The following is a 55,831-nucleotide window of genomic DNA, read 5'->3' as shown; positions in this document are numbered from 1 at the left end:
CAACCCGGCGAATTCCACCGTGCCGGCCAGGCGCAGTCCCATCGCCATGGGGTTCACCATCAGGTTGTGCTCGACCGCCATGACGGTGTGGCGGAGCCGCAGGTTGCTGCTCTCGACCGTCACGTGGTAGCCGCGCTGGGTCTCGAGCGGGATGCGGGCGCCGAGCTGCGCGGCGAGCCTGCCGGACCAGGCGCCGCCGGCCAGCACCACGCCCTCGACCTCGAGGCGCTCGCCACCCTCCAGCCGCAGCGCGCGCAGCGCACCGCCCCGTGCCTCCAGCGCCGTGACGCGCCGGCGGACGACGACGGCGCCGTCGCGCTCGCACTGCGCGAAGAGGGCGCGGGTCAGCGCCGCCGGGTCGGGCGTGGAGCCGTTCTCCGGCGCCAGCAGGCCGAAGCGGAAGCGGCCCTTCAGGTCCGGCTCCAGCGCCTCCAGCTCCTCCTGCTCGACATCGCGCAGCTCGACGCCGAGGCGGCGGCGGAGGTTCATCCCCCAGGCCCAGGCGGCGGCCGCCTCCCGCCCCGAATACACGTAGAGGCAGCCGCTGCGGCGCATGTGCGACATGCCGCCGGCGCGCTGCAGCAGCGGCTCGTAGCACTCGAAGATCGGCGCCAGCAGCCCGCGCAGCGCGGCGGCGATCCGCGTCACCTCGGCCGGGTTGGAGACGCGGAGGAAGCGCGCCAGCCAGGGCGCCGCGATGGGCGCATAGGACCAGCGCACGGCCAGCGGCCCGAGCGGATCGAGCAGCCAGCGCGGCACCTTCTTCCACATCCCGGGCATGCCGACCGGCAGGCAGGCGGAGGGGGAGAGCGAGCCGGCATTGCCGAAGGAGGTCGCCTCGGCCGGGCCGAGCGGGTCGATGAAGGTGACCTGGTGGCCGTCGCGCTGCAGCCAGGCGGCGCAGCAGGTGCCGACGATGCCGTTGCCGATGACGGCGATCCGCACCGCGCTACTTCGCCACCAGGGCGCAGCCGCCCTGGTCCAGCGGGCGGAAGGCCTGCTCCGGCGGGATGGTGGCGATGCGCTCGTAGTAGTCCCAGGCGTAGCGGCTCTCGCCCGGCGCCTTCACCCGGAAGACATGCATGTCGTGGATGGCGCGGCCGTCCGGGCGGATGGTGACCGGGCCGAAGAGCGGGTCCTGGATGGGCCCGCGCCGCATCTCGGCGACGACCATCTCGCCCTCCAGGCTGTCGCTGCGCTTCGCCGCGCGCAGCCAGGCGAGGGTCGCGGAATAGACGCCGGCATGGTCCATGGTCGGCATCCGCCCGCCCATCCGCGCGCCCCAACGGCGCGACCACTCCCGGGTGCCGTCGTTCAGGTCCCAGTAGAAGGGGGAGGCGAGCAGCAGCCCCTGCGCGGTGTCCAGCCCGAGGGCATGGACATCGGAGATCAGCAGGAAGAGCGCCGCGATCCGGGTGCGGCCGCCGCGCAGCAGGCCGAATTCATGCGCCTGCTTGATGGCATTGATGGCGTCCGTCCCGGTATTGGCCAGCGCGATCACCCGCGCGCCGCTCGACTGCGCCCGCAGCAGCAGGGAGGACATGTCGCCGGTGTTCAGCGGGTGCCGCGCGGCGCCGAGGTTGCGCCCGCCCGCCGCAGTCACCGCCGCCTGGGCATCGCCCTCCAGCGCATGGCCGAGCGCGTAGTCGACCGTCAGGTAGTACCAGCTCTCGCCGCCCTGCTGCACCAGGCTGCGCGCCACCGCATTGCCCTGCGCCCAGGTGTCGTTCACCCATTGCACCGTGGTCGGGGCGCAGAAGCGGCCGGTGACGGCCGAGGAGGCGGTGGAGGAGGCGAGCGCGGTGCGGTGCCGCTCCTTCATCACCTCGATCACGGCGAGGCCGACGCCGGAATTCGGCAGGTCGACGATGGCGTGCACGCCCTCGGTGTCCACCCAGCGGCGGGCGATGGCGCTGCCGACATCCGGCTTGTTCTGGTGGTCGGCATGCACCACCTCGACGCGGATGGCGGGATTCTCCCGCATGAAGTCCTCGGCCGCCATCTGCGCCGCGGTGACGCTGCCCTGGCCCACCTGGTCGGCGAAGGGGCCGGACATGTCGGTCAGCACGCCGATCTTCACGGCGGTGACCTGCGCCGCCGCCGGCAGGGCCAGCAGCAGGGCGGCAAGCAGGGCGGCGGGCAGGCGCATCCAGGTCTCCACGGTCAGAAGAGGTCGAAGTATTCGCGCTGCTCCCACTCCGAGACCTCGGCGTTGAAGCGGGCGATCTCGGCGCGCTTGAGGCGCAGGAAGTAGTCGACGAAGTCGCCGCCGAGCCCCTCGCGGAAGACCGCGCTGGTCTCGAGCGCGGCGAGCGCCGCCTCGAGCGTCGTTGGCAGGGGCGGCGCCGCGGTCTCGTAGGGCGCATCGGCCGAGGGCCCGGGGTCGCGCCGGGCGGCGAGCCCGGCCATGCCGGCGACGACCTGGGAGGCGAGGTAGAGGTAGGGGTTGGCCGCCGGCTCGCCGACCCGGTTCTCGATATGCGTCACGGCGGAGCCGGGCTGCCCCAGCACGCGCAGCATGACGCCGCGGTTGTCGATGCCCCAGACCGCGCGGTCCGGCGCCAGGCTCATCGGCCGGTAGCGGCGGTAGCCATTCAGCGTCGGCGTGGTGAAGGCGGCCGCGGCCTGCGCCTCCGCCAGCAGGCCGCCGAGCCAGTGCAGGCCGAGCGGCGAGAGCGGCGCGCCGTCGGTGGAGGCGAAGGCGTTGCGCCCGGCGGCGTCGCGCAGCGACTGGTGCAGGTGCCAGCCGCTGCTCATCACGTTCGGCAGGCGCGGGCGGCACATGAAGCTGGCGTGGTGGCCGTGCCGCCGCGCCACCTGCTTCACCGCCGAGCGGAACAGCACCATGGCATCGGCAGGCGCGAGGCCGACCCCCGGCGCGAAGGTGAACTCCACCTGGCTCGGCCCGTATTCCACCTCGACCGAGCGGAGATTGAGGCCGAGCGCCGTCACCTCCCGCTGCAGCACCTCGAGGATGGACTGCATCTGGTCCAGCCGCGCCTCGGTCAGGTACTGGTAGCCCTGGGTCAGCAGCGCGACCTCGGGCGGGGAGCCGGGCTGGCCGGCATCCTCCGGCGCCAGCTTCGGATCGAGCAGCCGCGTCAGGTGGAACTCGACCTCGAGGCCGGTGACCAGCTCGTAGCCCGCGGTGGCGAGGTCGCCGAGGACGCGGCGGCAGAGGCCGCGCGTGGCGAAGTCGACCTCCCGCCCGTCCGGCCAGTAGGCGTCGCAGAGCATCCAGGCGGTGCCGGGCGCCCAGGGCAGCGGCCGGTAGGTCGCGGGGTCCGGCACCAGCACGAAATCCGCCGCGCCCTGCACGTCCCGCATGCCGATGCCGCCGCCCGCGGAGAAGACCGGCACGGTCGTGCGGTGGGCGGTGTCCTTCAGCAGCAGGGTCGAGGTGAGGGAGACACCGTCCTCCATCGCCCCGGGCAGTGCCGGCAGCGTCACCGCCTTGCCGCGCAGCACCCCATGCTGGTCGGGGAAGGCGAGGCGGACCAGCGAGACGCCCTCGCGCGCCGCGCGGGCCAGCACCTCCGCCGCGGCGGCGGCGGCCTCGGCGTCGCGCAGCCCGTGTCGGGCGACGAAGCCCATCACTCCGCCGCCAGCCGGGCCCAGGGGGCGCCCTGGCGGCGGCGGCGATCGACCTCCGGCCAGTACTGCTCCCAGCCCTCGGTCGGGCCGATGCCGTCCATGGTGGCGGGGCCGGTGACGCCCGGCGCCGCGGCGGCGTCCAGCGCCATCAATGGCGTCTCGCCCCGCTCCACCGCATCCATGGCGCGGAAGAGCAGGCGGCGGTTGGCGGCGATCGCCTTGTCGGAGGAGGCCAGGTGCTCCCGCGTGCGGTCCTGGATGCGGCCCTGGCTCTCCACCGCCCATTGGTCATGGACGTTGATGTCCTCGCCCATGCCCGTATAGGTGCGGCGGCGCTGCTCCTCCGCATCGAAGCCGTAGGCGTTGTGGCGCCCGACCTTCGGGCGGTAGTCCGGCAGCTCGTAGAGGGCGAGGCGCTGCTCGCGCATGCGCGCCTTGTCCACCGGCGCGGCGAAGCTGGTGAAGATGGCGAACCAGTAGCAGCTCCCGTCATCCACCGGGACGTGCCACTGGGTGATGGTCATCTCGGCCGAGAGCGGGATGGCGAAGGCCTGGGGGAAGACCAGGTTGGTCACCCGCACATGCGTATGCGCGTCGCTGAGCCGCCGCAGCGCGGTGATGCGCAGGCCGTGCGGCGCCGGCTCCACCTCGATCCGCGGCCGCGGGAATTCCCGCAGCACGCGCGTCATCGGCATGTCGCTGTCGGCCGAGGCGGCGCGGAACTGCTTGCCGTAGCTCTGCGACGCGTCCTCGTCCTCGAAGAAGCGGTGCAGGAAGCTGGCATGCGCCGGGTCGATCCCGACCTCCAGCGCCTGCAGCCAGTTGCACTCGATCAGCCCCTTGAAGGCGAAGACATGCGTCGCGGGCGCGGCGAAGCAGTCGAGCGCGGGGAAGGCGGGCGGCGCGCCCTCGCCGAGGAAGGCCCAGAGGATCCCGCCCCGCTCCTCCACCGGATGGGCCTTCTGCCGGATGCGGTCGCAGAGCCGGCTGCCCTCGGGCTCGGCCGGGGTGTCGAGGCATGTCCCCGCCACGTCGAAGAGCCAGCCATGGAAGGGGCAGCGCAGCCCGCCATCCTCCAGCCGCCCGAAGGCGAGGTCGGCATTGCGGTGCGGGCAGTCGCGGTCGAGCAGGCCGACCCGCCCCTGCTCATCGCGGAACAGGACGAGGTCCTGGCCGAGCAGCCGCACCGGCCGCACCGGGCGCGGGCCCTCCAGCTCCTCCGCCAGCGCGACGGGCTGCCAGTAGTGCCGCAGCAGGGCGCCGCCGGGCATGCCGGGGCCGACCTGGGTCAGGCGACGATTCTGCTCGGCGCTCATCATGGCGGGCTGCTCCTGTTCGAAGACCGAACACCTGTTCAATTCTAAGGCTAGGTTGGTTAGGCTGGCAATGGTTCTGGCCAGAGGGAGGGCGAGGTGCCGAGGCTTGCGGCAGCGGACAGCGCACGGCGCGCCGGGGAGCCCCGGGACCTGTCGGAGGCGCTGGCGCGCGGCCTCTCCGTCCTCCTGGCCTTCGATGCCGGGCACGCCGCCATGACGCTCGCGGATGTCGCCCGCCGCACCGGCCTGCCGCGGGCCACGGCGCGGCGGGCGCTGCTGACCCTGGTGCATCTCGGCTTCGCCGAGGCGGAGGGGCGGCTCTTCCGGCTGACGCCGCAGGTGCTCCGCCTGGCCGGCGCCTATCTCGGCGCCTCGGCCGCCTCCACCGTGCTGCAGCCGGCCTGCGACCGGCTCTGCGCCGAGCTGGGCGAGACCTGCTCCGTCGCCATCCTGGACGGGGAGGATGCCGTCATGATCGCCTATGCCTCCCCCCGGCGGCTGCATGCCGCCGGCGCCGGACCTGGCCTCCGCCTGCCGGCCTTCTGCAGCGCGGTCGGCCGGGTGCTGCTGGCGCACCTGCCCGAGGCGGAGCAGGAGGCCGTCCTGGCGCGGCTGCGACCGGAACCCGTCACCCCCTTCACCGTCACCGCCAAACCGGCGCTCCGGCGCATCCTGGCGGAGGTGCGGGCGGCGGGATTCTGCCTGGCGGACCAGGAGGCGGAGCTCGGCTTCCGCTCCATCGCCGTGCCGCTGCGGCGGCCGGACGGGCGGGTGGTGGCGGCGCTCAACACGGGCTGCGCCGCGGCGCAGGCGAGCCTCGAGGCCATGCACCGGCACTTCCTGCCGCGGCTGCTGGCCGAGGCGGCGGCGCTGCGCGGGCAGCTGCTCTGAGCCGCGGCAGCCAGCCGAGGCTGCCGGAGGTCCTGGCCGACGGCCTCGTCGGGCGGTTCGCCCCGCCGGCACGCCTGCCCCCGCCCTGCGGCGGCTGGACGCCGCGCTGCCGGAGGCGCTCGCCCCGCCCGCCATCCCCGCCCGGCTTGCAGGTCCTCTCGCTCATCCGCGCTCGCGCCTCCCGCCGCGACCAGGCCGCATCGGGGCCCCGGAGGTCGTGACCGGGCCGGGACCCGGCGCAGGCTGGCCAGGCCCCGGGCGGCATGCTGGGATGGCGGCGCCCTGCCGGGTGCGAGACCTGGGGACTCCATGACCGACGCGCCGCCCCTGCCGCCGCCGCCCGAGGCCGGAAGCCCGCTCGGCCGACCCCTGCGCCGCCGCGAGGACCGCCGCCTGCTGACGGGAGAGGGCAGGTTCACAGAGGACATCGCCTCCCCGCCCGGCTGCCTGCATGCCGTCTTCCTGCGCAGCCCGCACGCGCATGCCGGGATCGGCGCCATCGATGCGGCGGCCGCACGGGCCCTGCCCGGCGTCGCGGCGGTGCTCACGGGCCGCGACCTGGCCGCGCTGGTGGCGCCGCTCCGCATGGCCCCGCCGATCGAGGGGCTGCAGCCGATGGAGATGCCGGTGCTGCCGGTGGAGGCCGCGCGCTTCGTCGGCGACCCCGTCGCGCTGGTGCTGGCCGAAACCCGCGTCGCGGCCGAGGACGCGGCGGAGCTGGTCGGGATCGCCTGGGACCCGCTGCCCGCCATCGCCTCCGTCGCCGATGCCGCCGCGCCGGAGGCGGCGCTGGTGGACCCGGCGCTGCCCTCCAACCGCGTCTCGCTCCAGACCTTCGCCACGCCGGGGCTGGAGGCCGCCTTCGCCCGCGCCGACCGCGTGGTCCAGGCGCGCTTCGGCCAGCAGCGCCAGACCCATGCGCCGATGGAGCCGCGCTCCGCCCTCGCCCTCTGGGACAATGGCCGGCAGCACCTGACCATGCAGGTCGGCACCCAGGCGCCGCATCCCTACCGCAGCGCCCTCGCCGTGCGGCTCGGCCTGAAGGAGTGGCAGGTCACGGTCGAGAGCCCGGAGATGGGCGGCGGCTTCGGCCAGAAGATCATCCCGCTGCGCGAGGATCTCTGCATCGCGGCCGCGGCCCGCCTGCTGCGCCGCCCCGTGCGCTGGCGGGAGACGCGGGGCGAGAACCTGACCGCGGTGCTGCACGCGCGGGAGGAGGTGGTGACGACGCGCGCCGCCGTCGCGGCCGATGGCCGCATCCTCGGCCTCACCTGCGCCATCGACGCGGATTTCGGCGCCTGGTCCTTCTTCCCCGCCAACTACATGGCGCGCGTCGTCGCCATGATCCTCCCCGGGCCCTACCGCATCCGCGACTACGGCTACGAGGTCTCGGTCTGGCTGACCAACAAATGTCCCTCCGGGCCCATGCGGGCGCCGATGGCCATCACCTCCTGGGTGATGGAGGGCACGATGGACGCCATCGCGCGCGCGCTCGGCCTCGATCCACTGGAGGTGCGGCGGTGCAACTCCCTGACGGAGGCCGACCTGCCCTGGATCACCGCCACGGGCGAGCGCTACGACGCGGTGACGCCGCTCGCCACGCTCGAGGCCGTGGCGGAGCAACTGGGCTACGCCGCGCTGCGCGCGGAGCAGGCGGCGCGCGGGCCGGCGGCCGAGACGCTGCTCGGCATCGGCCTCTGCACGGTAGTGGAGAGCAACACCTACAGCTCCGCCTTCTACAGGGCGGCCGGCATCCCGGGATCGGGGCACGAGGTGGCGAGCCTCCGCATCGAGCCCTCCGGCGCCGTCATCGCCTCCTGCGGCCTGATGGGCTCCGGCCAGGGCTACGACACGACCCTGGCGCAGGCAGCGGCCGCGGGCCTCGGCGCCGCCGTCGAGGAGGTGCAGGTGCAGATCGGCAACAGCGACACCGCGCCCTATGGCATGGGCAGCCGCGGCGCGCGGGGTGCGACGGCCGGCGGCGGCGCGCTCTACCTCGCCGGCCTGAAGCTCAAGGCGAAGCTCCTCGCCATCGCCGCCGCCATGCTGGACCTGAACAGCGCGGACGCGCTGGAACTGCGCGACGGCGTCGTGCTGCGCCGGCTCGCGGAGGGCTGGGCGGAGACCGGGCTGACCCTGGCGCAACTGGCCCGCACCGCGCATCTCGACCCGCTGCGGTTGCCGCCGGGCCTCGAGCCCGGGCTGCACCAGATCCTCGCCTACGACCCGCCGGGCACCACCTATACCAACAGCACCCATGCCTGCGCGGTGGAGGTGGAGCGCGCGACCGGCACCGTCCGCATCCTGCGCTACATGGCGGCCGAGGATTGCGGCACGCGGATCAACCCGATGGTGGTGGCGGGGCAGACCCATGGCGCGACGGCCATGGGCCTCTCCGGCGCGCTGCTGGAGCACGCGGCCTATGGCACGGACGGCCAGGCGCTGGCGGGCAGCTTCATGGACTACGCCATCGCCCGCGCCGACGACCTGCCGGCCTTCGAGCTCTCCCATCACGACACGCCCAATCCACGCACGCCGGCCGGCATCAAGGGCATGTCGGAGGGCGGCACCATGGGCGGCATCGGCGCGCTGATGAACGCGGTGAACGACGCGCTGGCGCAGGTTGGCGCGCGGCTCGAGGCGCAGCCGGCGACGCCGGCGCGGGTCTGGGCGGCGCTGCGGGGGGCCGCGGATCCGACCCGGGCCTGATCCGCGCCGTTACGCCCCGGTCGCCGGACGTGGGAGAGCGATGCGGGTCTGGATCCTGGCCGGGCCGGCCGCGATCGCGCCGATGGGCACGGCCCGGGCGCAGGGCGGCGGGAACAGCGTGCTGCGCGTGGTCCCGAGCGCGGATGTCGCGGCTTCGTCGAAGCCGTCGATCGCCACCACCAGGAAGCCGAGCGCGATGACGAGCCCCTGGAAGCGCGAGACGGGATGGCTGCCGATGACCTCCCGGATGTCGATGCCGTGTGGCATCGGCATCGGAAATCTCCCTCGGTCCCTTGCCGGCAGGCATGCGCGGGGCCGCCCCCCTGCCGGACGAGGGGGCGGCCCGAACCGGCTGGTCGCGGGTGGCTGCGCTCAGTCGATCGCGGAAGGATGCCGGGCGAGCGGCGTCACCGTGACCTGCATGAAGGGGAAGAGCGGCAAGGTGGACAGGATGGCGTGCAGCGCATCGTGGTCGGGTAGGTCGAAGATGCTGACATTGGCGTATTCGCCGGCGATGCGCCAAAGGTGGCGCCAGGTTCCCTCCCGCTGCAGCGCCTGGGCGCGAGCCTTCTCCGCGGCCTTCAGTGCCTCGAACTGAGCGGCGTCGATGTCGTCCGGCACGCGCACATCCATCCGCACGTGGTAGAGCATGTGATCCTCCTCAATCCCGCGCGTAGCGGCGCAGCTTGTCCTGATCGAGCGTGACGCCGATGCCCGGACCCTGGGGCAGGTGCACCTGGAAATCGGCGAAGCGCAGCGGCTCCTCCACCAGGTCGTCCACCAGGATCTGCGGGCCGAAATGCTCGCAGCCCCAGGCCAATTCGCGGACGGTTGCGAAGGCCTGCAGATGCGCAGCGGCGCCCGCCGAGCTTTCCAGCAGGCAGCCGCCATAGAGGGCGATGCCGGCGGCTTCGGCGACCGCCGCGACCTTCTTCAGGCCGAGCAGGCCGGCATGCTTGACCAGCTTGAGCGAGACCGCATCGGCGGCGGCGGCCTGCGCCACCGCCAGCATGTCGTGCGCATCGAAGACGCATTCATCGGCCAGCAGCGGCGGCGTGCCGGGCCGCGCCCGCAGCCGCGCCATGGCGCCGATGTTCCAGGCCGGCACCGGCTGCTCCACCAGCGCAATGCCCAGCTCGGCCAACTGCGGCAGGCAGCGCACCGCCGTGGTCTCGTCCCAGGCCTGGTTGGCATCCACGATCAGCCGCGCGCGGCCTTCGAGCGCACCGGCGAGCCGGCGCAGCCGGGCCAGGTCGGCCTCCGGCGCCTGGGCGCCGATCTTCACCTTGAAGGTGTCGTGCAGCCGGGCCGCGAGCTTGCCTTCCGCTTCCTCGATCTCCTGGGCCGGATCACCGGAGGCGAGCGTCCAGAGCACCGGCACGCTGTCCCGCACCTTGCCGCCGAGCAGAAGGGCCGTCGGCACGCCGAGCGTCCTGCCGACGGCGTCGAAGAGCGCGGTCTCGGTCGCCGCCTTGGCGGCGTTGTTGCGCTTGGCCGCCGCATCCAGGCGGGCGGCCGCTGCCTCGAACCGGTCGGCCGGCAGGCCGATCAAGGCGGGGGCGAGATAGGTGTCGATATTGGCCTTGATCGCCTCGACGCTTTCCTCGCTCCAGCGCGGGCCGCCGAGCGTCGCCGCTTCGCCGATGCCGGTGGCACCGTTGGCGAGGCGCAGCTCGACGATGACGTAGCTCTGCGCGGCCACGGAGGTCTGGGAAAGCTTGTGCTGACGGACCGTCGGCACATCCACGATCGTGCTGCGGACGGACTGCACGGCGAGGTCGCGCCGGAGATCCGCGGGGATGGTGATGGTGCTGTCGGGCATCGCTGGGCTTCCAATCGGGACGCGAAGGGGGTGGACGGCGCGCGCCGGGCCTCGGGCGCGCCGCCTGATCTCCCGCCGGGGCGGGGCAGTTCGTCGGTTGTTGCGCCGACCTCAGGCCGGCGCGTGCTCGCGGTTCACCAGCGTGGTCGGCGCGGCCATGGTCTCGGCATGCAGGACGAAGTCGAAGTCGATCTCGGCATAGGGCGCATTCAGGCCCCTGGCGTGGATCGCCGCCGCATCCGTGACCCGCTTGACCTCGGGGATCAGCCCGTCGCGCGTGGCGAAGGCGAAGTCGTCGTGCAGGTACTCGTCGCCGTCGATGTTGATCTGCGTCGTCAGCTTGCGGAAGCCCTGCGCGACGACGAAGAAGTGGATATGCGCGGGCCGGTGGCCATGGCGGCCGAGCGCGTCCAGCAACTGCTGCGTCGGGCCGTCCGGCGGGCAGGCATAGCCGTTCGGCAGGATGGAGCGGAAGCGATAGCGGCCCTCGGCATCCGTCTCGATCCGGCGGCGCAGGTTGTACCTGGACTGCGAGGGGTCGAAGCCCGAATAGCCGCCCTTCGCATTGGCGTGCCAGACATCGATGACGGCGCCGGCGACCGGCTTGCCGTCCACGTCGCGCACCTGGCCCTGCATGAAGAGCACCTCGCCCGGCTCGGTGCCGTCGTCCAGCCGCGCCTCGCCCTGCGAGAGCGGCGCGCCGGCCAGCCAGAGCGGGCCCTCGATGGTGCGCGGCGTGCCGCCTTCGAGGCCCGCCTTCCGCTCCGCCTGGTCGAGGCGCATGTCGAGGAAGGTCTCGAGCCCGAGGCCCGGGACCAGCAGCCCGACCTCGTTCGACTGGCCGACGCGCGTGAGGTAGCTCATCGCCGTCCAGAACTCGTCGGGCTGGACGTCGAACTCCTCGATGGTGCGGAAGAGGTCCGACACCACGCGGTGCACGATCCGCTTCAGGCGCAGGTCGCCGCCGCCGTCGCCGAGACCGCTGACCTTCATCAGCAGGTCCTTGACGTCCTTGGTCTCCATCAGGCTGTCGGTCATCACGCGTTCCTCCTTGGGGGTGGTGGTGGATGGTGGATCAACCGAGGTCGCCGCCCGCCACGGGCAGGGTGACGCCGGTGATGTAGGAGGCCTCGTCGGAGGCCAGGAACAGGATCGCCGCCGCCTGCTCCTCGACGGTGCCGTAGCGCCTGAGCAGGCTGGAGGCGGTGGTCTGGTCCACGATCCGCTGGTACCAGGCCTTCTCCTGCTCGGTCGGCGGCGCCGCGTTGCGCGGGATGCGGCGCGGCGGCGCCTCCGTCCCGCCCGGCGCGGTGCCGCAGACGCGGATGCCATGTTCCGCATATTCCCAGGCGAGGCAGGCGGTGATGGCGTTCACCCCGCCCTTCGCCGCGGCGTAGGGCACGCGGTTCAGCCCGCGCGTCGCCACCGAGGAGACGTTGACGATGACGCCGCTGCCTGCCGCCAGCATGGCCGGCAGCACCGCGCGGCAGCACCAGAGCGTCGGGTAGAGCGAGCGGCGGATCTCCGCCTCCACCTGCTCCGGCGCATACTCGGCATAGGGCCTGGCCCAGATCGTGCCGCCGACGTTGTTCACCAGGATGTCGACGCGGCCGAACGCGCCCTGCGCCGTCGCCACCGCCGCCTGAGCGCCGGCGAAGGTCTCGAGGTCGGCCTGCACCGCGATGGCATCGGCGCCGGCCTCGAACCGGACCTCCTCCACCAGCGGGGCGCGGTCCACCAGGGCGACCCGCGCGCCTTCGCGGGCCATGCGCAATGCGACCTCCCGGCCGATGCCCTGGGCGGCGCCGGTGACGATCGCGGTCCTGCCGGCGAAGCGGCCTTCGAAGGTCGTCATCGCCGCCTCACGCCGCCAGCCGCGCGGCATCGGCCGGGCCGCTCGGCGAGAACTTCTCGAAGTGGAAGCTTGCCGGCATCACGCCCTGCGCCGCCAGCCAGCCACGGACCGCATCCACCATGGCGGGCGGGCCGCAGAGATAGACGTCCACGTCGCCGCCATGCAGGTGCTCCGGCGCGATATGGGCGGTGACATAGCCCTTGCGCGGGTGCCCGCTGGCCTCGGCCGCCACGACCGTAGTGAAGCTGAAGCCGTCGAGCCGCGCCGCGCAGTCCTCGAGCGCCTCGACCGCGACCAGGTCGGAGTCGTTGGTGACGCCATAGACCAGGTGCACCGGCTGATCACAGCCCTCCGCGGCAAGCTTGCCGAGCATCGAGAGGAAGGGAGCGAGGCCGGTGCCGCCGGCGAGGAAGAGCAGCGGCCGCGTCACCGCGCGCAGGTAGAAGCTGCCGGAGGGGCCACTGAACTCCATCGCCGCGCCGGGCTTCGCCTGGTCCCGCAGCCAGGTGCTCATCAGCCCCTGCGGAATGTCGCGCACCAGGAAGGACAGCGCCTCCGCGCCCGGCGCGGAGCTGAAGGAATAGGCGCGGCGCTGGTCGCTGCCCGGCACGCGCAGCGAGACATACTGGCCCGGCAGGAAGGCGAGGCCGGCCGGCGCCTCCAGCGAGAAGGCGAGGCTGGTCTCGGAGAGCCGCTCCACCCCGCGCAGCGCCACCGTGAAGTCCTGCGGCCTGGTCTTGCAGGCGGCGGATGTGGTCGGGATGGCGACGACCAGGTCGGTCCGCGGCCGCGCCTGGCAGGCCAGCGCGAAGCCCTCGGCGGCCTCGGCCTCCGTCAGCGCGTCCTCGATGTAGTCGCCGCCGTCGTGGCGGCCGGACTCCACTCGGCACTTGCAGATGCCACAGGCACCGTCGCGGCAGTCCAGCGGGATGTTGATGCCCTGGCGGTAGGCGGCATCGGCGATGGTCTCGCCCTCCCGCGCCTCGACGAAGCGGGTGACGCCATCCTCGAAGCTGAGTGCGATGCGGTGCGACATGTCGATCCCCTCCCGCTCAGACGTGGTAGATGTCGACGACGTGGTGGATGTAGTCGTTCTTCAGGACTACCTTCTTCGCCCGGATCAGTGGCTGCTCGCCGGTCGTGTCGATGGTGTAGAAGCTGGTGCCGAAATAGGTATCCGTCGTCTTGTAGCGGTAGCTGAAGGTCACCCAGTTGCAGCGCAGCCGCACCAGGCCGCCGGCCTGCTCCAGGATCTCGACATTGGAGATGCTGTGGCTGGTGCGCGGCTCCGGCAAGCTCGTCGCGCTGCTGCGTTCCGTGCGGATGCGGAAGACGCGATCCTCCAACCCGCCGCGGTTGCCGTACCAGATCAGCGAGATCTCGGTCTGCGGGTCCTCCGTCAGACGGTCGTCGTCGTCCCAGGCCGGCATCCAGAATTCGGCATCGGCGGCGTAGAAAGCGAGCCAGGCGTCCCAGTCCTTGTCGTCCAGGGCGCGGGCTTCCCGGTACAGGAAGGCTTCGGCGTCCTGGCGGGTGAAAGCGGCGCGGGCGGGTGCTTCGATCGTCGTGGACATCGTCTTTCTCCTCCTCAGCCCTGGGACTTGCCGGCCTCGGCGGCCAGCGCGCGCTGCATCGCTTCCTGCCAATACCTGTGCTGCACGACGAAGAGGCCCTCGTCCTCGGTCTTCACGCCGCTCATCAGTGGCCTCAGGCCGATCGCCTCGGCGGCCGCATCCGCACCTTCGATCCAGTGCTGCGCCCCGCGCGAGAGGTCGTTCCAGCGCGCGGCGCGCGCGCCCATGGAGAACTGGCACGCCCGGAATTCCTCGAGGTCGTCGGGCGTCGCCATGCCGGAGGCGTTGAAGAAATCCTCGTACTGGCGGATGCGGCGGGCCCGTGCGTCGGGCGCCTCGCCCTTCGGCGCGATGCAGTAGATCGTCACCTCCGTCTTATCCACGGATATCGGCCGGTAGGTGCGGATCTGCGAGGAGAACTGGTCCATCAGGTAGACATTGGGATAGAGGCAGAGGTTCCGGCTGCGCTGCACCATCCAGTCGGCAGTCGCCTGGCCGAACTGCGCCGCCAGCTCCGCGCGCCGGTCCCAGTTCGGCCGGTCCTCCGGGTTCGCCCAGTTGGTCCAGAGCAGCAGGTGGCCGTTCTCGAAGCTGTAGAAGCCCCCGCCCTGCTTGGCCCAGCCGCCGGCGCTCATGGCCCGCGTGGTGTCCTCGCGCGCCGCTTCCTTGCGGCGGCCGGTCGTGGCGGCGTAGTTCCAGTGCACGGCCGACACGTGGTAGCCGTCTGCGCCGTTTTCGGTCTGCAGCTTCCAGTTGCCGTCATAGACATAGGTGGAGGAGCCGCGCAGCACCTCCAGCCCCTCCGGCGACTGGTCCACGATCATGTCGATGATCTTCGCCGCCTGGCCCAGATGCTCGCGCAGCGGGACCACATCCGGATTCAGGCTGCCGAAGAGGAAGCCGCGATAGCTCTCGAACCGCGCAACCTTGGTCAGGTCGTGGCTGCCGCCCTTGTTGAACTGCTCCGGATAGCCCGCGCCCTCCGGGTCCTTCACCTTCAGCAGCTTGCCGGCGTTGCTGAAGGTCCAGCCATGGAAGGGGCAGGTATAGGTGCTCTTGTTGCCGCGCCTGTGGCGGCAGAGCATGGCGCCGCGATGGCTGCAGGCATTGATGAAGGCGTTCAGCTCGCCCTGGCGGTTGCGGGCGATGACGATCGGCTGCCGCCCCATCCAGGTGGTGAAGTAGTCGTTGGCGTTCGGCACCTGGCTCTCATGCGCCAGGTAGATCCAGTTGCCCTCGAAGATATGCTTCATCTCGAGCTCGAAGAGCCCGGGATCGGTGAAGATGTCGCGGGCGACGCGGAAGGCGCCCTTTGCGGCGTCGTCTTCCAGCGCGGTCTCGATCGTGGTCTGGACGTTGTCGAGCATGGTCGCGTTCCTCAGGCTTCGGGGTCTTGCTGGGCGGTGCTGTCACCGCGGATGATGGCGAGGATGGTCCCGGCGCAGCGGCCGCATTGCGCGCGGCAGCCGCAGGCGGCGTAGACCTCGGCCGGGCGGCGGGCGCCGTCGCGGATGGCTTCGCCGAGCTGCCGGTCACTCAGGCCGTTGCAGAGGCAGATGTACATGGCGGCCGCCTCAGCCGGTCCGGCCGCGGGCGGGCCGCTTGCGTCGCGTTGCGCAGTGGGATGTGCTGGGAGCCATCTGTTTCCTCCGATGACCCTTGGTCGCACCTTTCATTGCTTCGAATCCAAGACTAAAAAGGTCGCAACCATACCCGGGAGGTATCGTCTGGACTCGCGGCAGCTCCGCTACTTCGTCACCGTGGCGCGCGAGCGGAACTTCACCCGCGCGGCGGAGTCGCTGCGCATCGCCCAGCCGCCGCTCAGCCGCGCCATCCAGCAGTTGGAGGAGGAGTGCGGCCTGCCGCTGTTCGACCGCACCAGCCGGCCGCTGTCGCTGACGGATGCCGGCAAGCTGCTGTTCGAGCAGGCTGTGCAGGTGCTCGACCGCATGGAGGAGATGCGCGCCATGGTGGCGCGGCTGCGGGAGGCGGAGCGCACGCGGCTCGGCATCGGCTTCGTCGCCTCCACGCTCTACGGCTATCTGCCGGAGGTCATCCGCCATTACCGCGCCGCGCGCCCCGGCGTGGAACTGACCCTGCTGGAAATGACGACCATCGAGCAGGTGGCGGCGCTGAAGGAGGGCCGCATCGATGTCGGCTTCGGCCGCATCCCGTTCAGCGATGCCGCGATCGAGCGCGTGGTGCTGCGCAACGAGCAGCTCTGCGTCGCCCTGCCGCTGGCGCATAAGCTGTCCTCACGCACCGGATCCCTGAAGCTAGCGGAGCTCGCCGACGACACGCTGGTGGTCTATCCGCGCCTGCCGCGGCCGAGCTATGCCGACCAGGTGCTGGCGCTGTTCCGCGACCGGGACATCAAGCCGGCAGCGGTGCACGAGGTGCGAGAGCTGCAGACCGCGCTCGGGCTGGTCGCGGCGGAGACCGGCATCTGCATCGTGCCCGGCTCGGTCGAGCGGTTGCGGCGCGACAACGTGGTCTACCGGCCGCTCGACGAGCCCGGCGCGATCTCTCCGATCATCATGAGTACGCGGCGCGGCGACCCCTCGCCGGAGATCGACCTCATCCTGCGGCTGGTGAAGGAGATGTACCGCAAGGTTGGGATCACTTTCGGCGCCTGATTGACTGGCGGCCGCTCACGTCCGTGGCGGTCCGGCAAGCACGGCAAAACTCAATGACAACCCACGCACAGGGCCAGTTCGAGCGACCGAGGACCACCATACGCAGCCATCGCAGTCCGTGTAGGTTCTCGGAGGCACATTGTCAGGCAGCAACATTCTCGGCGGCCGCGTCGCCCCGCCCGTTTGTAACATGGGCGATGGTCACCGGACCAAAGGCGGCGTCCTGCTCCAGTTCCAGCGCGCCTTCGCGGCTGAGCTCGAGGCCGGCCAGCAGCGTGCTGGCTAGGGCGCTGCGGCGGCCGTGTGCGGGAGCACGTCATTGGCGGGGTAGAAGCGCAGCCCGAAGCGGGCGCCGAGCGTGCCAGTGTGAATGGCGCAGCGAACCTGCAGCAGCCGGTCGGCGCCGCGCCAGGACCAACTCGCCTGCTGCGACTTGGCCATCCGGCGGTTCACCAAGAGGTTGGCCGTGCCCTCGGTCAGCGCCGTGCCGACCCGCAGCCTGACCCCCAGTCTCGCGGCAGTCCCTCCGGCCATGTCGGGCCGGTTCGCTCCAGCCTATCCAGCTCACTTGCAGTTATGCGAAAAATCGGCGATATGATTGCGAAACCCGCGGCTGGCCGTCTCATCGTGCCCTTCCGCGCCTTGCGGAACTTTGCGATGCCTATGCGCTTCACCGGCCGGCTGGCGATCCTCGAGGGCACCTGTGCCGCGGAAGAGGCGGAGCCCCTGGCCGCCTGGCTCCGCGAGACCACCTCTCCTGGACTCGACCTGTCGGGATGCGACCACATGCACACGGCGGTGCTGCAGGCGTTGCTCGCCTTCCGGCCCCGCATCGCCGCGGCGCCGGCGGATCCCTTCTGGGCCCAACTCGGCCTGCAGGCCGAGGCCACGCCAGAGGATGGCGAAATTCCGGCGTCCCTCCTTTCGGCCACCGCTCTGCCGACCGAGGTCCTTCCCGAGGCCCCGATGGCGGAGCCGGCCCCGGCCGCCGCCGAGGCAACGCGCAACTCCGTCGCCGAAGCCCCTGAAGCATCCGCCCCCGGGGCCGGGCCCGCGGCTTCCGCGGAGCTACGGCGCCGGGTGCAGTCGCGCCGTCGGCGCCCGCTGCAGGATCCATCTCCCATCCATCTGGGCCCCGCAGACCGGCGGCTTGTCGAGGAGGACACCCATGCCTGATCGGCCAGAAACCGCCGCCTTCGGCTCCGACCGCGGCGGCGTCGGCAAGTCCAAGGCCGCCGAGCTGCGCATCAGCCGCCACCTGCTGGAGCATGGCCGGCTGCCGGCCATCATCGAGGTGGAGTCCGATCCCCGCCTGGCGCAGATCTACGGCGAGGAGGCGGTGCGGCTCTTCCGCATCGCCCAGGACAAGCTGGTGGACCTGGAGCGCAACCCGAGTCTGATCTACCGGATGTGGGACCAGATCGGCGAGATCTGCATGTCGGCGAAGGGGGATGTCGTCCTCGACATCGGCGCCAACCTGACCCGCACCTTCGCCCTGTGGCTGAACGAGTACGGCGAGGACGGCCCCTTCGGCGAGGGTGCGCCGCTGATCTTTTTTGGTGTCACCACCGGCGACGGGCATGCGGTGCAGAGCGTGAACCAGGCGCTGAGCTACGTGGCGCAGGCGGTGCCGGAATCCCGCCGCTGCATCGTGATCAACGAGCGCGACGCACAATTCCCGCTCGCCTCGGACGCGCCCGCGGTGCGCGGCATGATGGCGGCGCACGGCTTGGCCGCGGTGCTGCGCATGCCGGCCTGCATGTCCCCCGGCCTGCCGCATGTAGTGGACCGCCACCTGCGACTGGACGAGGCGGCGGCGCGGCCGGTCGCCTGGTGGGAGCGGGAGTGCGGCCTATCGCGGCTGGAGGCGGTGCGGGCGCAGCGCCGGCTGATCGCCTTCCTCGACGAGGGCACCCGCATGTTCGATCCCGTCTACGGGGCCGTGCCCGAGGCCGCCTGAGGCCCTGCAGTGCGGAGGAGGCCCGCTCCATGGCCATGCCGCTGCGCCGGCAGGATCTGCGCCGCCTCCGCGCCGCGGCGGAGCGGAACTGGGAGGAGGCGAGCCGCGCCGAGGCCGACCGCCTGCTCGGCATCGCCGACCCGGCGGCACGGGCCGAGGCCTACCAGGCGCTGACCGCGCGGCTGGCGGCCGCCGGCGACACGCTGCTGCCCGCCGACCATGCGCGGATCTGCCGCAGCTTCGGCCAGGTCTCGGCGCTGGCGCAATCGTCTTGCGCGCGGGTCAGGGGGCCTTCCTCGGGTCCCTCCGCCGCCGGAGGCACGCCCGCCTCCGGCGGATCTGCCCGCCGGCACCACCGCCATTCCATTGAGGCCTGGATGCGCCATTGGCGGTCTGTCGAGGTGCGGGCCGCCGAGGCCGCGGGCGCAGCCGGAGAGAGGCTGGGCATCGCCGCGGCACGCGAGCGCATCGCGGCGGCGCTGCGGCGCTGCGGCGCGCCGAACGACAGTGAGCTGCTCGGCCATCCGCTTCTGGCCGCGTGGCTTGCCGAGGCACGGTGGGCACGTGAGGCCCAGGTAGCGCTGCAGGCCTCCCTACGGAGAGCGCTATGCCAGGCCGCGGATCTCCACGACGTCGGCCAACAGTTTCGGAGCGATGTCGATCACTGATACCGGTCAGCATTTTTGCTGGCCGGTATGACCCGTGCAATACGATGGTTCAGGTTGGACCGCTTGCCTCCCAGGCCATCAGGCCAGGAGACGATCCCCGCGCTTCGGCTGGATCGGGATCGGCTTGACCGGTGGCTGGCCGCGCAGCCGCCCGACCTCCTCCACCGTGCAGCCCAGCGCGGCGGCCAGAAGCTCGGCCCCTGCCGGGCCGCAGACACGGCCCTGGCAGCGACCCATGCCAACGCGGCTGAAGGCCTTCGCGCGGTTCACCTCCGGCGCCGGGACCATGGCGCTTTCCTCCGCCGCAGCCGCGCGCAGTTCGCCGGCGGTGATCGCCTCGCAGCGGCAGAGGATGGTGTCGTCCGCCATGCCGGCGGCGAGCGCGGCGGGGAAGGGGAAGGCGCGCTCGAGCGCGGCGCGGAACCGCGCCTGCCGCCGCAGCGCGCCGTCGAGATGCGCGATCAGCGCCGCATCCACTCCCTGCCCCGCATCCTCCAGCAGGGCGAGCGCAGCGCGCGCCCCGGCCAGCTCCGCGACATCGGCGCCGCCGATGCCGGCGCCGTCACCGGCGAGGTAGAGGCCCGGCAGCGGCGTGCGGCCGGCGCGGTCGCGCTGCGGCACCCAGTTGCGCTGCACCGGGTCGAAGGCGAAGGGCACGCCGGCGAGGTCGGCCAGTTGCGCCTCCGGCTTCAGCCCCCAGCCGAAGGCGACCGCGTCGCAGGCCGTCACCTGCTCCCGCCCCGCCGCATCGCGCCAGCGCAGCGCCGCGACGCCCGCGGCATCGCCCTCCATCGCCAGCGGCACCACGCCTTCCGCGACCGGCACGCGCCGCGCCCGCAGCCTGGCGATGTAGTACAGCCCCTTCGCCAGCGTCGCCGGCGCGCGCAGCAGCCCCGGTGCGGCGGCGAGCTTGGTGGCGAAGGGCGTGGTGTCCAGCACCGCCGCGACCTCCACCCCCGCCTTGGCGTACTGGTAGGCCGCCAGCCAGAGCAGCGGCCCGGTGCCGAGGAAGGCGACGCGCCGGCCGATGGCGCAGCCCTGCGCCTTCAGCGCGATCTGCGCCGCGCCCAGGGTGGTCACGCCCGGCCGCGTCCAGCCCGGCAGCGGGACGACGCGGTCCATCGCGCCGGTGCAGAGCAGCAGCGCCTCGTAGCCGATCTCCTGCTGCACGCCGCCCTGCAGCGCATAGAGCGTCCGCGCCTGCGGCCGGATATGCCAGGCCAGCGTCTCCGGCCGCCAGTCCGTGCGCGGCTTCAGCGCGTCGAGCGCAGCGTGCAGCGACGCGGCGCGCTTCGCCTCGAAGCCATAGAGCGCGTGAGCGTCGCGGCGGAAGCCGGCGGGCGGGCGCTGGTAGATGCGGCCGCCGCCATCCGGCGCCTCGTCGATCCAGGTGGGGGTGACGCCCGCGCGCACCAGTTGCTCCACCGCGCGCACGCCGGCGGGGCCGGCACCGACCACCGCGACCCTCATGACCGCCGCACCTCCATGCCGGGCGCGACCAGCGTGCCGCAGGCGCGACAGCGGCCGAGGCCCGCCACCGTCACCCAGCAATCCTGGCAGGCGCCCATCAGGCAGAAGCCGGCGCGGCGGCCGTCGCCGAACTCGCTCTCCCGCAGCCAGCCGGCGCCGGCGGCGAGGATGGCGGTCAGCAGCGTGTCGCCCTGGCGCGCCGTCACCTCCTCACCATCCAGCCGGAAGCGGAGCTCCGGCCTCTCCTGGTCCAGCACGCGCTGCAGCCTCACAGCATCTCCTCCCGCTGGCAGTTCACCAGCAGCTCCGCGACCGAGGCGGTATTGGGCAGGCGCAGCAGCGTCTCCACCAGCACCGCGATGTCCTCCGGCCGGCTCATATGATCGCGCGGCAGCTTCGTCACATGCGCCGTCATGTCGGTATCGACGAAGCCGGGGCAGAGCGCGGTGGCACGCAGCCCATGCTCCCAGCCCTCCCGCCGCGCCGCATGGGTCAAAGCGAGGACGGCATGCTTGCTCATGGCATAGCCGACATTCTCGTTGCGCACCCGTTTGCCGGAGAGCGAGGCGATGTTCACCACCCGCCCCTCTCCGCCGGCGATCAGGTGCGGCCAGGCCAGCCGCAGCAGCCGCATCGGCCCCTTGACGTTGACCCGCCAGAGGCTGTCGAGCGCCGCCTCGTCCTCGTCCAGCAGCCGCGCCTTCGAGTTAATCCCGGCGGCATTCACCAGGGCGTCGATGCGGCCGAAGCGCGCGGCGGTCGCCGCAACCCAGGCCGTGGCGGAGGCGATGTCCTCGGCCTCGTAGGCATGCAGGGCGAGGCCCGGCGCGGGATCGAGCCGGCGGGGGTCGCGCAGTCCGGCGCTGACCTGGAAACCGGCCGCCAGCAGCCGCTGCACCACGGCGCGGCCGATGCCGCGCGCGGCGCCGGAGACCATGGCGACGCGCCCCGCCGCTTCGAGCATCCCTTTGTCCTCCGCTCAGGCGAGCTCGGCCGCGCGCAGGCAGGCGACGCGGCGGGACTCGCCGAAGGGTTGCAGCACCGGCACCACCGCGGCGCAATCCGCCGCCGCATGCGGGCAGCGCGTGCGGAAGACGCAGCCGGATGGCGGGCTGGCGGGGCTCGGCGGCTCGCCCAGCAGCGGGATGCGCGGCGGGCGCTGGCGCGGATCGAGCCGCGGCGTCGCCGAGAGCAGCGCGCGGGTATAGGGATGCGCCGGGGCGCGGAACAGCAGCTCCGCCGGCCCCTCCTCCATCACCCGGCCGAGATAAAGCACCGCCACGCGGTCGCAGAGCTGCCGCACCACAGGCAGGTCGTGGCTAATGAAGAGCAAGGCGAGGCCGAGCTGCCGCCGGAGCTCGGCCAGCAGCGCCATGACCTGCGCCTGGATCGAGACGTCGAGGGCGCTCACCGGCTCGTCCGCCACCAGGAATTCCGGGCCGGTGGCCAGCGCCCGGGCGATGCCGATGCGCTGCCGCTGGCCGCCGGAGAATTCATGCGGGAACCGGCCTGCCTGCGCCGGGTCGAGACCGACCTGGCGCAGCAGTTCCTCCAGCCGCCGCGCCCGCTTCGCAGCGGGCAGCAGGCCATGGATAGCGATGCCGTCGAGGATCTGCGCCCCGACGCGCCGCCGCGGGTCGAGGCTGCCGAAAGGGTCCTGGAAGACGATCTGCATGCGCCGGCGCAGCCGCCGCCATTCCGCGCGCGAGGCGGACTGCAGATCCTGGCCGTCGAAACGCACCGTGCCGGCGCTGGGCGGCAGCAGGCCGAGCAGCAGGCGCCCGAGCGTGCTCTTGCCCGAGCCGCTTTCGCCGACCACGCCCACCGCCTCGCCGCGCGCGACCGCGATGTCGACGCCGCGCAGCGCCTGCACGCCCGGCCGGCGCAGCAGCCCGCCGCCGCCGAAGCTGCGCGACAGGCCCGTCGCCTCGACCAGCGCGCCCGTCATGCCGCCGCTCATGCCGCCACCGCCGGCTCGTCGGCGCGGATGCAGCGGACGGCGCGGCCGCCCTGCTCGGCCAGCACCTGCGGCAGGGCACAGGCGGGCGCGGCCCGCGGGCAGCGCGGCGCAAAGCGGCAGCCGCGCGGCCAGTCCTGCGGCGGCGGCACGGTGCCGGGGATGCCGGCGGCGATCCCCTCGCCCTCTGGCACCGCCGCCAGCAGCGCACGGGTATAGGGGTGCCGCGGCGCGGCGAAGACCTCGGCGACCGCGCCCTGCTCCACCACCTGACCAGCATACATCACGGCGACGCGGTCGGCGATCTCGGCCACCACGCCGAGATTGTGGGTGATGAAGACCAGCGCCATGCCGGTCTCCCGCTGCAGCCCGGCCAGCAGGTCGAGGATCTGCGCCTGCACCGTGACGTCCAGCGCCGTGGTCGGCTCGTCCGCGATCAGCAGTGCCGGATCGTTGGCGACGGCCATGGCGATCATGACGCGCTGACGCATGCCGCCCGAGAGTTCGTGCGGCCAGGCGCGGGCGCGCCGTTCCGGATCGGCGATGCCGACGCGGCGGAGCAGCGCGACGGCGCGGGAGGCGGCCTCCTTCGCGGAGACGCGGCGATGCGCGCGGATCGCCTCCGCCACCTGCTCGCCGATGCGGTGCACCGGATTGAGGCTGCTCATCGGGTCCTGGAAGACCATGGCAACCGGGCCGCCGCGCAGGCGCCGGCGCTCCGCCTCCTCCAGCCGCAGCAGGTCGCGGCCCTGGAACCAGGCGGCGCCGGCGACCGGCCGCGCCGCCGGCGGCAGCAGGCCCATGATGGCGGTCGCGGTCAGCGACTTGCCGGAACCGCTTTCCCCGACGATCGCCAGCGTCTCGCCCGCCCGCACGGAGAAGGAGACATCCTCCACCGGCCGGATCGCGCCGTGCGGCGTATCGATCCCTATGGTCAGCCCCTGCACCGCCAGGACCGCCTCCTCGCGCGGCGCCGGCAGGAGGCCCGGCAGCAGCCGGTCCACCCAGCGCGGCGGCGCCGGCCGCGCGGTGCGCGGATCCACCGCGTCGCGCAGCGCATCGCAGAGCAAGTTCATCGCCAGGATGGTCAGCGAGAGCGCCAGGCAGGGCCAGAGCAGCAGCAGCGGCGCCTGCGCCATGGTGGCGCGCGCGCCACGGATCATCAGCCCCCAGGAGGGCTCCGGCGGCACCACGCCAAGGCCGAGGAAGGACAGACCGCTCTCCAGCACCACAGCCGAGGCGACGGCGAGGGAGATCTGCACCAGGACCGGCCCCGCGACATTCGGCAGCACGGTGCGCAGCAGGATGCGGCCGGTCGGCGCGCCGAGCGCCCTGACGGCCTCGACATAGTCGTGGCTGCGGGCCGACAGCACCTCGGCATAGGTCAGGCGCACGAATCCCGGCAGATAGAGCACGGCCAGCACCAGCATCAGCGTGCCGGCGCCGGGACCGAGCAGCGTGACGACCAGCAGCGCCAGCAGCACCGGCGGGAAGCACAGCAGGATGTCCATGCTGCGCACCGCCAGCAGCTCGCCGATCCCGCGGAACCAACCGCCGACCAGCCCGAGCAGCGTGCCGAGGGCGCAGGCGATGGCGGCGGAGGCGAAGGCGACGGCAAGGCTGACCCGCGCGCCCCAGACCAGGCGGGAGAGCACGTCGCGGCCGAACTCGTCCCGCCCCAGCGGACTGCCGGGCATGGGGCCGGCCAGGCGCTGCGCCACATCCTGGCGAATCGGGTCCGGCAGGCCGAGCAGCGGCGCCGCGAGCGCGACCAGCACCACCAGCAGAACGAGGCCGCCCGGCAGCCAGAGCCGCCTCATGCCCGGCGGATCCGCGGGTCGAGCGCCGCATAGGCGAGGTCCATCGCCAGGTTCAGCAGCACGAAGAGCGCCGAGATGACCAGCACGATGCCGACCACCATCGGGTAGTCGCGCGCCTCCACCGCCCGCAGCAGCGGGGTGGAGAGGCCGGGCCAGTTGAAGACGTATTCCACCAGCACCGTGCCGCCGAGCAGCGAGCCCATCTGCAGCGCCAGCACGGTCAGCACCGGCACCAGCGCGTTGCGCACGACATGGCGGCGGATGATGCGGCCGGGCGGCAGCCCCTTGCCGCGGGCGGTGCGGACATGGTCGCGCGAGAGGGTGTCCAGCACCGCGGCGCGGGTCATGCGGAACACCACCGCGACCAGCCCCTTGCCGATGGCGATCGCCGGCAGCGCCAGCAGCAGCAGGTGCCGCCCCGGGTCCTGCGCCAGCGGCACGTAGCCGCCGGCCGGCATCCAGCGCAGGAGCTGGGCGAAGAGCAGCACCAGCAGCGTGCCGACGACGAAGACTGGGACCGCAAGCAGCAGCGCGGCGAGCGCGGAGGCGATGCGGTCGAAGGCGCCGCCGCGATGCAGCGCGGCCTGCGTGCCGGCGGGAATGCCGAGCAGTACCGCCAGCAGCGCGCCGGCGCCGATCAGCTCCAGCGTCCGCGGCAGGCGCAGCAGGATCTCGTCCAGCACCGGGTAGTCGTCGACCAGCGAGGTGCCCAGGTCGCCGCGCGGCAGGCCGGCGAGGAAACCGAGATACTGGTCGAGCAGCGGCCGGTCGAGCCCGAGCCGCTCGTGCAGCTCCGCCACCGCGCCGGGATCGGGCGCGACGCCGCCGGAGGAGAGCAGCAGCTCCGCCGGATCGCCCGGCACGAGATGGATGGCGAGGAAGACGATGCTGGCGACGCACCAGACCAGCAGCAGGCTGACCGCGATGCGCCGTGCCACCCAGATCATCCGGCGATCGCCGTCTCCTCGAGCGTGATGCCCGAGAAGAAGGAGAGCGCGCCGGGCATGTTCCTGAACCCGGTCACCGTCTTCGGCATGGCATAGCCCTGGCTGCGCCAGGCGAGCCCGCAGATCGGCACCTCTTGCAGGGCGATCCGCTGCGCCTCGCGGTACAGCGCCTTGCGCTTCGCTGCATCGAACTCGGCGCGGGCCTGGCCCATCGCCTCTTCCAGCGCCGGCACGCGCAGCCCGATGCTGCGGACATAGCTGGGGGAGAGCGAGCCGTCGACGAGGTTCGAGAGCCCGTCCGGATCGTTGTTGTCGGTGGCCGTGCCCTGCACCGCCATCTCGTACTGGCCGCGGTTGCCGAGGTTGACCCGCGTCGCCCAGTCGGGCAGGCGCAGCTCCGCCTGGATGCCGATGGCGGCGAGGCTCTGCTGCACCACCTCGGCCGTGTCCTTGTGCATGCCGTATTGCGCGGTGGCGAGGATGGAAGTGGCGAAGCCGCCGGCCAGGCCCGCTTCCGCCAGCAGCCGCTTCGACAGCGCCGGGTCGTAGTGCCAGCCCTTCGCCAGCTCGGCATCGAAGAAGGCCGATTGCGGCGCGATCGGCAGACCTTCCAGTGGCGCGCCGCGGCCGAAGAAGGCGGCCTTGACGATGTCGTCGCGCCGGATGGCATGCGCGACGGCGCGACGCACCCGCGCATCCGCGAGCGGGCCCTTGGTGGCGTTGAACAGCAGATACATGAAGGGGCCGAAGACGGCGTCCAGCGTCAGCCGCGGATCGGCCTCGATGCCCGCCATCGACTGCCAGGGGACGTATTCGATCAGGTCCACGTCGCCCGCCTGCAGCGCCGCGACGCGCAGGTTCTCGTCCGCATAGGCGATGATGCGGACCTCCTTCAGCCTGGGCAGGCCGGGCTTGTAGTACCTGTCGAAGGCAACGAGGTCCATGGCGGTGCCGCGTTCCTGCCCGCGCACCACGAAGGGCCCGGCGCCGATCTGCTGCTGCGGCGTGGAGCGGCGGGAGACCATGCCCATGTGGTAGCTGGCCATCCAGTAGGGCAGCGTCGCCACCGGGGTCTTCATGATGATGCGGATGGTGCGCTCGTCCGGCGCCTCGATGCGGGCGATGCCCTGCATCTCCGTCCGGTAGAAGGCGGTGGAGCGTTCCGCCGCGATCTGCTCCAGGTTCCATTGGATGTCGGCGGCGGTCACCGGGTCGCCGTTCTGGAAGACTGCATTCGGGCGCAGGCGGAAGACCCAGGTCTCCGGCCCCTCGTTGGTCCAGGATTCCGCCAGCTCCCCGCGCAGGTTGCCCGATGTGTCGTAGGAGAGCAGGCCGCGATGGATCAGCAGCTTGACGGTCGCCGCCGCGGTGCCGGTATTCGCCCAGGCCTGCACGCTGGGCGGGAAGGCCGAAAGTCCGAAGCGGAACTGACCCGGCGCGCGCTGCGCCCGTGCCTGCGGCAGCGACAGGAAGGGCAGGCCGGCGCCGGCGGCGACCAGGCTGCGACGCGTCAGGCGCATGCTCATCCTCCACTCAGGCCTTGCCGTAGATCCGCGCCGCCTCCTCCGCGGTGAGGCGGCCTTCCGCGACGTCACGCGCCACGGCCTCCCTCGTCCGGCCGGAGGGCGCGCCATAGCCGCCGGCGCCGGGCGTGATGATCTCCACCCACTGCCCCGCCTTCAGGTCGCCATTGCCGAGCGCGAAGGGCGTGACGTCCGGGGCGAAGACGAAGCGGCCCTTGCCGCCGGGCAGTCCGCCCTGCAGGCCCCAGGGCGCGGAGTGCAGGCGCGACCCGTCGACGCGCAGGCGGCAATCGGCCTCCGCCCGGTAGACGCGGCGCAGCCCCATGCCGCCGCGATGCGTTCCGGCGCCGCCCGAGCCGTCCACCAGCTCGTAGCGCATGAGGGTCAGTGGGTATTCGATCTCCAGCGCCTCGACCGGCAGGTTGGAGGTGTTGGTGGTGTGCACATGCACGCCGTCGAGCCCGTCCTTGGTCGCGCGGGCACCGAAGCCGCCGCCGATGGTCTCGAGATAGACCCAGGGCTCGCCGGTGCCGGGCTGGCGGCCGACGAAGCTGGCGACGACGCAGGCGCCATTGTGCGCGGCCGTCACGCGTTCCGGCACCGCCTGGGCCAGCGCGCCATGGATCAGGTCCACCACGCGCTGGCAGGTGGAGAGGCGGGCATTGACGGCGGCGGGATGCGTGCAGTTCACCACGCTGCCCTCGGTCGCCGTCACGGTCAGCGGCCGCGCCAGGCCGGCATTCGGCAGCAGGGTCGGGTCGACCACGGTCTTCACCGCGTAATAGACCGTCGCCAGCAGCGCGGTCATGACCATGTTGATGCCGGCGCGGACCTGCGGCGGTCCGTCGAAATGCAGGCGCATGGCATCGCCCCGCACCTCGATCTCGACCGAGAGCGGCAGCTCGCCCGCGATCTCCGGGCTGTCGTGCCGGTCCTCGAAGCGGTAGGTGCCGTCGGGAATGGCGGCGATGCCGGCGCGCATCTTGCGCTCGGCATAGTCCAGCAGGGCATCGCCCGCGGCCAGCACCACCTCGGTGCCGTATTTGGCACACAGCGCCTGCATGCGCTGCACGCCGAGCCGGTTGGCGGCCATCTGGGCCCGGAGGTCCGACAGGCGCTCCCGCGGCACCTGGCAGTTCAGCAGGATCAGCTCCTGCACGTCCCTTTGCAGCTCGCCCGCCTTGTAGAGGCGGATGGGCGGGATGCGTAGGCCTTCCTGGAAGATATGCGCGTGGCCGCGATCGGCGAAGTCGGAGTGGTGTGCCAGATTGACAGCCCAGCCGATCATCCGCTCGCCGACGAAGATCGGCTCGGCCAGCACGATGTCGGGCAGGTGCGTCCCGCCGCCCTCATAGGCGTCGTTGCCGCAGAACACGTCGCCCGGGCGCATGCCGGACATCGGGTGGCGCTTGAGGATATGCTCGACGATGCCGATGAAGCTGCCGAGATGGATCGGGATGTGCTCCGCCTGGCAGAGCGTGCGGCCGGCGAGGTCGAAGAGCGCGGTGGAGCAGTCCCGCCGCTCCTTGATGTTGGTGGAGTAGGAGGCGCGGACCAGCGCCTCCCCCATTTCCTCGACGATGGAGGAAAGGGCGGAGCCGATCACCTCCACGGTGATGGGATCGACCTGCGGGCGCGCGATGTCGAGGGCGGCACTCATGCCATCGCCTCCAGGATCAGGTTGTCGTAGGCGTCGACGCGCGCGACCATGCCGGGCAGCACGACGGTGGTGCTGTCCATCTGCTCGGCGATGGCGGGGCCGGCGATGCGGTTGCCCGGCTGCAGCCGGTCGCGGGCATAGACCGGCACGCCGACCCAGCCGCCGGCCTCCGGCAGCCAGACCTCGCGCCTGCCCTCCAGCGCCGCGGAGGGATCCGGGCCCGCCAGCGGCTTCGGCTGGAACTGCGCCTTCCGCACCTGGCCGATCGCCTCGACGCGGAAGGTGACGAGCTGCACCGGCTCATCCTCCGCGACGAAGCCATAGGCGCGGCGATGCGCCGCGGCGAAGGCCTCGCCCATGGCGGCGAGGCTGGCGGGCGTCACCGGGCCCTCCGGCACCGCGATCGGCAGCTCGTAGTTCTGGCCGGCATAGCGCATGTCGGCGGTGCGGTTGATGCGGCGGGCACCGTCGCCGATGCCCTCCGCCTCGAACCAGCGTCCGGCCTGCGTCTCCAACGCCGCGAAGGCCGCCTGCATGGGCATGACCGCCGCCTCGCCCAGCGCGGTCAGCCGCGTGCTGGCGAAGTCGGCGCGCAGGTCGGTCAGCAGCAGGCCCATGGCGCAGAGGATGCCGGGATTGCGCGGCACCAGCACGCGTGGCATCTCAAGCTCCTTCGCCAGCCGCGCCGCGTGCAGCGGGCCGGCGCCGCCGAAGGCCATCAGCGTGTAGTCGCGCGGGTCGTGGCCGCGCTGCACGCTGATGACGCGGATCGCCTTGGCCATGTTGGCGGTGACGACGGAGAGGATGCCCTGCGCGGTCGCCATGGTGTCCATGCCGAGGCGCCTCGCCAGCGTCTCGATCGCGGCCAGCGACAGGTCGCGGCGGATCGGCATGCGGCCGCCCAGCAGATGCGTCGGATGCAGGTTGCCGAGCACGACATTGGCGTCGGTGACGGTCGGCTCCGCATTGCCCTTGTCGTAGCAGACCGGGCCGGGCGCCGCGCCGGCGCTGCGCGGCCCGACCTTCAGCAGCCCGCCGCTGTCCACATAGGCGATGGAGCCGCCGCCGGCGCCGACCGTGTGGATGTCGAGCATCGGTGCCTTGATGGGGTAGCCATGCACGATGGCCTCGCCCGACAGCCGTGGCTCGCCGTCCTGCAGCAGCGCGACATCGGTGCTGGTGCCGCCCATGTCGAAGGTGATGAGGTCGGGAAAGCCGGCGAGCCGGCCGATCGCCTGCGCCCCGACCACGCCGGTGGAGGGGCCCGAGAGCACCATGCGCACGGGCATGGCGGCCGCGGCGTCGAAGCCGATGACGCCGCCATTCGACTGCGTGAGATGCGGCGTCGCCGCGACGCCGAGTTGCGCCAGCCGTTCCGCGAGGCGACGGATATAGCCCTGCATGACCGGGCCGAGATAGCTGTTCACCACGGCGGTCGAGAGCCGCTCGTATTCGCGGAACTCCGGCGCGATCTCGTGGCTCGTCGTCAGGAAGGCCTCGGGGAACTCCTCCTCCAGGATGCGGCGCGCCGCCGCCTCGTGCTCCGGCCGGACGAAGGCATAGAGGAAGCAGACCGCCACGGCCTTCACCCCGGCACGCTTCAGCGCCCGCGCCGCCTCGCGCACCGCCTGCTCGTCCAGCACGGTCTCGATGCTGCCGTCGTGGCGCACGCGTTCCGGCACTTCCAGCCGCAGGTCGCGGGAGACCAGGATCTCCGGCTTGTCCACCTGCAGGTCATAGAGGTCGGGGCGCTTCTGCCGGCCGATCTCCAGCAGGTCGCGGAAGCCGTCCGTGGTGATAAGCCCCGTGCGCACGCCGCGATGCTGGATCAGCGCATTGGTGGCAACCGTGGTGCCATGGCCGAAATAGGCGACATCGGATGGCGGGCGGCCGACGCGGCCCATACCTTCCTCGACGCCCTGGGCGATGGCGCGGGAGGGATCGTCGGGCGTGGAGGAGACCTTCCAGACCTCGACGCGGCCGGTCGTCTCCTCGAACAGGCAGACATCGGTGAAGGTGCCGCCGGAGTCCACGCCCACGCGCCAGGCCATGCATCGCTTCCCGTGCAGTGCTGCGACAAAGTCTTCCACGCACCTCCGGGCGAGGCAACCCGCCTCAGCCGTGCAGATGGCAGGCGACGCCACCCTGCCCGCCCGACAATGCCGTCCAGCGCGGCAGGCTGCCCGCGCAATGGGCCATGGCCTGCGGGCAGCGAGGATGGAAGGGGCAGCCTGGCGGCGGATTGGCGGCCGAGGGGATCTCGCCGGCGATGCGCGGCAGCACGCCGCGCTGCGCCGGATCGGGCACGGGCGAGGCGTCGCGCAGCATCCGCGCATAGGGGTGCATGGGCTGCGTCAGCACGCGCGCGGCGGGCCCTTCCTCCACGATGCGGCCGAGATACATCACCGCGACGCGGTCGCAGAACCAGCGGATGACCGAGAGATCGTGGCTGACGAAGAGGAAGGCGAGGCCGCGGCGGCGACGGAGCGCCTGCAGCAGCAGCAGCACCTGCGCCTGCACCGAAACGTCGAGCGCCGAGACCGGCTCGTCCGCGACGATCAGCTCGGGCTCCACGGTCAGCGCGCGGGCGATGCCGATGCGCTGGCGCTGGCCGCCGCTGAACTCATGGGGATAGCGGTCCAGTGCGGCGGGCGGCAGGCCCACCTCCTCGAGCAGCGCGGCGGCGCGGCGCCTCGCCTCGGCGCCGGTGGCGAGGCTGTGCACGCGCATGGGCTCGGCCAGCGCCGCGCCGATGGTCTGGCGTGGATCGAGCGAGGAGAAGGGATCCTGGAAGACGATCTGCATGCGCCGGCGCAGCGCCTTCAACTGCGCGCCGCGCGCCGCCAGCACGTCCTGCCCGCGCCAGCGCACCGTGCCGGCATCGGGCTCGACCAGCCGCAGCAGGGCGCGCGCGGCGGTGGACTTGCCGCAGCCGCTCTCGCCCACCAGGCCGAAGGCCTCGCCCTCGCCGATCGTGAAGGAAATGTCCTCCACCGCTCGCACCGTCACGCTGCGGCGGCGCGGGACGCCGGTGGTGGTGACGAAATGCTTGCGCAGCCCCTCGACCGTGAGGACCGGCTCACTCATGGCGCAGCTTCGGGTCGGTGGCGTCGCGCAACCCGTCGCCGACCATGTTGAGGCCGAGCACCAGCAGCAGGATGGCGAGGCCAGGAAAGATCGCCAGCCAGGGCGCGTCGAGGATGTTCTCGAAGCCGTCGCGCGTCATGCCGCCCCAGGTCGGCGTCGGCGGCTTGGGGCCGAGGCCGATGAAGGAGAGCGAGGCCTCGACGCGCACCGCCGTCGCCAGCCAGAGCGTGCCCATCACCAGCACCTCCGGCAGGATATTGGGCAGGATGTGGCGGAACAGGATGCGGGCGTGACTGTAGCCGAGGGCGCGGCCGGCCTCTATGAAGGCACGTTCCTTCAGCGACAGCGTCGGCGCGCGGGTGATGCGGGCGAAGGGCGCGATGGCGGTCAGCGCGATGGCAAGGACGAGGTTCACCAGGTCCGGCCCCAGCAGCGCCACGACGATCAGGCCGAGGATGAGCGAAGGGAAGGAGAGCAGCACGTCCATCGCCTGCATCACCAGCAGGTCGAAGCGCCCGCCGACATAGCCGGAGACGAGGCCGATCGCGCCGCCGACCAGCATGGCAACGGCTATGGCGCCGAGGGAGACGGCGAGCGAGACCTGCCCGCCCCAGAGCAGGCGGGAGAGGATGTCGCGGCCGAACTGGTCGGTGCCGAGCCAGTAGTCGCCGCCGGGCGGCCGCAGCCGGTCGAGGATGTTCTGCTCCGTCGGGTCGAAGGGCGCGATCCAGGGCGCCAGCACCGCCGACAGCAGGACGGCGAGGCAGAGCGCGGCGCCGACCAGCGTGACGGGCGTGGCGGTGGCCCGCGCCCAGGCGACGCGCCAGGCGGCGGGCGCAGGCGGCAGCTCGGCCTCGGCCGCACTCATGCCGCCTTCACCCGCGGGTCGATGACGCCGTAGAGCAGGTCGGTCGCCGTGTTCACCACGACGATCAGGACGCAGTAGATCGTCATCAGCCCCTGCAGCATGGTGTAGTCCCGCTGGTTCAGCGCGCCGACGATGACCTTGCCGAGGCCGGGACGGTTGAAGACGATCTCGGTCAGCACCGAATTGCCGATCAGGATGCCGACATAGAGGCCGACCACGGTGACGATGGGCAGCGAGGCATTGCGCAGTCCATGCACCCAGACGACGCGGCGCCAGGGCACGCCCTTGGCGCGGGCGGTGCGGATGAAGTCCTCCCCCATGCTCTGCAGCATGGCGCTGCGCGTCACGCGGGTGATGTAGGCGGCCATGACCAGGCCGAGGGTGATGGCGGGCAGCACCAGCTTGTGCAGCCGATCGAGCGGATCGGACAGGTCGGCCGAGCCGATGACCGGGAACAACCGCCAGTGCAGCGCGAAGGCCAGAAGGAGAAAAATGCCGGAGACGAAGACGGGGAAGGAGAGTCCGAGCAGCGAGAGGATGCGCGCCGCCACGTCGATGGCGCGGTTGCGGTGCAGCGCCGCCCAGATGCCGGCCGGCACGCCGAGCAGGATGCCGAAGACCATGGCGGCCAGCGTCAGGTCGAGCGTGTGCGGCAGCACTGCGGCGATCTCCGCCGTGATCGGCCGCCCCGTGACCATGGAGGTGCCGAAATCGCCCGTCAGCGCGCGGCCGATGAAGCTGCCATATTGTTCCCAGATCGGCCGGTCGGTGCCGAGCTTCGCGCGCAGCGCCGCCGCGGCCTCCGGCGTCGCCTGGTCGCCCAGGATGACGAGCGCCGGGTCGCCGGGGACGATGCGGACGATGACGAAAACCAGCGTCAGCACTGCCAGCAGCGTCGGTGCCGCCGCCAGCAGCCGCCGCACGGCGAAGAACAGCATTCAGCGCAGCCGCGTCTGCTCGGTGATCACCGGCCCGAGGCTCATCGACCCCGTCAGCCTGTAGCCGTAGTCCAGGCTGTCCCGGCGGGCGAAGACCAGCAGCGTCTCCACCAGCGGCACGCCGCAGACCTGCTGCACGAGGATCCTCTGCGCCTCGGCCCAGAGCCGCATCTGCTCCTCCCGGCTGGTGCTCACGCGCGCCGCATCGATCTGCGCATCGGCCTGGTTGCAATGGGAGAAATTGGTCACCGCGGTCGGCGTCTTCACGATGGACCGGCCGTGCCAGAACTGGTTCAGGTAGATGTCGGCGATCGGGAAGCGCGCCGCGGAGTAGTAGACCAGTGGCGAGAGATCCTGGCGGACCTGCTGGTGGAAGGTCGCGTGCTCCACCACCTGCAGGTCGAGCGTGATGCCGGACCGGCGCAACTGCTGCTGCACCACCTGCATCATGTTCAGCATTTCCGGGAGTTGGGTGTGGATGACCTTCACGGTCAGGCCGTTCGGGTGGCCGGCCTCGGCCAGCAGCGCCTTCGCCCGTGCCGGGTCGTGCGGCAGCACGCCGGCCTCGGTGAAGCCGAGATAGCCGCGCGGCACCAGGCTCTGCCCTTCGCGGCTCACGTCCTGGCCGCGCCAGCGCACCAGCTCCGCCCGGTTCACCGCATGCGCCAGGGCCTGCCGCACGCGGATGTCGTTGAAGGGCGGCTGGGTGATGTTGAGGTTGAGGATCGCCAGCTCGGCGGGCTCGAAGATGTCCACCGTGACGCCCGGCTGCTGCCGCATCCGGTTCACCCAGGTCTGGTCGGACCGGCCGTAGTTCAGGTCCAGCTCCTTGTTCTGGAAAGCCAGGTCGCGAGACGCATCGGAGGGGATGAAGCGGTAGGAGATTCGCCCGATCTGCGGCGTGCCGCGGAAATAGCCGGCATGGGCGACCAGTTCGGCGCTCTGATTCGGCGTCACCTTGTCCAGCGCGAAGGGGCCGGTGCCGATGGGCGCGCGGGTGAAGCCGTCGCCCCGCTCCTCCGCCGCACGCTTCGAGACGATGTAGCCGCCGGAGTAGTTGGTGAGGATGCCGAGCAGGCTCGGGACATTCTCCTTCAGCGCCACCTTCACGGTGTGCGGGTCCACCGCCTCGACGCTCTCGAAAGCGCGGAAATCAGCCGAGAAGGCGGAGGAGGAGGCGGTGCCGGCCTTCTTCAGGCTGAAGACGACGTCATCGGCGGTCAGCTCGCCATAGCCGCCATGGAACGGCACGCCGCGGCGAAGGAAGAAGGTCCAGGTCCTGCCATCCGCGCTGCTGTCCCAGCGTTCGGCCAGATCGGGCTCGATGGTCGCGGGGTCGGAGGAGCCGGGGGCGAAGCGCACCAGGCCGTTGAACATCCAGCCGACCACCACCCGGTCGATGGTGGAGGTGGCGAAATGCGGGTCGAGCCGCCCGACATCCTGCGCCGCCATGCCGACGCGCAAGGTGGGCTGCGCCGCCGCGCCCAGCGCCATTCCGACCGAAAGCGCCGTGCCCAGCAGCAGCGCCCGCCAACCCGCCATCATCCTGCTCCCCCGGCCCTAAAGCCGCGATTTCCATTCATCCTCGCCCGGCGTCTCTGGCCGCGCGAAGCGGCCGATGTCGAAGGGCTCGAGCGGTATGTCGGTCCTGCCATCCAGCACCAACTCGGACAGCACCTCGCCCACCGCCGGGCCGAGCATGAAGCCGTGGCCGGAGAAGCCGAATGCATGGATCAGGCCAGGCGTGGTGCGGCTCGGCCCCATCACCGGGATGACGTCGGGCGTCAGCCCGTCGATGCCGGTCCAACTGCGGATGATCAGCGCGCCTTCCAGGCGGGGGATCAGGCGGATTGCCTTCTCCATGGCATTCGCGGCGGTATCGGGGCGCGGGCGGGACATCGGGACGGCGGTGTCGCCCTCGCCTCGCCCACCGCCCAGGATGACGTTGCCGCGGGCGATCTGCCGCAGATAGACATCGCCGCCGACCACGCCGATGTTCAGCCGGCAGAAATAGGGCAGCGGCTCGGTCACCAGCATATTGGGGTGCAGCGGCTCGATCGGCGCATGCTCGCCGAAGGCCCTGGCCACCTCGGCGCCCCAGAAGCCCGCACAATTCAGCAGCACCGGCGCGCCGAAATCGGCGTCATTCGCCGTGACGTGGAAGCGCGTGCCGTCATGCGCCAGGGTGGTGACGGCGTGGCGCTCCAGGATCTTCGCCCCTGCCGCGCGCGCCGCCTGGGCCAGCGCCGGGGCCAGCAGGCGCGGGTTGGCGGAGCCGTCCTCCTCCAGCAGGCTGCCGGCGACCACCTCCTCGCCGAAATAGGGATGCTCGGCGCGGATGGCGTTGCGGCCGATCATGCGCGGGGCCAGGCCGTGCTCGGCGGCCATGGCGTTCCAGCGCAGCAGGTCGGCCTCCTCCGCCTCGCTGCGGGCCAGCTTCAGGTGGCCGGAGGGATCGAATTCGGCGTCCGTCCCGACCAGCGCCTTCATCCGCGCCCAGATTTCGCGGGACCGGCGGGCCAGCGGCAGCTCCGCCGGGTGGCGGCCCTGCTGCCGCACGCCGCCATGGTTGACGCCCGAGGCCTGGCTGCCGACCAGGCCGCGCTCCAGCAGGATCACCCGCGCGCCGCGCCTGGCCAGATGCAGCGCGGCGGAGCAGCCGGCGCCGCCGCCGCCGATGATCAGGACGTCGGCCTCACGCATGCACGGCAAGCTCCCCGATGGCGCCGTCGGTCGCAACATGGCACCGCGCGGCATGGCCCACCGCGGCCTCGACCAGCACCTGCTCCCGCTCGCAGCCCGCACGGGCCAGCGGGCAGCGCGGCGCGAAGCGGCAGCCCGCCGGCATGGCGTCGAGCGGCGGCACACGGCCCGGGATGGCGGCCAGCGCCTGCTCCGGCGCGTCGATGCGCGGCACGGCGGCGAAGAGCGCGCGGGTATAAGGGTGCCGCGGCCGGGCGAAGATGGCGCCGACCGGCCCCTGTTCCACGATCTCGCCGGCATACATGACCGCGACGCGGTCGGCGATCTGCGCCACGACGCCGAGATTGTGGGTGATGAACAGCACCGCCATGCCGTGCTTCGCCCTGAGGTCGGCCAGCAGCCCCAGCACCTGCGCCTGGATCGTCACGTCGAGCGCCGTCGTCGGCTCGTCTGCCAGCAGCACGGCGGGCTCGCAGGCCAGCGCCATGGCGATCATGACCCGCTGGCGCATGCCGCCGCTGAACTGGTGCGGATACTCCCGCAGGCGCTGCGCGGCGGAGGGAATCTTCACCTCCTCGAACAGGGCCCGCGCCCGCTCAAGCGCCGCGGCGCGCGGCAGGCCGCGATGGATGCGCAGCGATTCCGCCACCTGGTCGCCCACCGTCATCACCGGGTTGAGCGAGGTCATCGGTTCCTGGAAGATCATCGCCAGCCGGTCGCCGCGCAGCCTTTCGAGGTCGCGGTCGGGCAGCCCGGCCAGGTCCTGTCCGTCCAGCAGGATGCGCCCGGCGGCGACGCGGCCCGCCGGCGGCTGCACCAGCCCCATGACCGAGAGCGCGGTGACGCTCTTGCCGCAGCCGCTCTCGCCCACCAGGGCCAGCGTCTCGTTGGGCATGAGGCGGAGGGACAGGTCGCGCACCGCGGCGTGCCAGCCGCCGCGGATGCGGAATTCGGTGCGCAGGCCGATGAGCTCGAGGGCCGGGACGGTCATCACGGGACCAGCCTGCCTGCGACGCCGCCGGTCGGCAAGCCGGGGTGCCTGGAGGGCCTCGGCACCCACCCTCGCGTCTCGGCCGCCGATGGTGCATGCCGCCGAAGGCGGACCGCGACGGATGCTACAGCCCGTAGACCGCCTTCGCGTTGCCGGCGAAGATCGCCCGCCGCTCCGCTTCGCTCATCTGGCACTTGAAGGCATAGCGCGGGTCATCGCTGTCCCAGTGCGGGTAGTCGGTGGCGAAGAGCAGCCGGTCCCAGCCGATCCAGTCGATCAGCTTGCGCAGGTGCTCCGGCTCCTCCGGCTCCTCGACGGGCTGGGTGGTGAACCAGAAGCTCGACTTCAGGGCTTCGGAGGGCTTGCGCCGGAGGTGCGGCACCTCGCTGCGCAGCGCGGGCCAGTGGCTGTCCATGCGCCAGCCAAGGCCCGGCACCCAGCCGAAGCCGCCCTCGATCACCACGAGCTTCAGGGTCGGGAAACGCTCCGTCACGCCTTCCAGGATGAAGCTCGCCACCATGGCGGCGAGCGACATGGCCACCGCCTGATGCTCCTCGTAGTAGGTGGAGGGCCAGCCGCCGCCGGTGACGGAATGCCCGCTGGTCCCCAGCGTGTGCAGGCCGAGCGGCAGGCCGTGATGCGCCGCCGCCTCGTAGATCGGCCAGTAGCGGCGGCTGCCCAGCGGCTCCAGCGCGCGCGTCACCATGGAGACCTGCACGAAGTCGGGATGCCCGGCCCAGCGCTCGATCTCCCGGACCGAGGCCGCGGCATCCTCGCCGGGGATGGCGATGGTGCCCTTCAGCCGATTGTCCTTGGACGTCCAGTCGTCGTGCTGCCACTCGTTCACCGCGCGGGAGACCGCCTCGGCGAAGCCCGGCACGCGCTCATCCATGCCGCGGACCGAGAGCGGCTGCAGCATGCCGTATTCGATGTCGTGGAAGTCGAGGTGCTGCTGCCGCATGAAGTCGAGGTCGCTGCCCGGCGGCCCGCCGGTCGGCGGCCAGGAATCGCGCCGCGACAGGGCCGGCGCCGATTTCGGGTAGGGGTAGGTGGTGGCGAAGGGCTGGCGCAGCCGCAGGCCGTATTCCTGCCGGTGCTGCCGCCAGCGGGGCGGCAGCCAGCGGTCGAGCTCCTCGGCCGAGCGCATGGCAGGATGCACGTCGCAATCGACGATGCGCAGCCGGGTCTCCGCCGGGCTGTCGGGACGCGGAAGGGTGGTGGCACTCACGGCACGCTCTCCTGCAGCCTGGGGTAGGTGGCCAGCGCGTTCTCGCGCAGCACGCGCGGCCGCAGCCGCTCCGGCAGGCCGGGCGGCAGGGCCTCGGTGCCCTCGAAACGCCAATGCGGCCAATCCGTCGCAAACAGCAGCAACTCGTCGCCGCCGATCATCTCGAGCAGCGCGGCGAGGTCCGCCGGGTCGGGCGGCGCATCGAGCGGCTGGACCGAGATGCGGACATGCTCGCGGAAGATGTCCGCCGGGTTGCGGTCCACCCAGGGCACCTCCCGCCGCAGGGCGCGCCATTCCTTGGTGCCGCGCCAGAGGAAGCTCGGCACCCAACCGATGCCGGCATTCAGCAGCACGACCTTGAGTTTCGGGAAGCGGCTGAAGACGCCTTCCGCGATCAACGAGAGCAGCTGGCTCTGGAAGGTCTGGGCGAAGTTGACGTGGTCCTCGATCAGGTAGGTCGGCCAGCCATTCGCGCTCGGGGCATGGCGGGTGGCGCTCGACACCTGGAGGGCGATGGGCATGCCGTGCCGCTCCGCCGCCTCGAAGATCGGCCAGTTCGCCCGGCGGCCGAGCAGCGTCTCCGCCGCGCCCAGCATCAGCACCTGCACGAATCGGCGGTCGGGGGCGCGGCGCTCGATCTCCTGCACCGCGAGTTCGGGGCTCTCGACCGGGACCAGGATGCCGGCCCGCAGTCGGCTGTCCCGGTCGAGCCATTCCCGCGCCACCCAGTCGTTCGTCGCCCGGCACAGCGCCGCGGCCATGTCGATGTTGTGCAGCGCCGGGGCACCGAACAGCGTGTTGAGGATGCCGATGCCGGTGCCGAAGGGCTCCAGCACCTGCTCGCGCAGCAGGTCGAGGCTGCCGCCCGCCAGCCCGCCGGCCGGCCGCCAGTCCCGCCGCGCGGTGATCGGCGCCTGGCGCGGCCAGAGCGAGAGATCGAGGTCGTCGAGCCCGCGTGAGACGATCTCCTCGCGCCAGTGCTCGTCGAGATAGGGCAGCAGCGCCATGCAGCCGGGCAGCGCCGGATGCAGGTCGCAATCGATCGCGCCGCGCGTTCCGGCCGACATGGACATCCTCTGCGCTCCGGCCGGGTCGCCGCCCCGCCCTCGTTCCCGGCAGCATGGGTGCCGGGTCCGCCGGGGTCAACGGCAAGCCTCGGGGCGGCTCTCAGGCCTCGATGACCACGTAGTCCTCCTCGATCCTCACCGGCACCGTCTCCGCCACGTAGGGTCCCTGCACCAGGCGCGCGCCGGGCGCGACCTCCACCGGATAGGGCCTGATCCGGATCCGCGACGGGTCGCACCAGGACTGGCCCGTCCGGATGTCGAATTCCCAGCCATGCCAGGGGCAGCGGATGATCTCGCCGGCGCGGGAGAGGTGGAATTCGCCAGGCCGGTCGGAGGTCACGAGGCCGGTGATCTCGCCCTCGCAGAGCCCGGCGCCCTGGTGCGGGCAGCGGTTGACGAGCGCGTAGAACGCGCCGCCCAGGTTGAACACGACGATGCCCCGACCCTTGACGTTGACGAGGCGGCGGCTGCCGGGCGGCAGCTCGGAGACCGCGGCGACGACGTGCTTGCTCATGGTGCGGCCGATCCCCCCTGCTCTTGCCCGGACGCTATCACCCGTGTCCGGCCATCGCCAAAGGCGGCCCGGCGAAGTGGCAGGCCACCGCGCCGCCCTGGTCGTCCGCACGCAGTTCCGGCTCGACCTCCCCGCAGAGCGGCTGCGCCAGCGGGCAGCGGGTGACGAAGCGGCAGCCGCGCGGCGGGCTGATCGGGTTCGGCGGCTCGCCCCGCAGCGGCAGGCTGCGGCGGCCGCGCTCCAGCGCCGGGTCGGGCACCGGCACCGCGGCGATCAGCGTGCGGGTATAGGGATGCCGCGGCGCGCGGAACAGCGCCTCGGCCGGCGCGACCTCCATGACCTTGCCGAGGTAGAGCACCACGATGCGGTCGCAGACATGCCGCACCACGGCGAGGTCATGGGCGATGAACAGGTAGGTCAGGCCGAGGCGTTCCTGCAACTCGACCATCAGGTTGATGATCTGCGCCTGGATGTTGACGTCGAGCGCCGAGACCGGCTCGTCCGCCACGACCAGGTCGGGCTGCAAGGCGAGCGCCCGGGCGATCGAGATGCGCTGCCGCTGCCCGCCGGAGAATTCATGCGGGAAGCGTGCGGCGGCCTGGGCCGGCAGGTTGACCATGTCGAGCAGCTCGGCCACCCGCCGCGCCGCCGCGGCGCGGTCGGCGACGATGCCGTGCAGCAGCAGCGGGCCGGCCAGGATCTCCCCCACCGCCATGCGCGGGTTGAGCGAGGCATAGGGATCCTGGAAGATCATCTGCATCCGTCGCCGCAGCGGCCGGATCGCCGCCTGCGGGAGATGCGTGATGTCCTGCCCGGCGAAGCGGATCTGCCCGGCGGTCGGCTCGTGCAGCCGGGTCACCAGGCGAGCCAGGGTGGACTTGCCGCAGCCGGACTCGCCGACCAGCCCGACCGTCTCGCCGCGCCGGACCGTCAGGTCCACCCCGTCCACGGCCCGCAGCCTCCGGCGGGGCGCGAGAAGGCTCTCGCGCGGCAGGTCGAAATGCTTGGCCAGGCCGCTCAGGACCAGCAGGGGCTCCGCGGTCGCGGCCACTTGCGGCGCGGCCTGGCGGGGGTGGGCCGGCACCCGCAGCACGCCGCCCTCCTGCGTCACCCAGCAGCGGGCGGACCGGCCGGGGCCGATCGGCAGCAGCGCCGGATGTTCGGCGCAGCGGTCCACGGCGAAGGGGCAGCGCGCGCGGAAGCGGCAACCGGTCGGCCAGGCCCGCGGGTCCGGCGGCTGCCCCTCGATGGTCGTCAGGCGCCGCCCTTCCGTCTGGCTGTCGAGGCGCGGCGCCGCATTCAGCAGCGCCCAGGTATAGGGATGCCGCGGGTCGCCGAGCAGCGCCTCCGGCGCGCCCTCCTCGACCACCTCGCCGGCATACATCACCAGCACGCGGGAGCAGATATTGGCGATGACGCCGAGGTCGTGGCTGATCAGGATCACCGCGGTGCCGAGATCGGCGTTCAGCCCGCGCAGCAGCTCGAGGATCTGCGCCTGGATCGTCACGTCGAGCGCGGTGGTCGGCTCGTCCGCGATCAGCAGTGCGGGTTCGTTCGAGACGCCCATGGCCAGCATCACGCGCTGCCGCATGCCGCCGGAATACTGGTGCGGGTAGCTGCGGACCGCCCGCGCCGGCGCCGGCACGCCCATGCGGCCGAGCAGGGCGAGGGCACGCTCCCGCGCCGCCTGCGGCGCGAAGCGGCCATGCGCCGTCATGGCCTCGACCAGCTGCCGGGCGATGCGCAGCACCGGGTTCAGCGAGGTCATGGGGTCCTGGAAGACCATGGCGATGTCGCGGCCGCGCAGCTCGCGCAGTTGCTCCTCGTCGAGCTGCGCGAGGTCCTGGCCGCGGAAGGCGACGGTGCCGTCCACGATCCGCGCCGGCTCGTCCAGCAGGCGCATGATCGACTTGGCGCAGACACTCTTGCCCGAGCCGCTCTCGCCGACGATGCCGAGCGTCTCGCCACGCCTGAGGTCGAAGCTGACGCCGTCCACCGCCCGGACCGGGCCGGCATCGGTCAGGAACCAGGTGCGCAGGTCGCGCACCTGCAGCAGCAGGTCATCGGCTTCGGGCATGGGGGTCCAGCCAGTCGCGCAGGCCATCGCCCACGAAGTTGAAGCCCATGACCACCGTCAGGATGGCGAGGCCGGGGAAGGTCGCCACCCACCATTGCTGCACCAGTTGCCGCCCTTCCCCCACCATCGCGCCCCATTCGGCGGTGGGCGGGATGGTGCCGAGGCCGAGGAAGGACAGGCCGGCGAAGACGAGGATGGCGTTGCCGAGGTCGAGCGTGACGAGCACGATGAGCGGGCCGAGAGCGTTCGGCAGGATCTGTCGCAGCAGGATATGCGTCGGCGGGAAGCCGATGGACCGCGCCGCCTCTACATATTCCAGGTTGCGCTGCGCCAGCACCAGGCTGCGGGCGAGCCGGGCGAATTTCGGCCACCACACCACCAGCATGGCGATGCAGGTGTTCACCGTGCCGATGCCGAGCGCGGCGGCGATCGCCATGGCGAGGATGATCGGCGGGAAGCAGAAGACCAGGTCGGTCAGGCGCATCATCGCCTCCTCCGCCCAGCGTCCGGCATAGGCCGCGACCGCGCCGACCAGCGTGCCGAACAGGGCGCCGAGCAGGACCACGACGAAGCCCACCGCGAGCGAGACGCGGGCGCCGTGGATCACCCGCGTCAGCACGTCGCGGCCCAGCGTATCGGTGCCGAGCCAATGCGCCGCGGAGGGCGACTGCAGCCGCGCCGCGACATCGACGAAATCCGGCGCGTAGGGCGTGACCAGCGGGGCCGTGGCGGCGAGCAGGACCCAGGCGAGGATGACCGCGCCGCCGAAGGCGGCCAGCCCGTAACGCCGGCGCCAGCGCTGCCCCCGCGTGGCGACTGAGGGCAGGGCAGGCACGGTCATGCCTTCACCACGCGCGGATCCAGCAGCGCATAGGAGAGGTCGACCAGGATGTTCACGACCACGAAGACGACCGCCACGATGATGGTGATGCCCATGATGGCGGGGAAGTCGAGAGCAACGGCACTCTGGTAGGTGTAGCGGCCGAGGCCGGGCCAGGAGAAGACGGTCTCGGTCAGCACCGCGCCCGAGAGCAGGTTGGCATAGGCCAGGCCCCCCAGCGTCACCACCGGCAGCATGGCGTTCGGCGCGGCATGGCCGAGCACGATGGCGCGCCGGCGCAGCCCCTTGGCGCGGGCAACGCGCACATAGTCCTGCGACAGCGCCTCCAGCATCGCGGCGCGGGTGGTGCGGGTGATGAGGCCGAGCGTCGCGCTGGCGAGCACGATGGAGGGCAGCACCAGATGCGCCGCGGCGTCGTGGAAGGTCTCCCAGTCCTGCGCCAGCAGCGTGTCGATCAGCAGCAGGCCGGTCACCCGGTCCGGCGGGAAGGACACCGGGTCGAGCTGCCCGGGCCCCGGCGCCCAGTCGAGCCAGCCATAGAAGATCGCCAGCATGATGAAGGCGAGCCAGAAGGTCGGCGCCGAGACGCCGACCAGCGAGACCATGCGCGCGAGGTTGTCGATCCAGCTGTCCCGCCGGACCGCGGCGACGATGCCGAGCGGCAGGCCGACCAGGAGGGAAAGGAGGAAGGCGGTCGAGGCGAGTTCGACGGTCGCCGGCGCATAGTCCCGGATATCGGCCAGGACCGGACGCCGGGAGACGATCGAGGTGCCGAGGTCGCCCTGGAACAGGCCGCGCAGGAAGATCCAGTACCGGTCCCAGATCGGCAGGTCGAGGCCCCATTTGTGGCGGAACTCGGCGACGGTGGCCGGGTTGGAGGCGGCCATGTCGCCGAGTTGCGACAGCACCGGATCGCCCGGCACCGTATTGGCGATCAGGAAGACCACCAGGGTTGCCAGCAGCACCATGGCGGCGGCGGTGACGAGCCTCGCCGCGATGTAGCGGAGCATGCGGCGGTCAGCCCGCCGGCTTCGCGCCGTCGAGTTCGACCATCCAGCCGGCCGCGGTCAGGTCCAGCCCGGCGACGCTCTTCCGGACTGCGACGCGATAGACCGGCTGGATCAGGACGAAATGATTGGCCTGATCCACCATCATCTCCTGGTACTGCCGCCACAGCCCGGCCGCATTCGGCAGGTCGCGCTCGGCCGCGGCGGCGGCGATCAGCTTGCGGATGGGCGCATCGGGCGGCACGTCCCAATGGACCCGCTTGGCCACGCGGTCGACGGTCGCCGCGGCCCAGAGGAGGTTCTCCGGCGCCGGCGGGTTCCAGAAGGTCAGCGCCGCCTGCAGCTTGCCGCCGAGGTAGAGCGTGCGCATGTTCACCTGGTCCATCGGCGCGAGCTCGGCCTTGATGCCGACGCGCGCGAGGTCCGCCTGGATCTTCTGCGCCAGGCTCTGGTAGGGCACGCCCGCGATGGCCGCATTGCCGTAGGCGAGCTGGAAGGTGAAGCCTTGCGGCAGCCCGGCCTCGGCCAGCAGCTTGCGGGCGCGCGGCAGGTCCTCGCGGAAGCCGATCTCGCGGGTCAGCGCCTCCGTCGATCCGTTCACCCCGACCGGCAGGAAGCTGGTGGGGCGGACCGCGGCGCCGCCGATCAGGTTGCGGATGATGCCATCATAGTCGATCGCGTAGCCGATCGCCTGCCGCGCCGCCTTGTTCTGCAGGGCCGGATTGTCCGGGCTGGCGGCGACCGCCATGTAGATGAAATCGAGGCTGGTCGCGCCCTTCACCTCGATCGCCGCGCTGTCCTTCAGCGTGTCGAGCTGCTCGGGCAGCAGGTTGAAGGCGAGGTCGATGTCGCCGCGCTGGATGGCGAGGAGCTGCGCCGCGCTCTCGCCCATGTGCCGGATCAGCACCCGCTCGTAGCCCGGGGTGCCCTTCCAGTAGTTCGGGTTGCGCGCCATCTGGATCTGCTGGTTGCGCTGCCAGCCGACCAGGCGATAGGGCCCGGTGCCGGCCGAATTGCCGTTCAGCCATTCGGTGGCCTTGTCGGTCTCCTTCGCCTCCGGCGCGTCGTTCCCGCCGCGCTCGACGACCAGGGCCTTGTCCATGGCGACGAATTCGGGTGCGGCGATGATGGTCAGCAGCGGCTGGGACGGGTCGGACAGCTCGATGTCGAGCGTCGCGGCATCGACCGCCGTCACCTTGGCGATGTGGCCGACGTACTGTGCCGGCTGGTCCTTGATGTTGATGACGCGGCGCAGGCCGAACTGCACGTCCTCCGCCGTCATGGTCCGGCCGGAGGGGAATTTGACGCCCTGGCGCAGCTTGAAGCGGATGGTCTTGCCATCCGGCAGGGTGCTCCATTCGGTCGCCAGCTGCGGCCGGATGGTGATGTAGTCGCCCGGCGCGAAGGTCACGAGCGAGTCATAGGCGGCGTGCGTCGGAAGGGGGTTGCTGTACTGGTAGACCCGGGCGGGGTCGAGCGAGGTTGGGTCGCTGATGTCGAGCCCGATGACCAGGGTGCCGCGCCGGGCCGCGCTCTGCGCGGCAGCAGGGCGGGCTTCGGCGAGCACTGTGCCGAGCAGCGCGGCCTGGCCGCCGATGAGCTGGCGCCGACCGAGTCCGACCCGTCGATCCTCTGCCATGTTCCCTCCCGATTGGCCCGCCGGGAAGCCGCCCGGATGGCAGGCACGAAGTATGGCCCTGAAACGCGAGCGAGTGAAATGGCCTTGCAGCCCACGCCGGAGATGCCGACCATGCAGGAGGTCGGCTTCGCGGATTTCGCGGTGACCCCCTTGGATCGCCCTCTACGCGCCGGCCGGCCTGCGCGCGGGTGGGGGAGGCGGGCCAAGCGGGCCGAACCGCGATGGACGCGCGGTCATGCCGCCGCTCCCTCGGCCGCGGACAACGGATCGCGGCCCCGGCTTCGCGGAATGTCATGCCCGATCGCGCGGTTGATGGCGTTGGCGCTGGCCAGGACGCGGTTGCAGGCGGCGCGGTCGGTCGTGGGTTCGTATTCGTACGAGGTTTCCGTGCCGAAGCCGGCGGTTCCCATGAGGCGGGAATGCAGGAACTCACCGGGCAGGATGGTGTCGCCGAAACGATCTCGCAACAAGGCCATTGGGCTTCCTGGCTGCGATCGGTAGGGTCGTAGGCGGTCACCAGGATGCGGGAGAAAGCGAAGTCGAGCTCCTATGGACGCCTCCCCTGGTGGTTGCTCAACACCTCCACCTTGGCTCATCGATGCCCTCGGGGGGCATCCACCCCATCACGGTGACAAGGTGCTGCTGGTGCTCACCATTCGGCATGGACGCCTCTTGACTGTTCCGAATGATGAGTATGGCATGGCATTTGCTGCAGTGTTTTGCTGCAGTGTTCCGTGCGATGAGTTGGCGCGGTTGGCCCCGGCGCTCGGCCGGGACCGTGCGGACAGGCACGATCACAGTGGCTGGCATGGAGGATGCACGAGGATGCGGGTCGCTGATTGCGTGGAGATGACCATCGCGGACGTGCAAGCCGGGTTTGCCACCGGAGCCTTCACTGCCGAACAACTGACCGAGGCATTCCTCGACCGCATCGGCCGCTTCAACGAACGGCTCAATGCCATCATCTTCGTCAATCCCGATGCGCGGGCCGATGCACGTGCCATTGACGCCCGCCGCGCCGCCGGAGAGGCGCTCGGTCCACTTGCTGGCGTGCCGGTGGTGGTCAAGGACACCATGGACATGGTGGGCTTCCCCAGCACCGGCGGCTGGTCGCTGCTGTATTCGAAGACCGGCGGCGTGGACCTCATGCCGGGCACCGACGCGCCGGTGGTCGCGCGGCTGCGCGCCGCCGGTGCCGTCATCCTCGGCAAGACCAACGTGCCGATCCTGAGTGCAAGCGGCACGAATGCGAACAACTCCTGGGCCGGGCCGACGCTGAACGCGCACATGCCGGACCGCGCGCCAGGCGCCAGCACGGCCGGGACGGCGACCGCGGTCGCGGCCTCCATGGCTGTGCTTGGCCTCGCCGAGGAGACCGGCGGTTCCATCCAGAACCCCGCCGCGGCGCAGGCGCTGGTCGGCATCAAGCCGACCTTCGCCCTGGTGCCGAATGCCGGCGTCATGCCGCTGGCCAGCCAGCGCGACGTCGTCGGGCCAATCGCCCGTTGCGTGCGTGATGCCGCGCTGACGCTGGACGTGCTGGCCGGCTTCACCACGGAGGATCCGAAAACGGTCGCCGGCCTGGGCAATATCCCGGCAGGCGGCTATGCCTCCCTCCTGTCGGACACGGCGCTGCGGGGCAAGCGCCTCGGCCTCTACGGGCCCGGTTGGCGCAACCAGCCGCTGTCGGAGGAGACGCAGGCGCTCTATGCCCGCGCGCAGTCGGAACTGTCGGCGCGCGGTGCCGAGCTGGTCGCCGACCCCTTCGCCGGCACCGGCTTCGCCGATATCCGGAAGCCGGTCTCGGAGGAGTACGCCTTCGACGCGCGCGGGCTGGAATCGGCGCCGCACGACATGCAGAACTACCTGCGCCGCATGGGACCGCTGGCCGCGCTGCAGAGCTTCGCCGCCTTCGCCGAGGCGACGAAGGCGCAGGGCGCGCTCGATCCCGGCGGCGTGCTGCACTACCTGCACCTGCTGCCCGGCTTCGCCGAGGCGCTGGCCAATCCCGATGCGCCGCCGCCCATGCCGGAGTTTGTCGCCGCCCGCGCTGCCTATCGCCGCATCTTCGACGAGGTGATGGCGCAGCATGCGCTGGATGCCCTGGTCTTCCCGCATGCCCGCGCCGAGCTGCCGCCGCTGCACGGCAAGGAGCTGATCGCCGAGACCACCGTCAGCGAGATCAACATTGCCGGCCTGCCCGGCGTCACCATGCCGGCGGGCTGGTATGCCTCCGGCGCGCCCTTCTGCCTCATCTTCGTCGGCCGGGCCTTCGAGGAGGCGAAGCTGCTGGCGCTGGCCCATGATTACGAGCAGGCGACGAAGCACCGCAAGCCGCCGGTGCTGGCCTGATGGAGGACGCGGTCAAGTTCGCCTTCGACATGCTGGCCTTCGTATCGGTGATGGTGCTGATCGTGCTCGGCCTTGGCGTCATCGCCAGCATGATGGGCATCTTCAACTTCGCTCATGGCGAGCTCGTGCTGCTCGGCGCCTATACGGTGTACCTGAGCAGCGAGGCCGGGTGGGGCACCTGGCCCGGGCTGATCGCCGCGCCCTTCGTGGTTGGCCTGGTCGGCCTGCTGCTCGAACGCACGATCATTCGGCGGTTCTACCGGGCGCCGATCATCGCCATGCTCGGCACCTATGCGATCGGGCTGATCATCCGGGAGATCGTGCGCTTCCTGCTGGGCGGGCACTACAAGTCCATCCCGGAGCCGATCTCCGGTGCCATCAGCCTCGGCGTCGTCGATGTCTCCGCCTGGCGCAGCTTCATCATCCTGACGACCATGGCGGTGATCGGCGGGTCCTGGCTGCTGCTGTCGCGCACCGCAATCGGCCTCCGCGTCCGCGGCGCGCTGGAGAATCCGGCGCTGGCGCGGGCCTGCGGCATCTCGACCGGGCGGCTCTACGCGCTGACCTTCACCTTCGGCGCGGCGCTGGCGGGGCTGGCGGGGGCGTTGATCGTGCCTCTCTACGCGCTCTCGGCCGATATCGGCATCCGCTTCCTGGTGCAGGCCTTCCTGTCGGTCATGCTGGGCGGGGTCGGCACCTTCGAAGGGCCGGTCTTGGGCGCTGCCGCGGTCGGCGGGCTGGCGGCCTTCCTGCCCTGGGTCGTCATCCCGGTGCTGGCGGATCCGCTGGTCTTCATCATCTCACTGGCGATCGTGCGGTTCCGGCCGCAGGGTTTCATCGCCTACGGCCGCTGAGCCAGGGTGCGATCGGGTTGGGGGAGAGGAGAGGCAGGATGGGACTGAACAGGCGCGATCTTCTGCGCGGATCCGGCGGGCTGGCCGCCGCCGGCTGGATCGGGTCGCTGGCGACCGGCTTCGTGCTGCGGCCAGGCTGGGCGCATGCGGCGGGGCCGATCAAGATGGGCATCGCCACCGATATCACCGGCGCCATCGCGCCTTCCGGCAATGCCAACTGGCAGGTTGCCCAGTTCGCGGTCGAGCAGATCAACAACGCCGGCGGCATCCTCGGCCGGCCGATCGAGCTGCACCTGGAGGACACCGCCTCCGACCCCAAGATCGCGGTTGGCAATGTCCGCAAGCTGATCCAGGAGCGGAAGGTGGATGTCGTCTGCGGCGGCATCACCAGCGCCATGCGGCAGGCGATCAAGGACCCGATCGTGAACCGCGGCCGCACGCTCTACATCTACCCGCAGCTCTATGAAGGGCAGGAATGCACCCGCTTCCTGTTCAACACCGGCCCGACGCCGGCGCAGCAATGCGACCGTCTGATCCCCTACCTGATCAAGACGCTGGGCAAGAAGCGCTTCGCGATGCCCTCGGCCAACTATGTCTGGCCGCAGTTGCTGAACAGGTACGCCCGCAAGGTGATCGAGGCCAACGGCGGCGAGGTGGTGTTCGAGGAATACTACCCCCTGGACCAGGCGGAATACTCCGCCACCATCGGCAAGATCCGCGATGGCCGGGTGGACTGCGTGTTCAACACCGTCATCCCGCCCGGGCTGCAGCCCTTCGTGAAGCAGCTCTATGAGAGCGGCTTCCAGAAGAATGGCGGCGTGCTGAGCTGCGTGTACTACGACGAGAACCTGCTGAACTACCATCCGGCGCAGGAGATGGAGGGGCTGGTCTCCTGCCTCGACTACTTCCGGGCCGTCAACGACCCCTTCGGCAACGCCCTGCAGGAAGGCTACGAGAAGAAGTTCCCCGGCACGCGCTACCTGTTCACCGCCGGCTCGGCCTCCACCGGCATGTACCGCGCCGTGAAGTTCTACGAGGCCGCGGTGAAGGCGACCGGCGGCAAGCTGGGGCGGGAGGACGTGGCGGCGGCGATGGACAAGGCCGTGCTGCCGGACGGCCCCGGCGGCGGCGCGGAGATGGTGCCGGGCAAGTTGCACGCCAGGATGAACATGTACATCGCCATCTGCCGCAACGAGGGCGGCAAGACCCGCTACGAGGTGATCGACAAGGCCGACATGGTGGACCCCCGGGAATGCTGAGGGCATGAGCGTCGCGACCACGCCGGCAGCGACCGCGGCGCGCGCCATGCGCCGCGGCGGCATCCGCATCCTGCCCTGGATCGAGCTGGCCGTTCTGGCCGCGCTGGTCGCGGCACCCTTCCTGCTCGCCGAGCGGACGGAGCTGATCACGCTGGTGACCAACGTGATCATCCTCTCGCTGCTCGCGCTCAGCTTCGATCTGTGCTGGGGCTTCTCCGGCATCATGTCCTTCGGCCAGGCGCTGTTCTTCGGCGTGGCCGGCTATGTCGTCGCGCTGGTCGGGCGGGACCTGGAATTCAGCCAACTCTGGGCCACGCTGCCGCTGGCCATGCTGGTCGGTGGCGTGCTGTCGGCGCTGCTCGCGGTCTTCCTGCTGCTGGGGCGGAAGACCCCGACCTCCATCTTCGTCGCCTTCGGCACGCTGACGGGCGCCTATGCGGCGGAGCGCCTGGTCGCGGGCTGGCAGTATGTCGGCGCCGGCAATGGCCTTTCCTCCATCAAGCTGATGGCCTTCGGCGAGTACGAGTTCGTGGAGGGGACGGAGTTCTACTCTCTGGCCCTGGCGGCGCTGATTGCGGTCTACTGCATGTCGCGCTACCTGATCCGATCGCAGTTGGGGCTGGTGCTGGCGGGCATGCGCCAGAACGAGGAGAGGCTCGCCTTCTTCGGCTACCGCGTGCAGGTCTTCAAGGCGCTGGTCTTCACCGTCGCAGGCGCCATCGCGGGGCTTTCGGGCGCGCTCTACAGCTACCACCAGGGCTTCACCGGCCCGACCAACCTCGGGCCCGGCCTGTCCACGACGGCCGTCATCTACTGCCTGTTCGGCGGCAGCGGCACGCTGATCGGCCCGGTGATCGGCACCGCGGCGATCGAGATCCTGAACTATGTCCTGGCGGACATCGAGGCGGTGCGGAGCATCTGGCCGGTCATCCTCGGCGTCGTGCTGCTGGTCGTCGTCACCTTCCAGCCGAACGGGCTGCTCGGCCTGGTCGTCTCCGACCGGGAGCGCATCGGCTCCTACGGAAGGCGCTGATGGCGCTTCTGACGGTTGCAGGCGTGACCAAGGTGTATGGCCCGCTGCGCGCGCTCGACGGCGTGGACCTCGAGGTCCACGCCGGCACCTTCCACGGCCTGATCGGCCCCAATGGCTCGGGGAAGAGCACGCTGCTGAAGGCGATCGCCGGCGGGCATGTCCCGACCACCGGCCGCATCACCTTCGACGGCACCGACATCACGACGGCGACGCCCTTTCAGCGGTCACGCAGCGGCCTGTCGCTGAAGTTCCAGATCACGGCGGTGCTGGCCGAGCTGTCGGTCTACGACAACGTGCTGCTGGCCCTGCAATCCACCGAGGGCTACGGGGCGCTGCTGCGCAGCCGGTCCCGCCACCGGCTGCACGACGATGTCATGCTGGCGCTCGACCGGTTCCGCCTGGCGGACAAGGCCGACGATCTGGCCGGGGCACTGAGCCATGGCGAGCAGCAATGGCTGGAGATCGCCATGGCGCTTGCGCCCGGCCCGAAGCTGCTGTTGCTGGACGAGCCCACGGGCGGGATGAGCCCGGAAGAGCGCCGCGTCACCGGTGAGCTGCTGGCGCCCATCAAGTCCGAATGTGCGCTGGTGATCGTCGAGCATGACCTCGACTTCATCAAGAACATCTGCGACCGGCTGACCGTGCTCGATCAGGGGAAGGTGCTGGGCACCGGCACGGTCGCGGAGATCGAAGGCAATTCCCGCGTGCAGGAGATCTATACCCGCCGTGTCTGACGTGCTCGCCGCGCCCTTGCTGGAGATTGCGGGCCTGAATGCCGGCTATGGCCGCAGCCAGGTGCTGTTCGACCTGTCCCTCACCGTGCCGGCCACGGGGGCGATCGCCATCCTCGGCCGCAACGGCGCTGGCAAGACCACCCTGCTGAAGACAATCGCCGGCGAGATCCGCCCGATGTCCGGCCGCATCCGCCTGGGCGGCGAGGAGGTGGCGGGCACCGCGCCGGAGCGCCGCGCGCGCCTTGGCATCGGCCATGTCCCGCAGGAGGATGCGATCTTCGCCCGGATGTCGGTCCGCGAGAACCTGCTGCTCGGCGGCGGCGGCGCCCCGCCGAAATCCGCCATCGAGGAGATGCTGAACTTCTTCCCCAAGCTCGGCACCCGGCTGAACCAGACCGCGGCGACCCTGTCGGGTGGCGAGCGCAAGATGCTGGCCATCAGCCGCGCATTGCTCGGCCGCCCGCGCGTGCTGTTGCTGGACGAGCCGACAGAGGGGGTCTGGGTCGGCGTCATCGAGGAAATCGCCGACCGGCTCCTCGATCTGTCGAAGCGCATGAGCATCGTCCTGGTCGAGCAGCATGTTGAGCTGGCTCTGCGTGTCGCCGGCGCGGCCTATGTCATGGACCGTGGCAGTATCGCCCTGCATGGCCCGGCGGCGGAGATCCGGCACGATCCGGCGCTCCTTCGCTATCTTGCACCGTAGCTGGGGCCGCAGGATAGCCGGGTGAAAGCGAACAGCGTTCAGCCTTGCCAAAGGGCGGGGAGTCACTCCCCTTGAATCCACCCTGCCCGATCGGCGCTGGCATCCGCTCCCTGCCGCAGGGGGCGTCGGAGGCTTGCGGTCGGGCATACGCCGTACCGCTCTCCCGTTGATGTGCTTCAATGCGGCTATTGGGAAAGGGTGGTCCGCTCGGTCGTACCGGATCACCTGAAGCCGCAGTCGCGGGAGAGAATGAGGAACCGCGGGAAACTGCGTGCATCAGCCTTCCGGCTTGGGAGGACGCTATGCATTCCAGACGAGACATCCTGCGCCTCGCCTCGGCGGCGAACTTCGCCGTCCTCGGCACCCCATACATCGTCAGGCGGGCAGCCGCACAGCCGGTCCGTCCGCCCGCCTCGCCAGCGCTGACCCACTGGCTGGACCCGCTACCGGTCCCACCCGTGGTTTCCGCCACCGGGATCGGCACGCTGACCGCGCGTTCCTACTCGAGCCACAAATTTCACACGGAGCTGCCCGGCAACGCCAATACGTTCGGATTCGGCGGCGCCGATTACCTAGGCCCCACAATCGAGGCGCGGCGGGGCACGCCAGCCAGCATCACCGTCAGCAACCAGTTGGGAGCACACCCGCTCGCTGGCTCCATCGACACGGCGCTGCACGGTGCGGTCCCCGCGGACGCGACCGCGCCGCGCATCTCGACCCACCTACACGGCGGGAACACGGAGGCAGGCAGCGACGGCTTCCCGGAGGACACCTTCGCGCCGGGCGGCAGCAAGACCTACAGCTATGCCAACGACCAGCAGGCGGGCAACATCTGGTACCATGACCACGCGCTCGGTATCACCCGGCTGAACGTCTATGCCGGGCTGGCCGGCGTCTACCTGATGCGCGATGCGGTGGACACCGGGGCGGCGAACAACCCGCTCGGCCTGCCGAGCGGCGCCTTCGAGATCCCGCTCGTTCTCCAGGACCGTCGCTTCAACGCGGACGGCACCCTTTACTACACGCCCGCACCCTGGGCGCCCGAGTTCTTCGGCGACGTCGCCACGGTGAACGGCAAGGCCTGGCCGAACCTCGACGTCGGCCAGGGTCTCTACCGCTTCCGCGTCTACAACGGGTCGAGCGCGCGCTTCTACAACCTGAGTCTGTCCAACCGGCAACAGATGGTCCAGATCGGCACAGACACCGGGCTGCTCGATGCGCCGGCGCCGCTCAGCGCAGTGCTGCTCGGCCCCGGCGAGCGGGCTGACCTGCTGATCGACTTCAAGGCTTTGCCGGTGGGCACGAAGGTCGTCCTGCAGAACGATGCCGTGACGCCCTTCCCGAGCGGCACGCCGCGCAACCCGCGCGCCGGCGGTGCCCCACTGCCGCAGGTCATGCAATTCACGGTGGTGGCTGCCGCACAGGGTCCCGGCAACACGCTCGCCGTCCCCACCGGGCCGCTGCGGGACGGCGTCGCCTTGCCCACCGTGGCGGCCTCACGCACCGCCCTCGCCGGGCGCGTGGCGAAGGTGCGCAACCTGACCCTGGTTGAGGTGCCGGGCCCGGCCGGCCCGCTCGTCGTCCTGCTCAACTACCTCTACTGGGACGAGGCGTCGATGGATTCGCGCTTCGCGGAGAAGCCGCTGGTAGACACGGTGGAGCGGTGGAACATCATCAACCTGACGGTGGACGCCCACCCGATCCACCTCCACCTCGTCCAGTTCCTGATAGAGCAGCGGCAGAACCTGCAGACGACGCAGTACCTGAAAGCCTACAACGCCACGGGGCCGCGCACCGTGACCCCCGGCATGAGCCCGCCGCCCGCGGGCGGGCCGACGGTGCCGGCCGGCTACCCGCCGCTGGACCCGACGCCCTTCCTCCAGCAGCGACCCGTCCCGCCGGCCGCCAGCGAGGCCGGGTGGAAGGACACGGTGCAGTGCCCGCCCGATATGGTGACCAGCATCCTCGTGCCCTTCGGAGGCAGGGTGGCGAACGGCGCGTTTGGTCGCTCCTTCACCGGACGCTACGTCTGGCATTGCCACATCCTCGATCACGAAGATAACGAGATGATGCTGCCCTACGAGGTGGTTGGCGCCTGACGCCACTGTGCCGGGGGTGGCCGGTCCCGCCTGCCCCGGCGCGTCGGCTCTCCGGAGGCGGGCCGGCCACGCGCGACGATGCCGTGTCGTAACAGCCAGGACAGGGATTGCCGTGCCGAGCCCCGCCCGGGGCCCGGCGTGCGGCGCGAGCGCGGCTTCGCCCTGGTGGTGGTGCTGTGGTCGATGGCACTGCTCGCGCTGCTCGGTGCGCGGGTCGTCGCCACCGGGCGCGGGGAACTGGCCTTGGCGGCGAACCTGCGGACCGCGGCAGCAGCGGAGGCGCTCGCGGACGGGGCCCTGTACGAGGCGATCTTCCACCTGCTCGCGGGCCCCCCGCATCGGTGGGCGCCGGACGGCGCGGTACGCGAGTTGCGGCTGCCGGGCGGCTCCGCCCGGATCCGCATTGAGAACGAAGCCGGCAAGATCGGCCTGAACTCCGCCCCTCCCGAACTGCTGCGGGCGCTCTTCCTCCGGCTCGGGATCGATGAGGGGCGCGCCACCCGGCTCGCCTCGGCGATCCTGGACTGGCGCAGTCCCGGCCAGCGGGCACGACCGTTCGGCGCGAAGGATCCGGAGTACCGCGCCGCCGGCCGGGTTTACGCGCCACCGCTCAGCGGCTTTTGGAGCCTCGACGAACTCGGGCTCGTCCTGGGCATGACCCCGGAGCTGCTGGCGCTGGTCACACCCCACCTCTCGCTATACGCGGGGCGGGAGCCGGACATGCGCTTCGCTGACCAGGTCGTCGCCCAAGCCGTGCTGGACGTCGCGGGGCCGGATCGGGCGGAGTACCTCGCGGCGACGGCGAGGGTGGACCAGCCGGACGTGGTGCTCATCACCGCCGCGGCGGTCACGGAGGATGCGAGGCGTGCGCGGTTCACGCGACGTGCCCATGTCAGGCTTGGGGCGGGCATGCATGGCAGAGGCTGGAAGGTTCTCAGCTGGGAGGTCCCGGGCGACTGAAGGCTGCCTTGATGGTGTGGAGATCGCGTCCCACGATATGTGTGCTGGCGCACTCGGTAGCGTCCGCGGAGGTGGTGGAAAATCCGGCTTTGGCCGGGGTGTAAGGCTGGGGTGGCCATCGGACCTGGCGGATAGGGTGGAGTTGCGACGCTCCCACCCCTGATCGACCGAGGACCCGATGACCGAGGAGAGACTGCCACTGGCTGACCTGCTGGCGAAAGCTGGGGATGGCGACTTCCTGCGCAGCGTCGCCGAGGCGGTGCTGCAGATGCTGATGGAGGCCGATGTGGAGGGCCTGATCGGCGCCGGGCGGCACGAGCGCACCGGCGAGCGGTTGAATTATCGGAACGGCTTTCGTGACCGCACCTTGGACACCCGGCTGGGGTCGCTGCAGCTGCGGATCCCGAAGCTGCGGCAGGGCAGCTACTACCCGCCCTTCCTGGAGCCCCGGAAGGCCTCGGAGAAGGCCCTGGTA

General features: G+C 71.4%; 52 protein-coding genes (1 of these 52 cut by a window edge). 15 read left to right on the top strand and 37 right to left on the bottom strand.

Annotated elements, in window-relative coordinates:
* The 4 genes in view from Q7A36_RS24940 to Q7A36_RS24925 are tightly spaced (at most 14 nt apart) and all read right to left on the bottom strand, a layout consistent with a single transcriptional unit that may run on beyond the window.
* Positions 1-945: the 5' portion of an NAD(P)/FAD-dependent oxidoreductase gene (locus Q7A36_RS24940; RefSeq protein WP_305106475.1), read on the bottom strand. The gene continues 303 nt to the left of window position 1, outside the view; only the first 945 of its 1,248 coding nucleotides appear in the window; its start codon is at positions 943-945; its stop codon lies beyond the left edge, outside the window.
* Between the two features lie 4 nt (positions 946-949).
* Positions 950-2,149: an ABC transporter substrate-binding protein gene (locus Q7A36_RS24935; RefSeq protein ID WP_305106474.1), complete on the bottom strand. Its 1,200-nt coding sequence runs from the start codon at positions 2,147-2,149 to the stop codon at positions 950-952.
* A gap of 14 nt (positions 2,150-2,163) precedes the next feature.
* Positions 2,164-3,594, bottom strand: coding sequence for a glutamine synthetase family protein (locus Q7A36_RS24930; protein WP_305106473.1), 1,431 nt, complete (start codon positions 3,592-3,594; stop codon positions 2,164-2,166).
* Entirely contained in the window at positions 3,594-4,913 is a 1,320-nt protein-coding gene (locus Q7A36_RS24925; protein WP_305106472.1) for an aromatic ring-hydroxylating dioxygenase subunit alpha, read from the bottom strand. Before Q7A36_RS24925 ends, Q7A36_RS24930 begins: the two co-directional genes overlap by 1 nt.
* 93 nt (positions 4,914-5,006) lie before the next feature.
* On the opposite strand from Q7A36_RS24925, the gene Q7A36_RS24920 reads away from it, so the two are divergent.
* Together Q7A36_RS24920 and Q7A36_RS24915 are read left to right on the top strand one after the other, a co-directional pair.
* Entirely contained in the window at positions 5,007-5,801 is a 795-nt protein-coding gene (locus Q7A36_RS24920) for an IclR family transcriptional regulator domain-containing protein (protein ID WP_305106471.1), read from the top strand.
* 309 nt (positions 5,802-6,110) lie between these two features.
* Positions 6,111-8,510, top strand: coding sequence for a xanthine dehydrogenase family protein molybdopterin-binding subunit (locus Q7A36_RS24915; RefSeq protein ID WP_305106470.1), 2,400 nt, complete (start codon positions 6,111-6,113; stop codon positions 8,508-8,510).
* Between the two features lie 9 nt (positions 8,511-8,519).
* Here Q7A36_RS24915 and Q7A36_RS24910 read toward each other — a convergent pair whose 3' ends face one another.
* The 9 genes from Q7A36_RS24910 to Q7A36_RS24870 form a co-directional block, all read right to left on the bottom strand.
* Positions 8,520-8,783, bottom strand: coding sequence for a hypothetical protein (locus Q7A36_RS24910; RefSeq protein WP_305106469.1), 264 nt, complete (start codon positions 8,781-8,783; stop codon positions 8,520-8,522).
* 99 nt (positions 8,784-8,882) lie between these two features.
* Positions 8,883-9,161: a muconolactone Delta-isomerase gene (gene catC / locus Q7A36_RS24905; RefSeq protein ID WP_305106468.1), complete on the bottom strand. Its 279-nt coding sequence runs from the start codon at positions 9,159-9,161 to the stop codon at positions 8,883-8,885.
* Positions 9,162-9,171: 10 nt separating this feature from the next.
* Positions 9,172-10,332 carry a muconate/chloromuconate family cycloisomerase gene (locus Q7A36_RS24900; protein ID WP_305106467.1) on the bottom strand — a complete coding sequence of 387 codons (1,161 nt, stop codon included), beginning with the start codon at positions 10,330-10,332 and terminating at the stop codon, positions 9,172-9,174.
* A 111-nt stretch (positions 10,333-10,443) separates the two neighbouring features.
* Positions 10,444-11,370: a catechol 1,2-dioxygenase gene (gene catA, locus Q7A36_RS24895; protein WP_305106466.1), complete on the bottom strand. Its 927-nt coding sequence runs from the start codon at positions 11,368-11,370 to the stop codon at positions 10,444-10,446.
* A 37-nt stretch (positions 11,371-11,407) separates the two neighbouring features.
* Positions 11,408-12,187 carry a 1,6-dihydroxycyclohexa-2,4-diene-1-carboxylate dehydrogenase gene (locus Q7A36_RS24890; protein ID WP_305106465.1) on the bottom strand — a complete coding sequence of 260 codons (780 nt, stop codon included), beginning with the start codon at positions 12,185-12,187 and terminating at the stop codon, positions 11,408-11,410.
* 7 nt (positions 12,188-12,194) lie between these two features.
* On the bottom strand, positions 12,195-13,223 hold the full coding sequence (gene benC / locus Q7A36_RS24885) for a benzoate 1,2-dioxygenase electron transfer component BenC (protein ID WP_305106464.1): 1,029 nt from the start codon (positions 13,221-13,223) through the stop codon (positions 12,195-12,197).
* 16 nt (positions 13,224-13,239) lie between these two features.
* Positions 13,240-13,761, bottom strand: coding sequence for a benzoate 1,2-dioxygenase small subunit (gene benB, locus Q7A36_RS24880; protein WP_305106463.1), 522 nt, complete (start codon positions 13,759-13,761; stop codon positions 13,240-13,242).
* 14 nt (positions 13,762-13,775) lie between these two features.
* The gene (benA, locus tag Q7A36_RS24875) at positions 13,776-15,128 is read right to left on the bottom strand and encodes a benzoate 1,2-dioxygenase large subunit (protein WP_305106462.1); all 1,353 of its coding nucleotides are present in this window, start codon (positions 15,126-15,128) and stop codon (positions 13,776-13,778) included.
* An 11-nt stretch (positions 15,129-15,139) separates the two neighbouring features.
* Positions 15,140-15,325 (bottom strand): (2Fe-2S)-binding protein, encoded by a 186-nt coding sequence (locus Q7A36_RS24870; RefSeq protein ID WP_305106461.1) that lies wholly within the window; start codon positions 15,323-15,325, stop codon positions 15,140-15,142.
* Here Q7A36_RS24870 and Q7A36_RS24865 point away from each other — a divergent pair.
* Positions 15,273-16,397, top strand: coding sequence for a LysR family transcriptional regulator (locus Q7A36_RS24865; protein ID WP_456306822.1), 1,125 nt, complete (start codon positions 15,273-15,275; stop codon positions 16,395-16,397). The genes Q7A36_RS24870 and Q7A36_RS24865 overlap by 53 nt on opposite strands.
* Before the next feature lie 282 nt (positions 16,398-16,679).
* Here the strand turns inward: Q7A36_RS24865 and Q7A36_RS24860 are convergent, their stop codons facing one another.
* Entirely contained in the window at positions 16,680-16,931 is a 252-nt protein-coding gene (locus tag Q7A36_RS24860; protein WP_305106460.1) for a hypothetical protein, read from the bottom strand.
* 123 nt (positions 16,932-17,054) lie between these two features.
* On the opposite strand from Q7A36_RS24860, the gene Q7A36_RS24855 reads away from it, so the two are divergent.
* From Q7A36_RS24855 to Q7A36_RS24845, 3 genes are read left to right on the top strand one after another with little or no spacing between them, the layout of a single operon-like run.
* Positions 17,055-17,573: a hypothetical protein gene (locus tag Q7A36_RS24855; RefSeq protein WP_305106459.1), complete on the top strand. Its 519-nt coding sequence runs from the start codon at positions 17,055-17,057 to the stop codon at positions 17,571-17,573.
* On the top strand, positions 17,566-18,357 hold the full coding sequence (locus tag Q7A36_RS24850) for a P-loop NTPase family protein (protein WP_305106458.1): 792 nt from the start codon (positions 17,566-17,568) through the stop codon (positions 18,355-18,357). The genes Q7A36_RS24855 and Q7A36_RS24850 overlap by 8 nt, the downstream gene beginning before the upstream one ends.
* 29 nt (positions 18,358-18,386) lie before the next feature.
* Positions 18,387-19,025 (top strand): hypothetical protein, encoded by a 639-nt coding sequence (locus Q7A36_RS24845; RefSeq protein WP_305106457.1) that lies wholly within the window; start codon positions 18,387-18,389, stop codon positions 19,023-19,025.
* Positions 19,026-19,103: 78 nt separating this feature from the next.
* Here Q7A36_RS24845 and Q7A36_RS24840 read toward each other — a convergent pair whose 3' ends face one another.
* The 23 genes from Q7A36_RS24840 to Q7A36_RS24730 form a co-directional block, all read right to left on the bottom strand.
* A complete protein-coding gene (locus Q7A36_RS24840; RefSeq protein ID WP_305106456.1) occupies positions 19,104-20,495 on the bottom strand; it encodes an FAD/NAD(P)-dependent oxidoreductase in 1,392 nt (463 codons plus the stop codon).
* A complete protein-coding gene (locus Q7A36_RS24835; protein WP_305106455.1) occupies positions 20,492-20,767 on the bottom strand; it encodes a (2Fe-2S)-binding protein in 276 nt (91 codons plus the stop codon). The genes Q7A36_RS24840 and Q7A36_RS24835 overlap by 4 nt, the downstream gene beginning before the upstream one ends.
* The gene (locus Q7A36_RS24830) at positions 20,764-21,459 is read right to left on the bottom strand and encodes an SDR family NAD(P)-dependent oxidoreductase (protein ID WP_305106454.1); all 696 of its coding nucleotides are present in this window, start codon (positions 21,457-21,459) and stop codon (positions 20,764-20,766) included. The genes Q7A36_RS24835 and Q7A36_RS24830 overlap by 4 nt, the downstream gene beginning before the upstream one ends.
* A gap of 15 nt (positions 21,460-21,474) precedes the next feature.
* Positions 21,475-22,443 carry an ABC transporter ATP-binding protein gene (locus Q7A36_RS24825; protein WP_305106453.1) on the bottom strand — a complete coding sequence of 323 codons (969 nt, stop codon included), beginning with the start codon at positions 22,441-22,443 and terminating at the stop codon, positions 21,475-21,477.
* 8 nt (positions 22,444-22,451) lie between these two features.
* On the bottom strand, positions 22,452-24,272 hold the full coding sequence (locus Q7A36_RS24820) for a dipeptide/oligopeptide/nickel ABC transporter permease/ATP-binding protein (RefSeq protein ID WP_305106452.1): 1,821 nt from the start codon (positions 24,270-24,272) through the stop codon (positions 22,452-22,454).
* Positions 24,269-25,219: an ABC transporter permease gene (locus tag Q7A36_RS24815; RefSeq protein WP_305106451.1), complete on the bottom strand. Its 951-nt coding sequence runs from the start codon at positions 25,217-25,219 to the stop codon at positions 24,269-24,271. Before Q7A36_RS24815 ends, Q7A36_RS24820 begins: the two co-directional genes overlap by 4 nt.
* Positions 25,216-26,739 (bottom strand): ABC transporter substrate-binding protein, encoded by a 1,524-nt coding sequence (locus Q7A36_RS24810; protein ID WP_305106450.1) that lies wholly within the window; start codon positions 26,737-26,739, stop codon positions 25,216-25,218. The genes Q7A36_RS24815 and Q7A36_RS24810 overlap by 4 nt, the downstream gene beginning before the upstream one ends.
* 13 nt (positions 26,740-26,752) lie before the next feature.
* The gene (locus Q7A36_RS24805) at positions 26,753-28,402 is read right to left on the bottom strand and encodes a hydantoinase B/oxoprolinase family protein (RefSeq protein WP_305106449.1); all 1,650 of its coding nucleotides are present in this window, start codon (positions 28,400-28,402) and stop codon (positions 26,753-26,755) included.
* The gene (locus tag Q7A36_RS24800) at positions 28,399-30,453 is read right to left on the bottom strand and encodes a hydantoinase/oxoprolinase family protein (RefSeq protein ID WP_305106448.1); all 2,055 of its coding nucleotides are present in this window, start codon (positions 30,451-30,453) and stop codon (positions 28,399-28,401) included. Before Q7A36_RS24800 ends, Q7A36_RS24805 begins: the two co-directional genes overlap by 4 nt.
* A 64-nt stretch (positions 30,454-30,517) precedes the next feature.
* Positions 30,518-31,489: an ABC transporter ATP-binding protein gene (locus tag Q7A36_RS24795; protein WP_305106447.1), complete on the bottom strand. Its 972-nt coding sequence runs from the start codon at positions 31,487-31,489 to the stop codon at positions 30,518-30,520.
* The gene (locus Q7A36_RS24790) at positions 31,482-32,357 is read right to left on the bottom strand and encodes an ABC transporter permease (protein ID WP_305106446.1); all 876 of its coding nucleotides are present in this window, start codon (positions 32,355-32,357) and stop codon (positions 31,482-31,484) included. The genes Q7A36_RS24795 and Q7A36_RS24790 overlap by 8 nt, the downstream gene beginning before the upstream one ends.
* Positions 32,354-33,295 (bottom strand): ABC transporter permease, encoded by a 942-nt coding sequence (locus Q7A36_RS24785; RefSeq protein WP_305106445.1) that lies wholly within the window; start codon positions 33,293-33,295, stop codon positions 32,354-32,356. Before Q7A36_RS24785 ends, Q7A36_RS24790 begins: the two co-directional genes overlap by 4 nt.
* The gene (locus tag Q7A36_RS24780; protein ID WP_305106444.1) at positions 33,296-34,837 is read right to left on the bottom strand and encodes an ABC transporter substrate-binding protein; all 1,542 of its coding nucleotides are present in this window, start codon (positions 34,835-34,837) and stop codon (positions 33,296-33,298) included.
* A gap of 18 nt (positions 34,838-34,855) precedes the next feature.
* A complete protein-coding gene (locus tag Q7A36_RS24775) occupies positions 34,856-35,998 on the bottom strand; it encodes an NAD(P)/FAD-dependent oxidoreductase (protein ID WP_305106443.1) in 1,143 nt (380 codons plus the stop codon).
* A complete protein-coding gene (locus tag Q7A36_RS24770) occupies positions 35,991-36,989 on the bottom strand; it encodes an ABC transporter ATP-binding protein (RefSeq protein WP_305106442.1) in 999 nt (332 codons plus the stop codon). Before Q7A36_RS24770 ends, Q7A36_RS24775 begins: the two co-directional genes overlap by 8 nt.
* Before the next feature lie 124 nt (positions 36,990-37,113).
* On the bottom strand, positions 37,114-38,217 hold the full coding sequence (locus tag Q7A36_RS24765; protein WP_305106441.1) for an amidohydrolase family protein: 1,104 nt from the start codon (positions 38,215-38,217) through the stop codon (positions 37,114-37,116).
* A complete protein-coding gene (locus Q7A36_RS24760; RefSeq protein WP_305106440.1) occupies positions 38,214-39,290 on the bottom strand; it encodes an amidohydrolase family protein in 1,077 nt (358 codons plus the stop codon). The genes Q7A36_RS24765 and Q7A36_RS24760 overlap by 4 nt, the downstream gene beginning before the upstream one ends.
* 94 nt (positions 39,291-39,384) lie before the next feature.
* A complete protein-coding gene (locus Q7A36_RS24755) occupies positions 39,385-39,798 on the bottom strand; it encodes a Rieske (2Fe-2S) protein (RefSeq protein WP_305106439.1) in 414 nt (137 codons plus the stop codon).
* 37 nt (positions 39,799-39,835) lie between these two features.
* Entirely contained in the window at positions 39,836-41,875 is a 2,040-nt protein-coding gene (locus tag Q7A36_RS24750) for an ABC transporter ATP-binding protein (protein WP_305106438.1), read from the bottom strand.
* A complete protein-coding gene (locus Q7A36_RS24745) occupies positions 41,859-42,716 on the bottom strand; it encodes an ABC transporter permease (protein ID WP_305106437.1) in 858 nt (285 codons plus the stop codon). Before Q7A36_RS24745 ends, Q7A36_RS24750 begins: the two co-directional genes overlap by 17 nt.
* On the bottom strand, positions 42,713-43,726 hold the full coding sequence (locus Q7A36_RS24740; protein WP_305106436.1) for an ABC transporter permease: 1,014 nt from the start codon (positions 43,724-43,726) through the stop codon (positions 42,713-42,715). Before Q7A36_RS24740 ends, Q7A36_RS24745 begins: the two co-directional genes overlap by 4 nt.
* A 7-nt stretch (positions 43,727-43,733) precedes the next feature.
* Positions 43,734-45,362 (bottom strand): ABC transporter substrate-binding protein, encoded by a 1,629-nt coding sequence (locus tag Q7A36_RS24735; protein ID WP_305106435.1) that lies wholly within the window; start codon positions 45,360-45,362, stop codon positions 43,734-43,736.
* 233 nt (positions 45,363-45,595) lie between these two features.
* The gene (locus Q7A36_RS24730; RefSeq protein ID WP_305106434.1) at positions 45,596-45,838 is read right to left on the bottom strand and encodes a hypothetical protein; all 243 of its coding nucleotides are present in this window, start codon (positions 45,836-45,838) and stop codon (positions 45,596-45,598) included.
* A gap of 349 nt (positions 45,839-46,187) precedes the next feature.
* On the opposite strand from Q7A36_RS24730, the gene Q7A36_RS24725 reads away from it, so the two are divergent.
* The 9 genes from Q7A36_RS24725 to Q7A36_RS24685 form a co-directional block, all read left to right on the top strand.
* Entirely contained in the window at positions 46,188-47,714 is a 1,527-nt protein-coding gene (locus Q7A36_RS24725; protein WP_305106433.1) for an amidase, read from the top strand.
* Positions 47,714-48,568 (top strand): branched-chain amino acid ABC transporter permease, encoded by an 855-nt coding sequence (locus Q7A36_RS24720; RefSeq protein WP_305106432.1) that lies wholly within the window; start codon positions 47,714-47,716, stop codon positions 48,566-48,568. The genes Q7A36_RS24725 and Q7A36_RS24720 overlap by 1 nt, the downstream gene beginning before the upstream one ends.
* 38 nt (positions 48,569-48,606) lie before the next feature.
* A complete protein-coding gene (locus tag Q7A36_RS24715) occupies positions 48,607-49,827 on the top strand; it encodes a substrate-binding protein (protein ID WP_305106431.1) in 1,221 nt (406 codons plus the stop codon).
* A 4-nt stretch (positions 49,828-49,831) separates the two neighbouring features.
* The gene (locus tag Q7A36_RS24710; protein ID WP_305106430.1) at positions 49,832-50,860 is read left to right on the top strand and encodes a branched-chain amino acid ABC transporter permease; all 1,029 of its coding nucleotides are present in this window, start codon (positions 49,832-49,834) and stop codon (positions 50,858-50,860) included.
* Positions 50,860-51,594 (top strand): ABC transporter ATP-binding protein, encoded by a 735-nt coding sequence (locus Q7A36_RS24705; protein WP_305106429.1) that lies wholly within the window; start codon positions 50,860-50,862, stop codon positions 51,592-51,594. The genes Q7A36_RS24710 and Q7A36_RS24705 overlap by 1 nt, the downstream gene beginning before the upstream one ends.
* Positions 51,587-52,297 carry an ABC transporter ATP-binding protein gene (locus tag Q7A36_RS24700; RefSeq protein ID WP_305106428.1) on the top strand — a complete coding sequence of 237 codons (711 nt, stop codon included), beginning with the start codon at positions 51,587-51,589 and terminating at the stop codon, positions 52,295-52,297. Before Q7A36_RS24705 ends, Q7A36_RS24700 begins: the two co-directional genes overlap by 8 nt.
* Before the next feature lie 302 nt (positions 52,298-52,599).
* Positions 52,600-54,396 (top strand): multicopper oxidase family protein, encoded by a 1,797-nt coding sequence (locus Q7A36_RS24695; protein WP_305106427.1) that lies wholly within the window; start codon positions 52,600-52,602, stop codon positions 54,394-54,396.
* Positions 54,397-54,534: 138 nt separating this feature from the next.
* Positions 54,535-55,356 (top strand): type II secretion system minor pseudopilin, encoded by an 822-nt coding sequence (locus tag Q7A36_RS24690; protein ID WP_305106426.1) that lies wholly within the window; start codon positions 54,535-54,537, stop codon positions 55,354-55,356.
* Between the two features lie 178 nt (positions 55,357-55,534).
* Positions 55,535-55,831: transposase (locus Q7A36_RS24685; RefSeq protein ID WP_305106425.1), on the top strand; the 297-nt coding region annotated here is incomplete at its 3' end.

It is taken from the genome of Paracraurococcus lichenis (assembly GCF_030657435.1).
GTDB classification, from domain to species: Bacteria; Pseudomonadota; Alphaproteobacteria; order Acetobacterales; family Acetobacteraceae; genus Paracraurococcus; species Paracraurococcus lichenis.
Note: the sequence above shows the minus strand (reverse complement) of the source record. Positions and strands in the feature narration are given on the sequence as shown.

Excerpts from the sequence above, each read along its gene's own strand:
- Q7A36_RS24935 (WP_305106474.1), bottom strand. The coding sequence starts at position 2,149 with ATGCGCCTGCCCGCCGCCCTGCTTGCCGCCCTGCTGCTGGCCCTGCCG.
- Q7A36_RS24805 (WP_305106449.1), bottom strand. The coding sequence starts at position 28,402 with ATGAGTGCCGCCCTCGACATCGCGCGCCCGCAGGTCGATCCCATCACC.
- Q7A36_RS24705 (WP_305106429.1), top strand. The coding sequence starts at position 50,860 with ATGGCGCTTCTGACGGTTGCAGGCGTGACCAAGGTGTATGGCCCGCTG.
- catC (WP_305106468.1), bottom strand. The coding sequence starts at position 9,161 with ATGCTCTACCACGTGCGGATGGATGTGCGCGTGCCGGACGACATCGAC.
- Q7A36_RS24695 (WP_305106427.1), top strand. The coding sequence starts at position 52,600 with ATGCATTCCAGACGAGACATCCTGCGCCTCGCCTCGGCGGCGAACTTC.
- catA (WP_305106466.1), bottom strand. The coding sequence starts at position 11,370 with ATGACCGACAGCCTGATGGAGACCAAGGACGTCAAGGACCTGCTGATG.
- Q7A36_RS24810 (WP_305106450.1), bottom strand. The coding sequence starts at position 26,739 with ATGCGCCTGACGCGTCGCAGCCTGGTCGCCGCCGGCGCCGGCCTGCCC.
- Q7A36_RS24760 (WP_305106440.1), bottom strand. The coding sequence starts at position 39,290 with ATGTCCATGTCGGCCGGAACGCGCGGCGCGATCGATTGCGACCTGCAT.
- Q7A36_RS24775 (WP_305106443.1), bottom strand. The coding sequence starts at position 35,998 with ATGCGTGAGGCCGACGTCCTGATCATCGGCGGCGGCGGCGCCGGCTGC.
- Q7A36_RS24830 (WP_305106454.1), bottom strand. The coding sequence starts at position 21,459 with ATGCTCGAAGCGGCGGGGCGCGTCGCCATGGTCTCCGGCGCCGCGCGC.
- Q7A36_RS24850 (WP_305106458.1), top strand. The coding sequence starts at position 17,566 with ATGCCTGATCGGCCAGAAACCGCCGCCTTCGGCTCCGACCGCGGCGGC.
- Q7A36_RS24925 (WP_305106472.1), bottom strand. The coding sequence starts at position 4,913 with ATGATGAGCGCCGAGCAGAATCGTCGCCTGACCCAGGTCGGCCCCGGC.
- Q7A36_RS24815 (WP_305106451.1), bottom strand. The coding sequence starts at position 25,219 with ATGATCTGGGTGGCACGGCGCATCGCGGTCAGCCTGCTGCTGGTCTGG.
- Q7A36_RS24860 (WP_305106460.1), bottom strand. The coding sequence starts at position 16,931 with ATGGCCGGAGGGACTGCCGCGAGACTGGGGGTCAGGCTGCGGGTCGGC.
- Q7A36_RS24825 (WP_305106453.1), bottom strand. The coding sequence starts at position 22,443 with ATGACGGGCGCGCTGGTCGAGGCGACGGGCCTGTCGCGCAGCTTCGGC.
- Q7A36_RS24915 (WP_305106470.1), top strand. The coding sequence starts at position 6,111 with ATGACCGACGCGCCGCCCCTGCCGCCGCCGCCCGAGGCCGGAAGCCCG.
- Q7A36_RS24780 (WP_305106444.1), bottom strand. The coding sequence starts at position 34,837 with ATGGCGGGTTGGCGGGCGCTGCTGCTGGGCACGGCGCTTTCGGTCGGA.
- Q7A36_RS24730 (WP_305106434.1), bottom strand. The coding sequence starts at position 45,838 with ATGGCCTTGTTGCGAGATCGTTTCGGCGACACCATCCTGCCCGGTGAG.
- Q7A36_RS24820 (WP_305106452.1), bottom strand. The coding sequence starts at position 24,272 with ATGAGGCGGCTCTGGCTGCCGGGCGGCCTCGTTCTGCTGGTGGTGCTG.
- Q7A36_RS24740 (WP_305106436.1), bottom strand. The coding sequence starts at position 43,726 with ATGCTCCGCTACATCGCGGCGAGGCTCGTCACCGCCGCCGCCATGGTG.
- Q7A36_RS24770 (WP_305106442.1), bottom strand. The coding sequence starts at position 36,989 with ATGACCGTCCCGGCCCTCGAGCTCATCGGCCTGCGCACCGAATTCCGC.
- Q7A36_RS24795 (WP_305106447.1), bottom strand. The coding sequence starts at position 31,489 with ATGAGTGAGCCGGTCCTCACGGTCGAGGGGCTGCGCAAGCATTTCGTC.
- Q7A36_RS24845 (WP_305106457.1), top strand. The coding sequence starts at position 18,387 with ATGGCCATGCCGCTGCGCCGGCAGGATCTGCGCCGCCTCCGCGCCGCG.
- Q7A36_RS24930 (WP_305106473.1), bottom strand. The coding sequence starts at position 3,594 with ATGGGCTTCGTCGCCCGACACGGGCTGCGCGACGCCGAGGCCGCCGCC.
- Q7A36_RS24745 (WP_305106437.1), bottom strand. The coding sequence starts at position 42,716 with ATGACCGTGCCTGCCCTGCCCTCAGTCGCCACGCGGGGGCAGCGCTGG.
- Q7A36_RS24710 (WP_305106430.1), top strand. The coding sequence starts at position 49,832 with ATGAGCGTCGCGACCACGCCGGCAGCGACCGCGGCGCGCGCCATGCGC.
- Q7A36_RS24900 (WP_305106467.1), bottom strand. The coding sequence starts at position 10,332 with ATGCCCGACAGCACCATCACCATCCCCGCGGATCTCCGGCGCGACCTC.
- Q7A36_RS24750 (WP_305106438.1), bottom strand. The coding sequence starts at position 41,875 with ATGCCCGAAGCCGATGACCTGCTGCTGCAGGTGCGCGACCTGCGCACC.
- benB (WP_305106463.1), bottom strand. The coding sequence starts at position 13,761 with ATGTCCACGACGATCGAAGCACCCGCCCGCGCCGCTTTCACCCGCCAG.
- Q7A36_RS24890 (WP_305106465.1), bottom strand. The coding sequence starts at position 12,187 with ATGACGACCTTCGAAGGCCGCTTCGCCGGCAGGACCGCGATCGTCACC.
- Q7A36_RS24855 (WP_305106459.1), top strand. The coding sequence starts at position 17,055 with ATGCCTATGCGCTTCACCGGCCGGCTGGCGATCCTCGAGGGCACCTGT.
- Q7A36_RS24865 (WP_456306822.1), top strand. The coding sequence starts at position 15,273 with ATGGCTTCGCCGAGCTGCCGGTCACTCAGGCCGTTGCAGAGGCAGATG.
- benC (WP_305106464.1), bottom strand. The coding sequence starts at position 13,223 with ATGTCGCACCGCATCGCACTCAGCTTCGAGGATGGCGTCACCCGCTTC.
- Q7A36_RS24785 (WP_305106445.1), bottom strand. The coding sequence starts at position 33,295 with ATGCTGTTCTTCGCCGTGCGGCGGCTGCTGGCGGCGGCACCGACGCTG.
- Q7A36_RS24790 (WP_305106446.1), bottom strand. The coding sequence starts at position 32,357 with ATGAGTGCGGCCGAGGCCGAGCTGCCGCCTGCGCCCGCCGCCTGGCGC.
- Q7A36_RS24870 (WP_305106461.1), bottom strand. The coding sequence starts at position 15,325 with ATGTACATCTGCCTCTGCAACGGCCTGAGTGACCGGCAGCTCGGCGAA.
- benA (WP_305106462.1), bottom strand. The coding sequence starts at position 15,128 with ATGCTCGACAACGTCCAGACCACGATCGAGACCGCGCTGGAAGACGAC.
- Q7A36_RS24720 (WP_305106432.1), top strand. The coding sequence starts at position 47,714 with ATGGAGGACGCGGTCAAGTTCGCCTTCGACATGCTGGCCTTCGTATCG.
- Q7A36_RS24755 (WP_305106439.1), bottom strand. The coding sequence starts at position 39,798 with ATGAGCAAGCACGTCGTCGCCGCGGTCTCCGAGCTGCCGCCCGGCAGC.
- Q7A36_RS24800 (WP_305106448.1), bottom strand. The coding sequence starts at position 30,453 with ATGGCCTGGCGCGTGGGCGTGGACTCCGGCGGCACCTTCACCGATGTC.
- Q7A36_RS24725 (WP_305106433.1), top strand. The coding sequence starts at position 46,188 with ATGCGGGTCGCTGATTGCGTGGAGATGACCATCGCGGACGTGCAAGCC.
- Q7A36_RS24910 (WP_305106469.1), bottom strand. The coding sequence starts at position 8,783 with ATGCCGATGCCACACGGCATCGACATCCGGGAGGTCATCGGCAGCCAT.
- Q7A36_RS24840 (WP_305106456.1), bottom strand. The coding sequence starts at position 20,495 with ATGAGGGTCGCGGTGGTCGGTGCCGGCCCCGCCGGCGTGCGCGCGGTG.
- Q7A36_RS24735 (WP_305106435.1), bottom strand. The coding sequence starts at position 45,362 with ATGGCAGAGGATCGACGGGTCGGACTCGGTCGGCGCCAGCTCATCGGC.
- Q7A36_RS24715 (WP_305106431.1), top strand. The coding sequence starts at position 48,607 with ATGGGACTGAACAGGCGCGATCTTCTGCGCGGATCCGGCGGGCTGGCC.